The 54374-nt window shown below is 55.0% G+C and carries 62 protein-coding genes (2 of these 62 running past the window's edge); 38 read left to right on the top strand and 24 right to left on the bottom strand.

Features of this window, described 5'->3' with window-relative positions:
• On the bottom strand, window positions 1-139 hold the beginning of the coding sequence (locus ACLCGK_RS02395) for a hypothetical protein (RefSeq protein WP_410951165.1). It extends 866 nt beyond the left edge of the window; 139 of the gene's 1005 nt are visible here — the first part of the coding sequence; the start codon lies at window positions 137-139; the stop codon falls past the left edge of the window.
• Window positions 140-633: 494 nt separating this feature from the next.
• Here ACLCGK_RS02395 and ACLCGK_RS02390 point away from each other — a divergent pair, with 494 nt between their 5' ends.
• The 8 genes from ACLCGK_RS02390 (at window position 634) to ACLCGK_RS02355 (ending at window position 7000) form a co-directional block, all read left to right on the top strand.
• Window positions 634-1119, top strand: coding sequence for a hypothetical protein (locus ACLCGK_RS02390; protein ID WP_410951164.1), 486 nt, complete (start codon window positions 634-636; stop codon window positions 1117-1119).
• A 115-nt stretch (window positions 1120-1234) separates the two neighbouring features.
• The gene (locus ACLCGK_RS02385) at window positions 1235-2785 is read left to right on the top strand and encodes a hypothetical protein (protein WP_410951163.1); all 1551 of its coding nucleotides are present in this window, start codon (window positions 1235-1237) and stop codon (window positions 2783-2785) included.
• Window positions 2786-2905: 120 nt separating this feature from the next.
• Complete coding sequence (locus ACLCGK_RS02380) at window positions 2906-3208, top strand: hypothetical protein (protein WP_410951162.1); 303 nt, start codon at window positions 2906-2908, stop codon at window positions 3206-3208.
• 13 nt (window positions 3209-3221) lie between these two features.
• A complete protein-coding gene (locus tag ACLCGK_RS02375) occupies window positions 3222-3803 on the top strand; it encodes a hypothetical protein (RefSeq protein WP_410951161.1) in 582 nt (193 codons plus the stop codon).
• A 186-nt stretch (window positions 3804-3989) separates the two neighbouring features.
• Complete coding sequence (locus tag ACLCGK_RS02370; RefSeq protein WP_082476834.1) at window positions 3990-5336, top strand: SPFH domain-containing protein; 1347 nt, start codon at window positions 3990-3992, stop codon at window positions 5334-5336.
• Between the two features lie 362 nt (window positions 5337-5698).
• Window positions 5699-6367, top strand: coding sequence for a hypothetical protein (locus tag ACLCGK_RS02365; protein WP_410951160.1), 669 nt, complete (start codon window positions 5699-5701; stop codon window positions 6365-6367).
• A 92-nt stretch (window positions 6368-6459) separates the two neighbouring features.
• Window positions 6460-6624: a hypothetical protein gene (locus ACLCGK_RS02360; RefSeq protein ID WP_410951159.1), complete on the top strand. Its 165-nt coding sequence runs from the start codon at window positions 6460-6462 to the stop codon at window positions 6622-6624.
• Between the two features lie 25 nt (window positions 6625-6649).
• Window positions 6650-7000 carry a hypothetical protein gene (locus tag ACLCGK_RS02355; RefSeq protein ID WP_410951158.1) on the top strand — a complete coding sequence of 117 codons (351 nt, stop codon included), beginning with the start codon at window positions 6650-6652 and terminating at the stop codon, window positions 6998-7000.
• A gap of 105 nt (window positions 7001-7105) precedes the next feature.
• Here ACLCGK_RS02355 and ACLCGK_RS02350 read toward each other — a convergent pair whose 3' ends face one another.
• The 3 genes from ACLCGK_RS02350 to ACLCGK_RS02340 all read right to left on the bottom strand — a co-directional run bounded on the left by ACLCGK_RS02350 (window position 7106) and on the right by ACLCGK_RS02340 (window position 9118).
• On the bottom strand, window positions 7106-7465 hold the full coding sequence (locus ACLCGK_RS02350; protein ID WP_410951157.1) for a hypothetical protein: 360 nt from the start codon (window positions 7463-7465) through the stop codon (window positions 7106-7108).
• 5 nt (window positions 7466-7470) lie between these two features.
• Window positions 7471-7797, bottom strand: coding sequence for a hypothetical protein (locus ACLCGK_RS02345; RefSeq protein ID WP_410951156.1), 327 nt, complete (start codon window positions 7795-7797; stop codon window positions 7471-7473).
• A gap of 94 nt (window positions 7798-7891) precedes the next feature.
• Window positions 7892-9118 (bottom strand): hypothetical protein, encoded by a 1227-nt coding sequence (locus ACLCGK_RS02340; RefSeq protein ID WP_410951155.1) that lies wholly within the window; start codon window positions 9116-9118, stop codon window positions 7892-7894.
• A gap of 164 nt (window positions 9119-9282) precedes the next feature.
• On the opposite strand from ACLCGK_RS02340, the gene ACLCGK_RS02335 reads away from it, so the two are divergent.
• A complete protein-coding gene (locus ACLCGK_RS02335; RefSeq protein WP_410951154.1) occupies window positions 9283-10011 on the top strand; it encodes a prepilin peptidase in 729 nt (242 codons plus the stop codon).
• 43 nt (window positions 10012-10054) lie between these two features.
• A complete protein-coding gene (locus tag ACLCGK_RS02330) occupies window positions 10055-11371 on the top strand; it encodes a type II secretion system protein (RefSeq protein WP_410951153.1) in 1317 nt (438 codons plus the stop codon).
• Between the two features lie 70 nt (window positions 11372-11441).
• Here ACLCGK_RS02330 and ACLCGK_RS02325 read toward each other — a convergent pair whose 3' ends face one another.
• Together ACLCGK_RS02325 and ACLCGK_RS02320 are read right to left on the bottom strand one after the other, a co-directional pair.
• Entirely contained in the window at window positions 11442-12590 is a 1149-nt protein-coding gene (locus tag ACLCGK_RS02325; protein WP_410951152.1) for a hypothetical protein, read from the bottom strand.
• Window positions 12591-12696: 106 nt separating this feature from the next.
• On the bottom strand, window positions 12697-13629 hold the full coding sequence (locus tag ACLCGK_RS02320; RefSeq protein ID WP_410951151.1) for an SPFH domain-containing protein: 933 nt from the start codon (window positions 13627-13629) through the stop codon (window positions 12697-12699).
• A gap of 266 nt (window positions 13630-13895) precedes the next feature.
• Between ACLCGK_RS02320 and ACLCGK_RS02315 the strand changes: the two genes are divergently transcribed.
• Complete coding sequence (locus tag ACLCGK_RS02315) at window positions 13896-15080, top strand: hypothetical protein (protein WP_410951150.1); 1185 nt, start codon at window positions 13896-13898, stop codon at window positions 15078-15080.
• Between the two features lie 53 nt (window positions 15081-15133).
• Here ACLCGK_RS02315 and ACLCGK_RS02310 read toward each other — a convergent pair whose 3' ends face one another.
• Entirely contained in the window at window positions 15134-15937 is an 804-nt protein-coding gene (locus ACLCGK_RS02310; RefSeq protein WP_410951149.1) for a hypothetical protein, read from the bottom strand.
• A 264-nt stretch (window positions 15938-16201) separates the two neighbouring features.
• Here ACLCGK_RS02310 and ACLCGK_RS02305 point away from each other — a divergent pair, with 264 nt between their 5' ends.
• The 8 genes from ACLCGK_RS02305 to ACLCGK_RS02270 all read left to right on the top strand — a co-directional run bounded on the left by ACLCGK_RS02305 (window position 16202) and on the right by ACLCGK_RS02270 (window position 21655).
• A complete protein-coding gene (locus ACLCGK_RS02305; RefSeq protein WP_410951148.1) occupies window positions 16202-16720 on the top strand; it encodes a DUF4262 domain-containing protein in 519 nt (172 codons plus the stop codon).
• Between the two features lie 104 nt (window positions 16721-16824).
• The gene (locus ACLCGK_RS02300; RefSeq protein ID WP_410951147.1) at window positions 16825-17865 is read left to right on the top strand and encodes a 3-oxoacyl-[acyl-carrier-protein] synthase III C-terminal domain-containing protein; all 1041 of its coding nucleotides are present in this window, start codon (window positions 16825-16827) and stop codon (window positions 17863-17865) included.
• Window positions 17862-18206 (top strand): hypothetical protein, encoded by a 345-nt coding sequence (locus tag ACLCGK_RS02295; RefSeq protein ID WP_410951146.1) that lies wholly within the window; start codon window positions 17862-17864, stop codon window positions 18204-18206. The genes ACLCGK_RS02300 and ACLCGK_RS02295 overlap by 4 nt, the downstream gene beginning before the upstream one ends.
• A 224-nt stretch (window positions 18207-18430) precedes the next feature.
• A complete protein-coding gene (locus ACLCGK_RS02290; protein ID WP_410951145.1) occupies window positions 18431-19273 on the top strand; it encodes an NYN domain-containing protein in 843 nt (280 codons plus the stop codon).
• Window positions 19274-19285: 12 nt separating this feature from the next.
• Window positions 19286-20239: an NAD-dependent epimerase/dehydratase family protein gene (locus ACLCGK_RS02285; protein ID WP_410951144.1), complete on the top strand. Its 954-nt coding sequence runs from the start codon at window positions 19286-19288 to the stop codon at window positions 20237-20239.
• Window positions 20232-20471: a hypothetical protein gene (locus tag ACLCGK_RS02280; protein WP_410951143.1), complete on the top strand. Its 240-nt coding sequence runs from the start codon at window positions 20232-20234 to the stop codon at window positions 20469-20471. Before ACLCGK_RS02285 ends, ACLCGK_RS02280 begins: the two co-directional genes overlap by 8 nt.
• Before the next feature lie 75 nt (window positions 20472-20546).
• Window positions 20547-21203: a hypothetical protein gene (locus ACLCGK_RS02275; RefSeq protein WP_410951142.1), complete on the top strand. Its 657-nt coding sequence runs from the start codon at window positions 20547-20549 to the stop codon at window positions 21201-21203.
• Complete coding sequence (locus ACLCGK_RS02270; RefSeq protein WP_410951141.1) at window positions 21200-21655, top strand: GNAT family N-acetyltransferase; 456 nt, start codon at window positions 21200-21202, stop codon at window positions 21653-21655. The genes ACLCGK_RS02275 and ACLCGK_RS02270 overlap by 4 nt, the downstream gene beginning before the upstream one ends.
• Window positions 21656-22079: 424 nt before the next feature.
• Here the strand turns inward: ACLCGK_RS02270 and ACLCGK_RS02265 are convergent, their stop codons facing one another.
• Both ACLCGK_RS02265 and ACLCGK_RS02260 read right to left on the bottom strand, forming a co-directional pair.
• Window positions 22080-23282: a hypothetical protein gene (locus tag ACLCGK_RS02265; protein WP_410951140.1), complete on the bottom strand. Its 1203-nt coding sequence runs from the start codon at window positions 23280-23282 to the stop codon at window positions 22080-22082.
• A gap of 38 nt (window positions 23283-23320) precedes the next feature.
• On the bottom strand, window positions 23321-24469 hold the full coding sequence (locus ACLCGK_RS02260) for a hypothetical protein (protein WP_410951139.1): 1149 nt from the start codon (window positions 24467-24469) through the stop codon (window positions 23321-23323).
• An 88-nt stretch (window positions 24470-24557) separates the two neighbouring features.
• On the opposite strand from ACLCGK_RS02260, the gene ACLCGK_RS02255 reads away from it, so the two are divergent.
• The 8 genes from ACLCGK_RS02255 to ACLCGK_RS02220 all read left to right on the top strand — a co-directional run bounded on the left by ACLCGK_RS02255 (window position 24558) and on the right by ACLCGK_RS02220 (window position 31850).
• Window positions 24558-25508: an MBL fold metallo-hydrolase gene (locus tag ACLCGK_RS02255; RefSeq protein WP_410951138.1), complete on the top strand. Its 951-nt coding sequence runs from the start codon at window positions 24558-24560 to the stop codon at window positions 25506-25508.
• Window positions 25462-26757, top strand: coding sequence for a F390 synthetase-related protein (locus tag ACLCGK_RS02250; protein ID WP_410951137.1), 1296 nt, complete (start codon window positions 25462-25464; stop codon window positions 26755-26757). The genes ACLCGK_RS02255 and ACLCGK_RS02250 overlap by 47 nt, the downstream gene beginning before the upstream one ends.
• Window positions 26754-26981 carry a hypothetical protein gene (locus tag ACLCGK_RS02245; RefSeq protein ID WP_410951136.1) on the top strand — a complete coding sequence of 76 codons (228 nt, stop codon included), beginning with the start codon at window positions 26754-26756 and terminating at the stop codon, window positions 26979-26981. Before ACLCGK_RS02250 ends, ACLCGK_RS02245 begins: the two co-directional genes overlap by 4 nt.
• A gap of 76 nt (window positions 26982-27057) precedes the next feature.
• Window positions 27058-27819: a hypothetical protein gene (locus tag ACLCGK_RS02240; RefSeq protein WP_410951135.1), complete on the top strand. Its 762-nt coding sequence runs from the start codon at window positions 27058-27060 to the stop codon at window positions 27817-27819.
• Window positions 27820-27850: 31 nt separating this feature from the next.
• Window positions 27851-28678 carry a hypothetical protein gene (locus ACLCGK_RS02235; protein ID WP_410951134.1) on the top strand — a complete coding sequence of 276 codons (828 nt, stop codon included), beginning with the start codon at window positions 27851-27853 and terminating at the stop codon, window positions 28676-28678.
• A gap of 398 nt (window positions 28679-29076) precedes the next feature.
• On the top strand, window positions 29077-30447 hold the full coding sequence (locus ACLCGK_RS02230; protein WP_410951133.1) for a hypothetical protein: 1371 nt from the start codon (window positions 29077-29079) through the stop codon (window positions 30445-30447).
• Window positions 30444-31202 (top strand): hypothetical protein, encoded by a 759-nt coding sequence (locus ACLCGK_RS02225; protein ID WP_410951132.1) that lies wholly within the window; start codon window positions 30444-30446, stop codon window positions 31200-31202. The genes ACLCGK_RS02230 and ACLCGK_RS02225 overlap by 4 nt, the downstream gene beginning before the upstream one ends.
• A gap of 96 nt (window positions 31203-31298) precedes the next feature.
• Window positions 31299-31850 carry a hypothetical protein gene (locus ACLCGK_RS02220; RefSeq protein ID WP_410951131.1) on the top strand — a complete coding sequence of 184 codons (552 nt, stop codon included), beginning with the start codon at window positions 31299-31301 and terminating at the stop codon, window positions 31848-31850.
• Between the two features lie 2 nt (window positions 31851-31852).
• On the opposite strand, the gene ACLCGK_RS02215 is transcribed toward ACLCGK_RS02220, so the two are convergent.
• Together ACLCGK_RS02215 and ACLCGK_RS02210 are read right to left on the bottom strand one after the other, a co-directional pair.
• Window positions 31853-33208, bottom strand: a complete 1356-nt coding sequence (locus ACLCGK_RS02215) for a hypothetical protein (RefSeq protein WP_410951130.1) — start codon at window positions 33206-33208, stop codon at window positions 31853-31855.
• A gap of 11 nt (window positions 33209-33219) precedes the next feature.
• On the bottom strand, window positions 33220-34563 hold the full coding sequence (locus ACLCGK_RS02210; protein ID WP_410951129.1) for a hypothetical protein: 1344 nt from the start codon (window positions 34561-34563) through the stop codon (window positions 33220-33222).
• Between the two features lie 184 nt (window positions 34564-34747).
• Between ACLCGK_RS02210 and ACLCGK_RS02205 the strand changes: the two genes are divergently transcribed.
• From ACLCGK_RS02205 to ACLCGK_RS02195, 3 genes are read left to right on the top strand one after another with little or no spacing between them, the layout of a single operon-like run.
• The gene (locus ACLCGK_RS02205) at window positions 34748-35440 is read left to right on the top strand and encodes a hypothetical protein (RefSeq protein WP_410951128.1); all 693 of its coding nucleotides are present in this window, start codon (window positions 34748-34750) and stop codon (window positions 35438-35440) included.
• An 18-nt stretch (window positions 35441-35458) separates the two neighbouring features.
• Window positions 35459-36340 carry a hypothetical protein gene (locus ACLCGK_RS02200; protein ID WP_410951127.1) on the top strand — a complete coding sequence of 294 codons (882 nt, stop codon included), beginning with the start codon at window positions 35459-35461 and terminating at the stop codon, window positions 36338-36340.
• Window positions 36341-36345: 5 nt separating this feature from the next.
• Window positions 36346-36792 carry a hypothetical protein gene (locus ACLCGK_RS02195; protein ID WP_410951126.1) on the top strand — a complete coding sequence of 149 codons (447 nt, stop codon included), beginning with the start codon at window positions 36346-36348 and terminating at the stop codon, window positions 36790-36792.
• Window positions 36793-36995: 203 nt separating this feature from the next.
• Here the strand turns inward: ACLCGK_RS02195 and ACLCGK_RS02190 are convergent, their stop codons facing one another.
• Window positions 36996-37931, bottom strand: a complete 936-nt coding sequence (locus ACLCGK_RS02190) for a DUF3883 domain-containing protein (protein WP_410951125.1) — start codon at window positions 37929-37931, stop codon at window positions 36996-36998.
• 128 nt (window positions 37932-38059) lie between these two features.
• On the opposite strand from ACLCGK_RS02190, the gene ACLCGK_RS02185 reads away from it, so the two are divergent.
• The 7 genes from ACLCGK_RS02185 (at window position 38060) to ACLCGK_RS02155 (ending at window position 41272) form a co-directional block, all read left to right on the top strand.
• The gene (locus ACLCGK_RS02185; protein ID WP_410951124.1) at window positions 38060-38437 is read left to right on the top strand and encodes a hypothetical protein; all 378 of its coding nucleotides are present in this window, start codon (window positions 38060-38062) and stop codon (window positions 38435-38437) included.
• Window positions 38438-38555: 118 nt separating this feature from the next.
• Window positions 38556-38819 carry a hypothetical protein gene (locus ACLCGK_RS02180; protein ID WP_410951123.1) on the top strand — a complete coding sequence of 88 codons (264 nt, stop codon included), beginning with the start codon at window positions 38556-38558 and terminating at the stop codon, window positions 38817-38819.
• Between the two features lie 100 nt (window positions 38820-38919).
• Window positions 38920-39654 carry an ATP-grasp domain-containing protein gene (locus ACLCGK_RS02175; protein WP_410951122.1) on the top strand — a complete coding sequence of 245 codons (735 nt, stop codon included), beginning with the start codon at window positions 38920-38922 and terminating at the stop codon, window positions 39652-39654.
• Window positions 39655-39666: 12 nt separating this feature from the next.
• Window positions 39667-39981, top strand: coding sequence for a hypothetical protein (locus ACLCGK_RS02170; protein WP_410951121.1), 315 nt, complete (start codon window positions 39667-39669; stop codon window positions 39979-39981).
• A gap of 40 nt (window positions 39982-40021) precedes the next feature.
• The gene (locus ACLCGK_RS02165) at window positions 40022-40321 is read left to right on the top strand and encodes a hypothetical protein (protein ID WP_315695678.1); all 300 of its coding nucleotides are present in this window, start codon (window positions 40022-40024) and stop codon (window positions 40319-40321) included.
• A gap of 11 nt (window positions 40322-40332) precedes the next feature.
• A complete protein-coding gene (locus tag ACLCGK_RS02160; RefSeq protein WP_410951120.1) occupies window positions 40333-40794 on the top strand; it encodes a hypothetical protein in 462 nt (153 codons plus the stop codon).
• A 106-nt stretch (window positions 40795-40900) separates the two neighbouring features.
• On the top strand, window positions 40901-41272 hold the full coding sequence (locus ACLCGK_RS02155) for a hypothetical protein (RefSeq protein ID WP_410951119.1): 372 nt from the start codon (window positions 40901-40903) through the stop codon (window positions 41270-41272).
• A gap of 78 nt (window positions 41273-41350) precedes the next feature.
• Here the strand turns inward: ACLCGK_RS02155 and ACLCGK_RS02150 are convergent, their stop codons facing one another.
• The 3 genes from ACLCGK_RS02150 to ACLCGK_RS02140 all read right to left on the bottom strand — a co-directional run bounded on the left by ACLCGK_RS02150 (window position 41351) and on the right by ACLCGK_RS02140 (window position 43624).
• Window positions 41351-42331 carry a hypothetical protein gene (locus tag ACLCGK_RS02150; protein ID WP_410951118.1) on the bottom strand — a complete coding sequence of 327 codons (981 nt, stop codon included), beginning with the start codon at window positions 42329-42331 and terminating at the stop codon, window positions 41351-41353.
• 117 nt (window positions 42332-42448) lie between these two features.
• Entirely contained in the window at window positions 42449-42979 is a 531-nt protein-coding gene (locus ACLCGK_RS02145) for an exonuclease domain-containing protein (protein WP_410951117.1), read from the bottom strand.
• Window positions 42980-43021: 42 nt separating this feature from the next.
• A complete protein-coding gene (locus ACLCGK_RS02140; protein ID WP_410951116.1) occupies window positions 43022-43624 on the bottom strand; it encodes a hypothetical protein in 603 nt (200 codons plus the stop codon).
• A 143-nt stretch (window positions 43625-43767) separates the two neighbouring features.
• Between ACLCGK_RS02140 and ACLCGK_RS02135 the strand changes: the two genes are divergently transcribed.
• Window positions 43768-44799, top strand: a complete 1032-nt coding sequence (locus ACLCGK_RS02135; protein WP_410951115.1) for a hypothetical protein — start codon at window positions 43768-43770, stop codon at window positions 44797-44799.
• 446 nt (window positions 44800-45245) lie between these two features.
• On the opposite strand, the gene ACLCGK_RS02130 is transcribed toward ACLCGK_RS02135, so the two are convergent.
• The 9 genes from ACLCGK_RS02130 to ACLCGK_RS02090 all read right to left on the bottom strand — a co-directional run.
• Entirely contained in the window at window positions 45246-45893 is a 648-nt protein-coding gene (locus ACLCGK_RS02130; RefSeq protein ID WP_410951114.1) for a hypothetical protein, read from the bottom strand.
• A gap of 241 nt (window positions 45894-46134) precedes the next feature.
• Window positions 46135-46437 (bottom strand): hypothetical protein, encoded by a 303-nt coding sequence (locus ACLCGK_RS02125; protein ID WP_410951113.1) that lies wholly within the window; start codon window positions 46435-46437, stop codon window positions 46135-46137.
• 142 nt (window positions 46438-46579) lie between these two features.
• Complete coding sequence (locus tag ACLCGK_RS02120; RefSeq protein WP_410951112.1) at window positions 46580-47191, bottom strand: hypothetical protein; 612 nt, start codon at window positions 47189-47191, stop codon at window positions 46580-46582.
• A 19-nt stretch (window positions 47192-47210) separates the two neighbouring features.
• Window positions 47211-47531: a thioredoxin gene (gene trxA, locus ACLCGK_RS02115; RefSeq protein ID WP_410951111.1), complete on the bottom strand. Its 321-nt coding sequence runs from the start codon at window positions 47529-47531 to the stop codon at window positions 47211-47213.
• A 541-nt stretch (window positions 47532-48072) separates the two neighbouring features.
• Window positions 48073-52131: a DUF4165 domain-containing protein gene (locus ACLCGK_RS02110; protein ID WP_410951110.1), complete on the bottom strand. Its 4059-nt coding sequence runs from the start codon at window positions 52129-52131 to the stop codon at window positions 48073-48075.
• Between the two features lie 631 nt (window positions 52132-52762).
• A complete protein-coding gene (locus tag ACLCGK_RS02105) occupies window positions 52763-53182 on the bottom strand; it encodes a hypothetical protein (protein ID WP_410951109.1) in 420 nt (139 codons plus the stop codon).
• A gap of 3 nt (window positions 53183-53185) precedes the next feature.
• The gene (locus tag ACLCGK_RS02100) at window positions 53186-53782 is read right to left on the bottom strand and encodes a hypothetical protein (RefSeq protein ID WP_410951108.1); all 597 of its coding nucleotides are present in this window, start codon (window positions 53780-53782) and stop codon (window positions 53186-53188) included.
• A 66-nt stretch (window positions 53783-53848) separates the two neighbouring features.
• Window positions 53849-54190, bottom strand: a complete 342-nt coding sequence (locus ACLCGK_RS02095) for a hypothetical protein (protein WP_410951107.1) — start codon at window positions 54188-54190, stop codon at window positions 53849-53851.
• A gap of 41 nt (window positions 54191-54231) precedes the next feature.
• Window positions 54232-54374, bottom strand: the end of a protein-coding gene (locus ACLCGK_RS02090; RefSeq protein ID WP_410951106.1) for a hypothetical protein. 214 nt of this gene lie beyond the right edge of the window; only the last 143 of its 357 coding nucleotides appear in the window; the start codon falls outside the window, past its right edge — the gene reads right to left on this strand; it ends in the stop codon at window positions 54232-54234.

Raw genomic sequence — 54374 nt, 5'->3', positions numbered from 1 at the left:
TTTCGTAGTTCTGGTAGAGCGACAGAACCTGCGCTGAATGATCAGCGAATCGTGGTTTCAAAAACATTTTTGCGAAAAGACTCGCGTGCAGCTCGGCGCGGTGCGCCAGGGAGCTTGGGGTAAGAGAATGTGCAGACATGATCTATCCGAAAAGACGAGTTGATCTATTTTCTAGGATAGGGGGCTGGGTGTACAGGGCTGCATCGATTAATTGCTATATTGACAGAATGGCTATGCATGGTCAAGATTCATGCTACATTCAAGTAGTGATTTCTCAGATGACCTTGCTGGGTGTCAAGCTTGGCGCGGATCGGCCAGGCTTTGGATGACCCTGCTGTTCAATACTGGAGGTGGTTTATGGATCGCTATCAAAACCTTTGTGAGTGCGTACAGCTCCAGCTGACACCTGAGGACGAACTGCGCCTCAGAACCGCACATATCAGTGTATATGAGGCTTTCGCTCGCGAGGTGGTCAACAAAGGCCTGCGTCCGCTGGTGATTGACCCAGATTGTTGCGCATGCGGCGGATCAGGCTGTGTTGAGGAGCGGCATGCTGCTTAAGGCGACGGTTTGATGCCCCATATGCAATAGCTTATATTGGCATCAGGATTACGCTTATGTTGGTTATTGAACATGAATTTGTCTGATCTAGATGCCCCGGCTGAAAATTCTCATGTCGGCGCTATGGTGGGCCTCACACTGCTCTCGTCGATGGCGCGTGGCAATGTCGATGACATCACCCAGGCCTTGATCGGCACCAGGGACTACCACCTGCGCTGCGCGCTCTACTTTGTCCTGAAGGGCGAGCGATTGCCCGAGTCTGTCCGCGACCTCATGGATGCCGAGGTGACGGTGGAGCTTGCGCGGGTGAAAGACCAGTACCGCGCTGCTTGTCTGCATGCCCTGAACCTGGTGCAGCACCAGGAGGCGAGGCAGCAACATACGGCTGACCAGCGGCGCTTTGATCAGGCCGCCGTCAAATTTCGCGCCATGAATGCGCCAGCGCCAGAGGGCACGGTGGATGAGCTGGCCAAAAGACACGGGGTGTCGAAGAGCCATGTCCGCCTGCTCAAGCGTGAGAACCGCCTGCATGAGTTGACCGGGGCAGCCTCGCAATAGCGTGCACGCGAGCAGGTTCCCGCACTGCATGAACCCGCAGGCCTGTGTGGTGCCGAGAGGTTGATTGCCCAGATAGGGCGGCTCTGCCCATAATAGGGCAATGGAGGGCCTCATCATGGCAACTAGGCAAGCAGCGATCATTTCAAACGATCACCGACTCAGGGCTAAGAAGCCGTATGTGCTTCGCTTCTATCAGCATTTCAGCCGGGCAGGTGACGATCAAATCCTGAAGGATCAAACCTTTTGGACGGAGGTCATGTTTGCCAGTCGAGAGATGCTCGACAAGGCAATGGACAAGCCTGACAGCCTCATAGAGGGCTGTCGCCAGGAACTGATTGCCTACGCCGCCGACATGCATCACCGGGGGTATGAGGTTCAGGATCTGGTGGTCAGTTTTGATGGCGTTCACGGGTTCGAGGTCGAAGCCCTGGATGCACGCCATGTCAGGATGGCTTTGCGCAAGCATGACAGCCTTGCGCTCGATCGAAAGGCTGGCAAGGTCGAGCAGCACTTGAAAAAGGCCTGGAAGGTCAGCCAGGATGCGCAATTCGGACAAGCCCTTGAGGTTTCGTTTGAGGCCTGCATGCAGAACCTTCGCCCGCGCACGGAGCACCTGAAAAATCTCCTGTGGCTCGATGAATCCAAAATCGTCAAGGAGTTCTTGCGTGTAGCCCCCATCTGGTCACAGCATGAGAAAGGCTACGGGCGCATTGAGGAGTTTTTCGGCGCGCTGCTCAAGGATGGGAAATTCGGTGCACATCGGCAATGCCTTGGCATCTGGGGCGAGCAGATTCATGCCAAGCCTGCGCGATTCTCGAAAAGCTATGACATCAATGAGCTGACGTTGAGTCCTGGGGAAATCATTCCCAATCCGCAAGTGACCGCCGCAGACAAGCCGTCTTTGCTCAACACCTACCTGGCGTTGGATCCTTGCGCATGCCTGGCAGAAGGCAGCAACCTGCTTTCCGATGCTTGGCGAGCATCGCTCCAGGACGAATCCCTGCGCAGCGCCACCGTGGTGGCACTCATGTCGGGGTACATGAGGTTTCAGACCACTATTGCCAGGCGTAGTCGCGGCCAGGATGCGGAGAACGCAGCCCCCGGCCCCATGAAATCTGCCAAGGTGTTCTTCGACCTGGTGGCAGCATCAGCAGGGATGGATTTCAGCGCACTTCTGGATGAGATTCCGGATTTTGGCACCGAGCCCTCTGAGCCTGTTCGGCGCTACTATGCCAACGAAATTGCCCTTGCTGGATCATATGGCCGCCTTGGCCTGACGATTCCTAGCGCCATCTCAACGATCACGCCAGTCTGCTACTGCGAGGAGATGCTAAGCCTGGCGCTCAAGGCCCGGTTGCTTGCCACCCCTTCGCATATCGCCTATGCGACAACCAAGTACCCGAGAGACCAGGACGAGGCCTATTTTGGCAAAGTTATCACCAACCCGCACACGAGCCTTGCCCAGGTTGTGGGGGTGGTTGACCCTAACTACATGCACAAGTCGAACTTCAGGCAGTTGGAGCAGGTGGATTTTGGGCAGGCGTACGTGGCACAAATCCCAGACAAGACGCGTCAGGAACTGATTGCCAAGGGAATGATCCCCCTTTCGCTGTTGACCCATGAAGCTGACATTGCGATGGTGCTTGAGGTGGATTTGGGGCTCTAGCGGGCGGGTGCTGGCTACCGGTGGTTTCTGTGGATTGATGAGTGGCTTGGCTTGCCAAGCACCTTCGATCATCATAGACTTTTGGTACGATTTACGTATTTATTGAGTATTAGGTGTCGCATGGACTCCCCCCGCAGCCCAAACACGGACAAACCATCGCTTATCTCCCTCATTCTCACGGATGCAGCACTCGTGCTGTTTGCCTTCTGTGCAGCCTCTTTTGCCGCCTGGCAAATCGATGCCTGGCAGAATCCGCAAGAGAATGCGCCCCATAAAATCGATTCAAGCCAGTCGAGTGATCAAAGAGTGTATTCGCAGCTTAAGGGCTCTGAGCAAACCCTAGGAATGCAAAACCGAGCATTCAACGATGATCATGCATCGGCTGGATCAGTGCTGATCGTTCAATCAAAAGACAGTCAATAGGGGCTCATGCACGATGCCGAAGACTAAAGCAAATTCCGTCAAATCGATTATTTTCCTGGTTGTGCTCACCATTTTTCTCACGTTTTTCATGCTGGCGATCGCCAACGTGAGGGACAGGGATCGGATTGTGAAGCGTGAGGCCATGGAGGTGCTTAGCATTTATCAGAAAGACCCTCAGATCCACGACCCGAAGGCGATCGAGGCGTATCACAACAAGGGCTATGGGTATGCCACAGCCCTGCTGATCAAGCGGGCTGAGCGGAAGAGTGACTTCCAGGAGCGAGATCGCCTGCTATCCGAGGCTGTCAGTCTTTTTTCCAACATCGAGCTTGCGGAACTTCTGGTTGCGCATCGTGAGTCATTCGACCCACAGAAGCGTGCAGAACTGCTGATTCAAGCTGCGAAGCTACCGCCCGGCCCTGAGGCTGACCGGTTGTTGAAGCGCGCCACCACGACCCTGCCTGAGGATGTGCAGGCGGCAATGCTGATGTGCTCGAAGTTGTTATCAAGCCGTTACGACACTGGGTATGAGACGCTCGATAAAACTCGTTTCACCTGGGATTACATCTGGCAGACGCGCTCCTGTCGAAACTGAGTTCTGAAGCACATCAAATCCGCCCTCGTGGCGGATTTTTCGTTGGTAGACCGCAATTGCCAAATTGTCAATTATTTTTCGTTGCATTAATCAATATATTGATTTATCGTTTCTCAACTGGTTTGACAGGCGCGAAATCTGCGTTAGACAAACGGGTCAAAATAATAAAAAGTCCCAGGAGGACACATGATTGAGAAAGTGCGTGGTAAATTTGGTGTGCCTGCAAAACTGGGTCTTGCCGCATTTATCGCTTTATCGTCATATTGGGTCACTTTTCACGAAGTCCTCTATTACAACGAAGCAGGCTACCAAGCCCACATCCGCACCAAGTTCGGCACTGAGAAGGTTGCTGACACCCTCGGATACACCACCAAGTGGTTTGGCAATGTAACGGCCTGGCCACGCCAGATGACGGCCCAATCCGTATCCGATCCAAACCTCTTGAAATCGGGTGGCGACATGGACGGTTTTGGCGCCTCGATGATCACCTCTTTCCCGGTGACGTTCCTTGGCGGTGTGACCGCTTCGGTTGACTCCAACGTGCGCATCATTCTGCCCACGGGTGATCAGTTCCTGCAGATCGCCCGCGATTATCGCAACCCAGAAAACTTCATTAGTCAGGCATTGACTCCAGCGCTGAAAAATACCTTACAGTCGACCGCGCAGATGATGACGGCTGATGACTACTACTCGGGTGCCCGCTCGGAATTCGCTGCGAATTTCCGCGACCAGATTTCCGATGGCATCTACCTGGTCAAGCGCACCGAGGTGCACACCCCGAACAACACCCCGAAAAAGACTGCAATCCTGCAGCTGGGTACCGATCAGGGTGAGTTTGGCGACAACACCACCACGCGCTTTGTGACTGAGAAGGTGCTGGGCAAGAATGGCCTGCCAGTTCGCCTGGAGCAGCAGTTCCGCAAGCTGGGTGTCCAGGTGGCCGAAGCCAACATCCTGAACCTGACGCCGAATGCCAACTTCATGGAGCGCATGAAGCGTCTCCAGCAGTCCCAGGCTGACCGCATGCTGGCGCGCCAGGATCGTGCCAAAGAAGAAGAGCAAAAGACCCTGGTAACTGCACGCGGTGAGCGTGAGGTGGAAGAGAACCGTCAGAACTCACTCAAGGCGCAGGTGCAGCAGACCACCGAGGCAGAGACCGCTCGCCAGCTGACCATCATCAATGCGCAGCGTGAGAAAGAGCGCGCTGAGATTGAAAAGCAGACTGCCGAGGTGACTTACGCCAAAGCCCAGGTCGAAGCCAAAACCATCAAGGAGCTGGCAGACGCCCACGCCTATGAAAAGAAGGCAGCCATTCTGGCGGACGGTGCGCTGGCGCAGAAGCTGGAAGCCTTCGTGCAGGTTAACAAGAGCTGGGCTGATGCAGCATCGCGGGCTCAGGTGCCGGGCATCATGATGGGCGGTGGCGCTTCTGGGAATGCTGGTGCTCGCCAAGGGGAGTTCAACGACTACCTGAACATCCTGGCCACCAAGGCAGCGAAGGATCTTCAGTTGGACATGTCGGTTAAGCAGTAACGCGTGTGTTCATGAAAGCCTGCTGACTTCAGCGGGCTTTTTTGTGGTTGGCTTTCACAATATAGGACTAAAGGGTTACCATAAGGGTCTATCAACCCACTCGGGCGGATGTGTGCTGATGCCGCCAAGATGTCGAGAGAAATATGGCCAATACTGCGCTGCGCAACGCTTTCCCTGCGAGCCCTGAAGATCAACAGGCTCCCATCATCAACAACGTGCAGCAGGGAGGTAATCCCTTGTGCAGCCAGGAGTCAGAGGCTCATTCAGGCCTGGGGATCGCGCTTGATCACACCAAAGCCCTGCGTGTTTCCAGGCAGCTTAAGCGTAGGCGGTAACAAAGGCGTTCCATCAGTTTCTGGAAAATGATTTTAGAAAAAATTGATGCCGCGTTGGCGTTACTGATTCTTTATGGGGTGACATTGATGAGCTTTCTAAAATCAGCGATTGGGTCAGCATTCAAGATTTTGATCGCATCTGCGATAGTGTTGATCCTGTTCATTATTGGTGCAAGGCTTGCAATCAGCTACATGATTCATGAGGCCAAGCAGCGCTGGAACGATGCAGCTGCATTTACTCACCTGTATGGCAAGAAAGCGGGGGATCCTACACTGGATGCCCTGATGGCCAGGCACCTGGCCGGTGACACGGCGGCCACCCAGACGCTGATGAATAAGGCGTTGGCCGAAGGTCGTATGACCCAGCGCATGACCTTGTTTTGGGAAGCTGTTGAGCGCGCCCCCGATCCACAGCTGTATGATTTGCTGGCAAAGCACCAAAAGTGGTTCCACGAGCCTGATCCGCTCGCGCTGATGGAGCCGTCTGCAAAGAAGGCCTTTTTGAAGACCCTGGGCGTCGTGAAGGCAGCGGCCCTTCCGACCATTGCGCCGGCTGTTCGCGACTCGCTGAGCGCGTGTTATGAGCGCTTTGAAGCCAGGTATGGGAGTGCTGCTGGTGGTTTTCTGCGCGCCTATGATAACTACAGATCCAAGCGCAGCTGTGCAATCGAACTACATGCCGGAAGGAGTGAATAGATGGACAGCCATTAAGAGGCGGCAAAGTTGGCACCCGATGGCCTGCGTGGTTTCGCACGAATACTGCTTGAGATGCGGTTTCGGCCAGGCCCATGAATTGGTTTGAGCAGCACCGAGAGCTCATCTATCGGCTGGCTGATGCTATGCGTAACGTGCCCCAGGCGCTTGAGGTCATTGCTGCGAATAAGGGGCATAACAAGTGGGCGATTGAAGAGCCCAAGCAGATCCCTGAGATTTCAGAAAAAAATATTATTTAAAACCAGAGAAGACAGGTTTGCCACAATGTCAAAATATCTTGAGTTCCAGAAAGCAGAAGCTGCCATGAAAGAAGCAGCGGCTCACCTCGAAAAATACAAGGAAGATCCGCAGGTTCAGCGCTTGGTCGAATTCAAAAAAATGGCTGAGGCGTTGGTCGAAGAGTACGGCGTTACCAAGGCCGACTTGCTGGCTGTGATGGGTGCGGCCCCAGTTGAGCCTGAGGTACGCGAAAGAAAGCAGATCCATCGCGTGATGCGCCGCTGGACGAACCCAGAGACTGGTGAAGTTTACGAGGCGAAAAACCCAGCTGGTAAAGCCAAGCTGTGGATCGAGCAATTCGGCGTCGATAACGTCAAGGTAGAGAACCTGGAGTAAACCCAGCACAAAAGAAAAATCGGCCTACGATTACATCTTGCCAGTATCCGCCTGGAGTCATTACTGGCAAAGAATCCAGGCACACCCTAAGGGGCGGCAGGTGGCTCAGTCGATGATGAGCGGCTTGATGTCATCCCAATCATCCGGGGAGGCATCGCCAAAGTGAAACGCCATACGCATCCCCACCGTGGGGGCGCCGCGCTTCATCAGGAGCGCCGACGCGCCTGCGCACATGCGCTCCTCCCCAGAAGGGGCGTAAGTGTAATCACCGTCTTCAGTCTCCAGCTCTTCGCCAGTTGCCGTCTTGTGGCAAGGGAAGGGGTGGTGATCGTTGCTCAATAGGTCGTCAATGATGCCCTGTAGACGACCTTCGCGCAGTTCGATAGCGCCTTTGAGGAGAAACGGACAATTGGCACAAGGCTTCTTGAGCTTGAAGTAGTCCCTGATTGACTGTACCTGTTTCATGCCTTCTATTCCTGAAAGTAGCCGCGTTCTCGAATGCCCTGGCGCAGTTTGTCATAAAACGCGGTGGCTTGCTCGTCACTGTCACCGTTGGCGGGCCACTGGGCGGTCGAGTCGTCGGTCAGCACCTGGGCAAAGCTGGTCAGCAAGTCTTCCCGTTCTAGGGTGTCGATGGCCCCAGATGCGCACGACTCGATGTGCTTGATGGTGTTGCGCAGTTTGCGTTGGGTGAGATTGGCCCGACATTCCAGCCAGAGAATTTGCGCCTGATCTTCTTCCAGTTCCACGCGCATGGCCCGTTTAGCCAGCTTCCGTACCGCATTTACGCCTGACATAAAAACTCCTTGAGTCAAGGTGAGCATTAGCCTAACCATGGCAAAGCATGAGTCAGACTATAATTACCATTATGGTAATTTGTCAATGCCATCACTAGAGCCCCAGGTCGATCTCAAGGCATTCTGCTATCAATTTTGGATGGTGCGCGACACATTTTGGCAAGTAAGGTGTTTTTAAGAGATCTGAGCGCACCCAGGCTTTGTGGCCTTCACGCTCCAGGAGATGCTGACAGACAGCAGTGATTTTATTTAAAGTGCACGCATGGATGCCTTGTGGGTCAGATTTTGTGTGCTTGAGAGACCCCTCTACGGCATGAATAATTTCGTTTGTCCGCCAACTGGCGGTGTCATCGACATTCAGGGCACTGATAATTTGATCTGCGGACACCACAGGGCTTTCCATCACCGCGCATAGCGCTCTACCCCATGCCCGACCGGCGTACGTATTGCGCTTCTCGCTGGTGGCTTTGGTGCGGAGGTGTTCGATCAAATCCTCATCTTTGGCAGGGTAGTTGGCGAGTCCAAGGGCCCGGACACGAACGAAGAACCGTGGGTCATCATGTTCATTGGCATGGTGCTGCACAAGTGTCCGCACACTCTGCTCCGGGAGCCCTTCCGCAAACGCCTCAATGGTTTCCAGGGGTAGGGAATGCTCTTTGTTATAACTGGTGAGTTTTCTGTGAATGGCTGCCAGTAGTTCGTGGTGCTCACGCAACAGATCCAGTACCTGTCGAGGCAATTCACGACTGAATGCCTTGGGCGGCCTATGGTATTCGCCATCTACATAGATGTTTTCTGGCTTCATGTATTCCCTCAGAAGCCAGATGATCGAGCGCTTTTCACACATGTTAACTATCTCATGGCGATCCCCGTGCGATAGCAACGCTTTAAGCGCAATGGTAAAGGCTTTTGGGAAGCCGTGAGCGCAGAAGTGGTCGGCGAGCACTACAAAACGGGACGGCACCATGAAATTTTTCTTTAGATGCTGAGTGAGCAGTTCCGAGTGGATTTCATCGGTGCTTTTTTTCGAATACATTTCGGATTGTGCAGGGGTCATGTGTTCGATGATTTCACTGAAAACCTCTGGCGCAATAACGCCAGAAAGCCTGCGCGCAATGAGTTGATCGAACTGAATGGCGCGATACATGTCCTCTGAGAGCTTCGTGGACACGTTGAGGTGGCCATGCTCTAACGCCTGGATCATGCAATCCCTGTACATAAAAAACGCGTCTCGCACCTCGGCTGGGTTGTTGTTCTCTATTGCCGATTTGATTGCGGTGATTACGGTGCCGCTGTAATGATGGCAGTCATTGAGGTTCATCAGTGGGCGTCTCATTCAGTGTGTCCAGGCATAGGTGCATTATAGGCACAGCAATACCCACATTGCCCAGCACCCAGCCGACCATGAAAGAGGGATATGAATATTGTATTACAATTGGTTTATAGATAGAATGACATTCTGTTTTCTAGTTTTTTGGATAGCGTATGTCGTCGTTACTGGATGCCGCATGCATGCTTTTGGCAGGGGCATTGGCTGGTGGTGTTTTGAATGTATTGGCTTGTATCCTTCCCCGGCGTATCAAGGAAAGTGCGCTCACTGAAGCCAAGGAGGTGCTGCACCTATCGGCGAACCAAGATGATGTGAACCGCGAACCCTGTATTTCCATCTGGCGGGTGTTTCGGGGAAACCCCTTTACGATTGCGATCTGCGCCAGTATAGCTTTTGGCATATGTCTGTCGCAGGGACTTAGTCTCTGGAGCGTGGCCTGCATTATATTTGGTTGGGTGGCCGTGCTGGTTTCTAAAATTGACCACAAGCATGGTTTGATTCCCGATGAAATTACACTCCCGCTGATTTGGGTTGGCCTGATGCTTGGTTATTTTGAGGTGATCACTGATATAGAATCCGCCCTATGGGGTGCGATAGCGGGTTACCTTTCATTATGGATTCTCTACAAGGCGCATCTCAAAATTACGGGGGTGGAAGGGATGGGTCATGGAGACTTCAAACTTTTGGCGTTGATGGGTAGTTGGGGTGGGTGGCAGATTTTACCACTGACTATATTTTATGCAAGCCTGCTTCTCTTTGCAGTAATGCTCCTGTATTTGAGTACCATTAGTCCAAAAGACTTCGATGCACGCGGAGGAGTCGCATTGGGGCCTTACTTGGCAATTGGAGGGTGGGTTTCGCTTCTTCAAGGTGGTGGAATCTAAGAACCCTGTTCAAAATGTGCATTAATAAATATGGAATTAATTAATGAAGAAGATAAAAGGAGTTACGCTCCTTGAGTTGATGCTTGTCGCAGGTATCATTGCCATTGGCACACTGATGTCGCTTTGGAATAAGCAGGCTGACCTCGAACAACAGCGAAGTCGTCAGGTCGGATTGATTTTGTCGCAGTATAACAACGCTGTGCGGAACTATCTGGCCAAGCATTCAGATACCCCATCTGGAATAAAAATTGGGTCTACATGGTTAAAGAACACAAGTTGTGGCGGCCCATTCGCCACCAATGCTGAATATCTACCATGTAGTTTCCCCGACGCCTCCACCGCAAGTCCCATTAAATTTGGTCAATTGAGTTTGACTACAGTGATCCAGGCTACGGGTACATCCCCGAATCGTAGGGTGTCTGCCACCACCACCACCACACCTTTCAAAATACTCAAGAATCGTGACTTGCAGGTCAGGTCGGATTTGTCGGGTATTGCAGCAATGACTGCTGCCGCTGGTAGTGGCATTAATTACGATCAGAGTGCTGCAGCCACCGCCGTTACTAGTGATGCAAGTTACAGCTCGAATCCTATAACGGCCCAGATCACTATGGTGGCCAGCAACAGTGCGGATAACGACATCTGGCTGCGGACTGACGGGGGGAATCAGATGCACGCTCCTTTGCGTTTCGATAGCGCTATCGATGGAAACCGGGAAATTATTGGCGTGAGCCGAATTCAGAACCTGAGCGCGCAGATCCTTCACCTTGGGTCACCTTCGGGGGTTGCAGCGGCTTCGGGCGCAGGTCTAATCGTCGATACAGATAGCGAGATCATCGGCAACCTCAGAATTAGAAAGGCACTAAAGGTTGACAATGGAGCTTCGGTAACTGGATCTGTTTCTGCCACGGCCAACGTGGTTGCGCAGCAGAATGTCGTTGCTGGGCAAGCGTCATCGGCACAGATTTTTTATGACGCCAACAACAGCAGTTATTACCTTGACCCTGACAAGGTATCAAATCTCAATTCATTGGCGGCAAATTACATTAGCTCAAAAGGACGCTTACGAACAGATGAGTACTTGGAGCTTGGAGGGGTTGCTACTCCTGGTAAAGGTTGCTCACCGAATGGATTGCTGGGAAGAACTCCGGATGGCAAACCCCTCTCTTGCGAATCAGGAACCTGGAGGCGTCTTGAGGGAGTTTTAGATGGGCCATATCAAGTTTCTGGCACCTACCTCGGAAACTGGAAGCTCTGCACTCTAAACTACACGAGTGGTAACTCAAAACAGGTATACTACGACGGATCACAATGGATATGGAAAGGCAGTGGCACACAACTGATATATTGCTATAAATGAAGAAGTGGTACGACCAGTGTCATATTCCTATTCATGGCTCGCTCATGCATAAGGATGGTGCTGTTCTCTTTTAGAGGCCAAGATCGACGCAGAGCATTGTTTCATGCAACATGGGAATGTCCAAGATGCTGTCCCGCTCCAGCCCATCTATGCTTAACAGTGCTTGCGGATAACCAGGAGGGATTCGGCTCATGGCGCAGACGGAAAGAATCAAGGCGCGAATCTTCTCGTTTTGCAGTTCGTTGCGCTGTGCAATTGCGATCGCCTTGCAGGTCTGAGCTAATGCTTCCATCCAAGGCTTGAAGATGCCAGCTAGATATTTCAGGAAGTCAGTAAATTGCGCCATATCTATGTGGTTGCTGCACAGGGCATAAACCGCAGCACAGACATTGGTTTCCGTGGTGTATTGAAGCTTTATCTTGAGGGTTGAAAGCATGGGGCGGAAGCCCATTGCCTCAAGATCAATCAGGCTCCATGGCTGAGCGGAATTGAACATCCATGCTGGCGCCATCGCATTTACGACATCGTGTGCTCCCGCCTGATGCAGTTGCTTCAGGATATTCAGGTTCAGCGATTTTTGTTCTGAATAGGCACTTTTAGAACGCTCACTCACTTGGATAAGCAACGCTTGATTGTCAGCAAGGATCTTTAGAAGTGACGTTGGGATCTTTTTCCCAGATGGGTAATCTCTACCAAACTCGTTGATATATTGTACCAGGGGTGTGGCACTCCCCTTCGCGATGAACTCCGGTGTGACGGTTGAGAAAAATCTTGTCAGGATTACAGCGAGAGCCTTATGGCTGGCGCGATAACTCAGATCCGAGATAATGTGAAGCAACGCGTTACATTGGGGATCGTCGTGCTCGACCAGTGCTTCAATCAGCATCAAGTCAATTTCAAGCCGTGTGATGGTTTTGTCCAGGCTTCGGATCACAGAAGTTGTGGGTGGAAACAAGTTGAGACATAGACGGAAAAGTGGCTCGGAAATCCGTGCTAGTCGAAAGTCCTGAATTACCTGCTCGATCTTGAACGCATGCCACATCGTCGATGTCAGGGATGAGGCCAACATGAAGCGACCTGTCTTTGCAGCGTGACAGGTTGCCTTAGAGAACTGGCTCCGGGCTCTCTGAGCCATCTCAAGATCATTTCTCTTGAGCGCTTGTTGGAATGAGCACCGAGCATTGGCCACGTCCCGCTCAAGCTCGCTTGATCGAATCATCACAGGCACTCCCTTGGTACTAGTAACATTGGCTTTTTGGAATAGTAGTGCAAAACAAAAAGCCCCGGAAGTTCAAGTCTACCAGGGCCTAGTGGATTTCACGCAATTAGCTGAGAGGCAAGGTCACCTGGGCGCCACGCTCGCTGACCATTACAGTGAGCAGGTTGGCCGCCAGATCAGCCTTGGTTTTTTCATCCATTTTGATCGATTCTTGACCGTTTGTGGTGGATTCCATGGACTTGATGGCATCTTTAACCACGGTGACAGTGGATGCCACCAAGATCTTGCGCGAATCCATCAGGGCGCTGGCCTGCTGGCGCTGCAGCATCACGCCTGCAATTTCCGGTGCATAGGACAGATTGGTGAAGTTGGCGTCGAGCACTTCCATCCCGATCTTGCTGACGATCAGCTGGATTTCTTCTTTGAAGCGAGCAGAGATCTCTTCCGAATCATCCCGCAAGCAGACGTCACCCTTTTCATTCGCGTCATGACTGCCACTGATGTCGTAGGCATACAGGGAGACAGTTTTGCGCAGTACACGGTCGATTGCGTTCATGACCAGAGCTTCGGTGTCATCCGCGTTGAACGTGTAAGCCTCAGGGTCAACAACCTGGGTGCTGACCACGGCTGCCGCCATGATGGGAGAGCCTGTCTTGTCATTGACTTTGATCTGCTCAGACTCAAAGTTTTCGATCTTCAAGCTAACCTTGCGGGTACTGGCTAGCGGGTTGATCCAGAAGAAGCCATTGTCCATCATGACTCCCGAGAATTTGCCGAAAAAGAGCAGTACCCTGGCTTCTTTAGGTTCAATAATCGCAAAACCCATGGTCATGAAGACGTTGAAGAAAATCAATGGAATGATCATCCAGTCGAAGATGTCGCCGTTGAGGATTCTTGTCGAATTGCCATAGCTGGCCGGTTGAGTGATGACATGTGGGAGCCAGCATGCCATCGCGAGGTTGGCAAGGATGATCAGGATGGCAACAGCACCGGGCAAAATGGTCACCTGCGGTTTTTGAATGGACTGACTGATGGACATGGACAAGATCCTTGGCTGGGTAAGTATCGACGTGCATTTAAACATATATTGATTGTGGGTCAAGCGGATTTTGTCAGTGAATCCCCCCCCTGGATTTTCAGGATGCCCCACACGGCAGCGACCAGAAGCTTTTGTGTGCAAAAAAACTGTGGGAGAAGCTGCCTGTTGGTGTTTCATGCCTGCAGACAACGGGCCGCTAATAATAATTGATAGCGTGGCTTCGGCGGCACCATAATGAGGAAAACGAACACATAGGATAAGCAGGCATGACCACCCTTGAAAACAAATCCGAACTGCAGTTGCTGATCCAGAATCCGGGTTTTCAGGCGCTGCTGGAAATCGACTCATCAGAAGCGTTTCTGCAGCGAGCGCTTGAACATCCCAATCAGCAGTTTGAGTACTATGCGGGCAAATGGGATGAGGAGGGGGCGGGCGTAAAGCTGTTCCAAACCCCCATGCGTGGCAACAATTGCGGGGCCGCCTATGGCACCTGGTTGAATGTCGCCAAGCTGTATGGGAGCCCTGATTTACCGTATCGGGTTCAGGCGGCGGAATACGTCCCGTGGGGTGTTGAGGTTGATCTGGAGAACATCGGGGATTTCAAGACCCTGGGTGAGGCTCTGGATTGTGCCTTCGCGGTGCACGAACATGGCAGTATTGAACTCGATGTCAGGGGCTTTGACGCCGAAGGTCGGTATGGTAAGGGCGACCCGAGGATCGACCTGGCCGCTGGTGATACGCTGAGTGTTGAGGCACTGGCGGTCAACGCCATGCTGGAAGGCCTAGCCGAACGGCGCCAGGAGCACTTGGCAATCGAACGTGAGAAAGCTCAAGTCCGACAAATGCGCTATGACGTGCCGGTGGATTTTAACCATGCGCCAGCCCTGCTCGGGCTTATCAAAGAGAAGCTGAAGCAGGCTGACCTTGGGGAAGCCTACTCGACGCATATCGAGCTGACTGCTTCGATCAACAAGCACCTGTTCGCCGATCAGGGCCATCTGTTCACCTGCTACAACAATGATTTGAGGCGGCACCAGGTCGAGCCTGATGGCGCCACATTCGTGGCGATCGAGGTAGGCCAGGATCTTCGTTACTACAACGTCGATGGCATGTTTGAGACTTGGGAGAAAGCTGAAGCCTCGCTGGTTGCGCATCTGACCGAGATTTACAAGCCGCAATTCCAAGATCTGGGGGATGGTGGGCCAAAATTGTCCTTTTGCCACTTGGAAATTTATGGGGCTGACGGGGAGGATCATGAAGTCTATCTGGATGACAACACCCTTCAGCCGATCACGGATGTGCCCGTGTTACCCGAAGTCGATGACCTGGATCCGGAGGTGCCTGAGGAAGTCGTTGCCGACCGCATCGTAAAGGCCGTCGTTCATGAATACAAAATCGCCAGGGAGAAGCGTCTGCAGCAGGCCTTGCGCGACGAAGGTCTGTCGCTGTAATCCCGCTTGCTCAGTCGTAAGACATGAGCGGCGCCAGCCTGGCGCCGCTTACCTCAGTCTTCCTTTGGGTTGTAGACCCTGAAGCCAGTGACCGCCCCCAAGTCGACCTTCAAGATCGAAAAAATGTTTTGCAGGGGTACCTGCATGCCGTAATCGCTCAAGTTAGTTCGGTATTCGTTGCCAGAAGCGCCACCAGACGACGTAAGGGTGTAAGTTCCCAGTACATTCCCTGAAGGCCCAAGGAGGTCAATATGCGAATAGCGTCTACTCCATCCCAATGCGAGTTGATAGTCTGAGGTGGCGGAAACATTAAGTGTTGCCACCAACTTTCCAGGTTGCCATGAGTATTGTTCGAACGAAACTCCTGCGGCTTTTAAGCCAGGAAGGGCAATCGTGGCGGCGGTACCGACCCAGCCTTGCCTGGCTCCCCAGTAGTATGTTCCATACCAATCGAGGTACTTGGCAACCATTTTGCCCGTGAAGTCACCGTAAACGCTGCGGTTTTTGTAAAACGGGTCAGCGACCTGGAATTCGTCATAAGGTGGTGCGGTTTCCCGCAAAATGCCAGTCTTGGTGCTTCTTTCCAGAGGCCTGACCTCTCGGGCTTGCGTGACGCCACAGGTGCCGGTTTGGTTGACCTGTACTGTGTACGCTACCGATGAGCTGGGAGGATCCCAGGAGCATCCGGTGCGCACATCCCTCCACGACCCTCGCATCGTGGCATCAATCCAGCGCTCAGGCGCAGCCTCTGGAATAGGGGCGTTTATGCGGATCTCGTTACTCGCCTGGGTCGAAAATGGAGCGAAAGTCAGCAAACCGAAGGCCAGAGACATGAAAAGTGAAGATTTTTTGTTCACAACGCACCCCGTGGTTTTTGCGTTTCATCTCCATGTTAATTTATTATGCCGCTTCAAATAAAGCCTCTGCCTGGCTCAATTAACGAGTTAAGAGTTCTGACCTAGAATTATTAGAAATATTGGAGCTCCCTTATGGTTATATATGGTTTCATTGAATTGCAATGTTAACTTTATTGGCACTGTCTGGGGAGATGCGAAGCGGTTTGCCCGAGGGGGCTTGGGGTTGTACAATCGCTACAAGAACCATTTTCAGGAAAGAGCTCCATGAGCCGCAGCCCAGACGACATTCCAGGTCTGATTCAACAGGCCATCACTCAAAACATCGAGAAATATGGGCTGCATGTGCAGTACGTGTTTGCCTCTGAGGATACCCCGTCCTTCATCTACACGATCGGCATGACCGACATCGGTGCGCCCGAGTTGTTGATGTTCAGCCTACCACCGCAGGCTGTGTACGAGGCTATTGGCCAGCTGTACCAAGAGATGAGGATGGGGCAACGCCCGAAGGATGCCGACAGAATAACGGATCTGTGGTCTGTGCCGATGATCCTGGAAAGCGTCGACAGTGAGGATGCGGCTCAGTACACCCTCCAGGCCGAGGCGTACTACCATGGAAAAGGGCTCAAACCCGTCTACAAGCAGATGGTATGGCCGGACACCCATGGCAAATACCCGCACCAGTATGGCTTTGACAAAACCCTCAGGGCGTCTCAACCCTACCTTGGCAAGCGCCATCCCCGTCTGGATGATGACTGTGGGGTGGAGTATTTCTCCCGCCACTGATTGCATAAGGTTAATTCGAGTTATGCGCAAATTGACTTGAATTAATCTTTGTTTATAATCCGGTCATCTGGGGCAACGGCCCCACTTGACCTGGATAATGCCCCATGAAACTGATTGCCAGCGCAATCGAGCTGCCGTACCGTTGCGTCACCTCCGCCGAACTGGACACCCTGTCCGGACTGCCCAAAGGCCAAACTGAAGTCAGCTTCCTGATCAAGCAGCGCTACTACGCCGACCCCCAAGGCGGTGAGACCGCCGATTACCTGGGCGCCAGCGCACTCAAGCAAGCGCTGGCTGAAGGGGATCTGTCAATTGAGGACGTGGACTGTCTGATCGCTGCCAGCGCCACCTCAGCCCAGGCCATCCCGTACAACGCCGCCAGCATCTATCGGCACATGGGTTCCGATCGGCGCCTCCATACCTTTGATGTCGGCATGACCTGCCTGTCCTTCCTGCAGGCCCTGGACGTGGCCAACCTGTACCTGAGCAGCGGGCGGTACCGCCGCGTGGCCATTGTCAGCGCTGATCTGGCCTCGGTGGGACTCAATCACGCATACCCTGAAGCATCAGCGATCTTCGGCGATGGGGCGGCGGCCTACATTTTCGAGGCGGTGAATGCTTTCAGTTTGGGTCGCAGTCGCGAGGATACAGACAAGCTGGTATTTGGTGTCAAAAGCACCTGCTTTGAAACTGTCCATCAGGCCTATGATTTCTGCGAGATCCGGGCGGGCGGCAGTAGTCGTCACATCAGTCAAGTGCAGGGCGCTGAGGAGCTTGAGCAGTTCCGCCTGGACAACGCATTCAAAATGGACGGCAAGCGCCTTTACCGCCACGTTCTCAGGGATTTCAGACCTTACGTTGACCGGCACCTGGCGCAGCTGGGGATGACCATGGACGATATCAGCCTGGTGATTCCGCACCAAGCCAGTGGTCATGGCCTCATGCACGTCCAGCGCTTGCTGGAGGTCGAGGATGAGCGCTTCTTCAATGTGTTCAGCCAGTATGGCAACCAGGTGGCGGCCTCCATCCCGTGTGCGCTGCACCTGGCCAGGGTGGCGGGGCGCTACAAGGCGGGTGACACCTTGCTGCTCCTAGGAACCTCTGCTGGGATGTCGTATGGCAGTGTGGTGGTGGAAATACGATGACGTTCCAAAGATTCGAATTGGTCTTCTGGTGTCGTGCGCTGATGATTGGCTGCAAGGCTTTTTTACGGGGTGACTTGCTGGATAAGCCCGCACACCCGCTGAAACGGATCATTTTTGGCATGTGGTTCTGCGTTAATGCGCTCGCCTGGCAGATTTTCGTTCCATGGCTCTTTTGCATCCCGTTTCTAGGGATCTTCTTTCGCCCAGGAGATCCGCTCACCCATGCTTCAATGGTTCTTCTGGCGTTGCTAGCTTTGGGTGTTGCCGCATGGGGAGTTCGTCTGAGCTGCGCAATCCTAAGCGAACATGGAAAATCGGTGCTGAAGCAGGGAAATTCTTGAGCAAAAGTCCATTCCAGGTATTGCACGCTGCCACATCAAGCGTTGCAGGATTTACTATCCCCGTTGTGCCTGATGGCTCCATCGCTTTTTTGATAAATTGACATCCCTGCACAGGCATGTAGACTCACTGGCATGAGGCCCTGGAGGTTGATCAGGGTGAAATCGGGTTGCTTGGACGACCCAAAGTCCTCGATTGCGAGGGTCACAATCTTGAAGGTGCGCTCATGCAGAACCCAGCCGGTGATGGTGGAAAGAAGCTGGCGGTACTGATCGACGCCGACAATGTGTCGGCTGCCGCCATTGATGCCATGCTCAATAAAATTGCCACGCTCGGTTACCCGTGCGTCAAGCGCATGTATGGTGATTGGACGTCGCCTGGCCTGACGGCCTGGAAAAAAGTCATGCGCAAGCATGCACTGCAACCCATCCAGCAATTCGCCTTCACCAAAGGCAAGAACTCCACTGATGGCGCGATGATGATCGATGCCATGGATCTGATGTACACCCAGCGCTTCGACGGATTCTGCATCTGCTCCAGTGACAGTGATTTCACCCGCCTGGCCATTCGACTGCGTGAGCAGGGGCTGGCGGTGTATGGTTTCGGTGAGCGCAAGACCCCGGATTCCTTTGTCTCGGCCTGCACGCAGTTCACCTTTATCGAGCCGTCCAAGGTTGGCGATGATTCGGCGAGTCCTGCAGAGTCAAAGGCGAGCACCACCGAGGGGGATAGCCCAGCAAAGCCGACAGCCAGCGCCATGCCAGCCCTACAGTCAGCAACTGCTGCCAAGCCTCGCCCCGTCACAGCAGGGGCCAAGCGGGCCATCCGTGATGCGATTGAGGCAGGCAAGGATAAAACAGGCTGGTGCAATGGCGCGACCCTGGGCGGGAAAGTGAATGCCCAGGTCTTCGGCTGCAAGAAATTGATGAACCTCATCGAGCGCTTCCCTGACCATTTCGAGGTCGAGTGGCGCTACGTCACGGGGGATAGTGGCAACCGCTCGATGTACGTGCGCAACAAGCCCGTCATTCAATCCGTCGAGACACACTGTGCCTCTGCCCTTCACTGATAGGAACAAGCCATGCTGTTGGTCACAGGCGGTACCGGATTTTTAGGGCGCAACTTCTTGGAGCAGACTCAGGAGCCGTGCATTTTCACAGGCCGAGATCGGACAAAAGGCGAGGAGATTGCCCGTGCCACTGGCCATCGCTTCATCCCGATCGACCTGACGCGCAGCACGTTGAACGAGGTTGAGGATCTGGGGCCCATTACTGGGATTGTGCACAGCGCGGCTTTGTCGTCCCCCTGGGGCACCTACGACAACTTCTTCATCAACAACTACCTGGTTACCCGGTTATTGCTTAACTTCGCCCTCAAGCAGGGGGTTGAGCGGTTCGTGCACATATCGACGCCGAGTTTGTATTTCGACTTCAAGGATCGCACCATGATTCCTGAGTCGTTCAGGCCTGACCGTCCCGTGAACCACTATGCGGCGACCAAGGAACTGGCGGAGGCAGAAGTCTTGCGCGAGTCCGCCAAGCTGCACACCACCGTGCTACGCCCCAGGGGCATTTTCGGCAAGCACGACACGACCATTTTCCCACGCCTGGTGACGCTGGGCGACAGGGGCGGCATCCCGCTCGCCCGCAAGGGTCAGGCGGTGGTCGACATCACCCATGTAGACAATGTGGTGCACGCCATTGAGCTGGCACTCAAGGGTCAGCATAAGTCTGGAAACGCCTACAACGTCACCAATGGCGAGCCGATGGCGGTCATTGACCTGATTAACCAACTTTCGCTGGTGCTGGGCCGTCAGATGAAAGTCGTGCACGTGCCTGGGAAGCTCATGGGGGCGATTTCGAGGGCGCTTGAGCTTGCGGGCAAGGTCACGGGGCGCGAGCCTGGCTTGACCCGTTATACGGCAGCTCTGCTGCGATATGACCAGACGCTGGACATTACCCGCGCCAAGGGCGAGCTCAATTACCAGCCTATTCGCAGCATCCAGGATGGGCTTAAGGACTATGCGCATGTCTGAACCCACTGCAGCAATCCAATCGATCGCACAGCGCCGGCATGACTGGCTTGCTGAACGTGGCCGCTGGGCCAGTGTGTCCGTGGATTTTGGCCCTGGCGGCTATTACCAGAAGCACCGGGTGGTGTGGCATGTGCCAGGCGCGTGGCTGACTGAAGAGGGTCAGTCGTTTGAAGAGGCGGTCGACAGGGCGATGAAGCGGGATGCGGCGCATGGCGCCAATGATTCGGCTTGAGGTCTGGGTGAACCACTTCTGGGTACTGGCCCCATGATTTTCTCAGTGGGTATGCTGGTAAAAAAGGAAATACCCATGAAAAGAACACCAGCCGAACTGTCCGGCACGCTCGTAAAGGGGGAGGACGGCGCCCCCTTGATCGTGTATCGCGGTGAGCGGGATCGAAACAGTCGACCAGGCTTTCATACCCGACTGCCCTCCCTGTCGTTTGGGAGTCTTGAGGCGGCCCAACAATACGCCGAGGGAAGCTACCCAGAAACCGCCAGCGACCCGCGTATTTTTGAATGCTACCTGAATATTCAGAGACCACTGTTTAACCGGGAGGATCCGTTCATTGAGTTCCCCGAGATTGTGGCAGTGGTGGGGTTTGAGTTGGCGCTGAAGCTGGCTATCCGCTACCAGGATTACGCCATGAACACCGATAACTGGCGTTGCCACCTCGATCCCGATGATCGCTACCACGGGGTGGCGGATCTCTATGCAGCGGAGCCCGACAAGCTTGAGCAGCTGTACACCAACATCTTCCCCATCCTGGACGACCCCGAGTTTGTGGTGGCGGCCAAAGCTGCTGGTTACGATGGCGCCATTTACAACGGAACAGGCGCCAATCTGGCCGAGCTGGAGTACCGTATTTTCGATGCAAGTCAGGCCTACTGCGCCAGGACAGGGAAATGTTTCGGTGTCTTGACTCGGCGCGAGCGCGAAAGGGATGAGGAGGGCCTGACACCATGATCCAGATCATCGACATCAGCAACGAAGGCGGAGCGCTTTCTGGCTATATTGTCGATGCCAGCCAGCCCAACCTGGAGAACTACCTGGGTGTTCACACTAGCCTCAGCAAGGCGATCATGCTGCACCTGCGTCAACGCGGGGAGCGGGTGGCACTGCTGGCGAACCTGTACGTGGAGGAAGCCTGTCGCGGACAAGGCCATGGGGGTGAGTTGGTAGATCGGTTCTGTCAGGAAGCTGAAGCCGGTGGCGCCACCGCCTATCTGCTCATCTGCGACGAGGCAGAGACCCAGCTTGATGGTTTTGAGCTATGCCAGTGGTACGAAGCGTTCGGTTTTTGCACGGTGTTCAAGACCTCCCAGGGCCCGCTGATGGTCGTTCCCGAGGCCTTGTGTAACAGCTTGGCAGAGTTTCTTGGGGTGGGCGCTGAGCCCGATGAGGCGTACGAGCCCTAGCGACTGCTCGCTGGCCGGTGGTGTGGCGTTCGCTCAGTCCCAGAAATACACCGATACGAGCTCAGCCGTTAGCTCCCGGACAACGAAGGCGCCAGTCAACGCGCCGAGGAGCACAAGCGCAGGAGGAGAGGCCTCATTGAGGACATACAGTGCGACCAACACCGCCGCTAGACCACCCAGAAAATAACGCATAAAACCTCCCAGTCACCTTTTAACTGAAATTGATGATACGTGGCCTTGCCAAAATGTCAATGGAGGGCGGGCGCACCAGCTGCTAACGCACCTAGCAGAGCATGCCCGTCCCTGGCGCAAATGCCTGGCTGAGCTTGCGGGGCGGGGAAAGTCCGATAGGGCGTATCAACCTAGAAGCCTGTTCTTTGATCACAAACGAAGCTCCTCCCGGAAAAGCTTTACAGGCGGTTGGTCAAAGGCCGATATCCGAGGCCAGCTTGTCTTCCATGAAGCTGGGAAACTCCCGGAGAAGAGTCTCAGGAAGCTTGCGAATACTGATGATTTGCCGCCTGGCGTCACTGCAATCCATGCTGAGCGATGCGATCCATTTCAGCAGCACACGGGTTTTCTCATGCACAAGTGGGTCTCGACTCTTGCCCGCTTGGCCATACACGGCTTTGAGCGCCGCTCCGACATTTCCGAGCTGGGTTTTCAGGACATCCAGTTCATCATCCCGTGAACGCCTAGAGTCTTTGACAAGAAAAGCCTTCAGCTGATCTGCCGTAAAGCGAGGGGATTCCAAAACGTACGCCATGGCAGGAAGCGCATGATGGTCTTTGCCCAGCTTGGTGAGAGCCCGATCAACTAGGGTTTCCTCGATGGCCACCCCCATCTCTTCGGCCAACGTGAACTGCCGAACATTATCTCGGGTTCCTAGAATCGCAGGGTACATCGATGGCGCCAGCTCTACAAAGCCGAGAGCGTGGAGTTGCTGAACGACCGGGAACGGGATGAGTGCTTCTGTTTCACTGGGCAAGCTTCCAGCTCGATAACGACTGAGACGCCTAGCAATGTAAGTAATGACCACGTCTTTGCGGTTTATCAGTACCTGGGCCACGGGCTCACTTAATTGGCCCTTGATGTACTCTTTTTTTCGCTCACTCCAAATGCTATCAAGCCCTGTAAGCGGGCATCCGAACCTCTCGATCTCTGCTGTGGCTACGTTAGTCAGGAAGTAATCCAGCACTTCGGATTTGGCTTCTTGTTGGTCAGGCTTTGAGAATTGGTTCAATAGCTGCAAATGAGATGCGTGGTCTTTTGGCCAGAATGTAAGGCAGTTTCTCGCCAGCATCTTGCACAGCGCGGAAGACATCTTATCGGTGCCAGCATTCCAGATCAGATGCGGGGTCGGAGCCACCCGCTCCAGCAGCAAGCCAAGCGCCTGCTCGGATAGATGCCCTTTTATTACGGCAGGAATGATCTCCATCGATTTGAAGAGTTCGCGCAAACCCCCGTTGGCGATCTCGACTAGGTAAAACTGGCCAGTCGAGAGCGCTTCCACCATGCCTTCGGTCAGCACATCCAGGCTGGTTTTCAGCAGGCCCGCGTCATTTCGCTGGATAGCCTGCTGCACCATCGGCAGGCTTTGGTCAAACTGGTCTTTCAGCGTTGTCATGGTAGAAGCCTTCGTGTGAGCGTCGAGAGTCAGGGTATTCATAGGCCAAGATCGCGGCAGAGGTGGTGCTCGCGACACACCGGGTTGGACAGGATCAGGTCTTTGAGTTCCTGAGGCAGGGACGGGGCGGACAGCAATTTCCCCGAAACATTGGCAAGGTCGATGTTTCCGGACAACATCCTGGAAACCGCCGCCATGAGTTTGTCTCGCAGTTGCTTGTCGGTGGAATAATTATCCATACTCACCCGCCGGGAAATAGCAATTGCCATGTTATTGCAATGATTTTCAGAATTTTCAGGAAGCAGGGCTTTAAAAAGAGTGGCGTTAATGGCTGAGTCGCGGAACAGATGGGCGTACGTAGCCAGGGGCGCCTGCCCGGTCTTCAGTAGCAAAGGTGACAGCAAGGTGTAATCAAATGCATGACCTTCCTGTTTCATGGCCTTAATGATAGTGAAGTCCAATCTATCATCGATCACATCCATGATTGCCTTGTCCGGATAGGGGCTGAGCCCAGCCTTGGACATTTGCACCAACCATTTAGGCGGAAGATTGTTTGTATGTTGCTGCTCAGCCGTTTCATTGAGGTAGTGCTGATGCTTTGTCAACACAGCGAGGGTGCTTGCGTCAAGGTAGTGATCCTGGTCGGAGGAGGAGCCTTTTTTAAGGTACGAAATGGCGGTCATCGGCGAAAATCTTCCGATTGACCCCCTTCCCGGATAATCCTTCGATACGCGGGTAAGGATGGCGTCGAATACCATGTTGAATGCCTTCAGCTTGTCCTGCTTGGCAGCTGATCGGCAGAAATCAAAGAGATCGGCCAGGTGCTGGTCTTCGCACCGGATCACACTGCTGGCGAGTGCATCCATGAGACGCTCGCTCAGCCCAGTGGCTTTTGCCGCAGCGAGTGCAGGATAACTGAATTCCCGCAAGATCAAGGCTAGGTTGTCATCGGACAGCTTGTACTCGGCATGTTTTTCCAAGGGCCTGGCCTGGAGAATCCTGGCGTCGAATTCATGTTGTACCTGCTGGCACAGCGGGAGGCCGCCAATCGATTCCAGGCTGGTTTTGAGTGTGGCGTACATTTCAATGCCATCGGCAATGATGACGCAATTGTCCTTCGCGATGCCGGCGCTGATGAGGCGGCAAGCACTGCCCAGGATGCTGGAGTCGGAAAAAACAGGGGGCATGTCAGTAACTCATGGGGGCTGTGCTTTCAGTATGCCCTGAGCGGAAACTCGTCAGGAAGGCCTGGGCCGGGTGGCGGGAAAATTTAAGGTGGCGCCCGAGACAGTTATTCGAATTATCTGTATATTGTCATCTCGGCGTCGCTCAGCCCTCAGTGAACTCTCGATGATTGATTACAATCCGATCAAGCAATTCAAAATCTACCAGGCAGGCCATTGCACGCACCCAGGATGCGTGGCGGAGAAGGGCTGTGGCATCGAGCCCAGAGAATTCCCCGCCTATGTCGCCCTGATTGAGCATGAGCGCTACGGCTTGATTCTGTTCGACACCGGATACGACCCGGAATTTTTCGTGCAGACCCGCAGCTTCCCGGAGAGCCTGTATGCCCGCACCACGCCTGTGACCCTGCCCGTGCCACTGGTTGAACAACTGCTGGCCGATGGCATCGATCAAAAGGACATCCGCCATCTGGTGCTATCCCACTTTCATGCCGACCACATCGCAGGCCTCAAGCGCTTCACCGAGGCCACCTTTGTGGCGGATGAGCGAGGTTATCGCAAGCTGATGATGATGGGGCGTTGGCGCCAGGTCATGCAGGGGTTCCTCAAGGGCTTGTTGCCCAGCGATTTTGAAAGCCGCACCGCGTTTGTGAATGACTACACCGACTCCGTTCGCTCCATCCTGCGTCTGGATGCCTGGAAGTATTGCAACCTTCAAGCAGCGCCGCTGTTCAAAGATGGCAGCACCTACCTGGTCAACCTCCCAGGGCATGCTGCAGGACATATCGGCCTGCTGTTTCGTATGAACGGCAAATGGGTATTGCTGTGTGGAGATGCGTACTGGACGCAGGGCAATCTCGATCCAGGCGGAAATCGCAGGCCGAGCTGGCTGGCGCGCTTGATCATGGACAGTCCACGGCAGTTCGACACAACCCTTGATGCCATTGTCCGGCTGCGCCGAGATGCTGGCGATCGGCTGACGGTAATCGGTTCCCATGACAGCTCCATTGCCCAAGGAAGTCCAGCCCTTGAATTCGTTTAACATCCTCAAGCACTACCTGTGGCACCGCTTTGCCAGCTTCGGAAGCCGCGAGGCCCTTGAGCAATGGCAGGCCAAGCAGATTGATAGGCACTTGCACTGGGTGAGTCTGAACACACCGTTCTACGCCCGCTGCGGCGGCAAGCCCCTGGCTCAATGGCCGATCATGAACAAGGCCATGATGATGGCCAACTTCGGTGCCATGAACACCGTAGGGCTGACCGATGATGAGGCTTTCATGTTCGCCCATGAGGCAGAGTGTCAGCGGGATTTCGGCTCGAATTTTCGCGGGGTCACGGTTGGCTTGTCATCCGGCACTTCGGGCAATCGTGGCATCTACCTCGCCTCCCAGGCTGAGCGCGAGCTGTGGGCGGGGGCCATCCTGGGCAAGATGATGCCGGATCTACTGTGGCGCAAGCACCGGGTTGCCTTGTTCCTGCGCGCAGGCAGCACACTGTACGACACAGTCAAATCCCGGCGTTTGCAGTTTCAGTTCTTTGACCTGGCCAACACCATGGAGGCCAACCTTTTGCAGTTGAACCAGTATCAGCCGGACATCATATTCGCCCCCGGCCAGGTGCTCAAGTTGCTGGCCCAAGAAGCTGAACACCTTGTTTTTGCCCCCAAACGCATCATCGCATGCGCTGAAGTCTTGTATGACGACGCCGCCCAGGCGGTGCGTAATGCCTGGGGCGTAGAGCCCGAACACATCTACCAGGCCACCGAGGGCTTCCTCGGCTGCACGCAGAAAGGGTTTTTCCAGCTCAATGAGGATCTGGTGCATGTCGAGCCGTTATGGCTGGATGATGCAAAGACGCGCTTCAAGCCATTGATCACGGATTTTCGCCGGGTCTCGCAGCCGATCATTCGTTACGAACTCGATGACGTGCTGGCCATCAACCCCGAGAGCCGCACGGTGTTCCGAGAAATCGCCAAAATTGAGGGGCGCTGTGACGACATCCTTGACGCCTTGACGATTGCCGGCCATAGCGTGCCGCTGTATCCCGACTTTTTGGTCAGGGCGGTACTGTTCCAAAGCAGTATCCACCAATTCCAGATCGTGCAGAAATCGCCTCAGTGGCTAATCGTCCGGTGTAAGCCTGAGGACAATGAGCGGATTGCCCGGATCCTTCTCGATGTGTACCAAGCGCGTGGGCTGATTTCCCCGGTTATCCAGCATGAGCCGATGACCCATGATCCGCTGGCCAAGCAGCGCAGGGTGGTGAAGCTGCCCAAGGCGGTGGTCGCATGATACCAAAGCTCATTCAGCGTCTCATGGGCCTTGTGCGCTGCCTGTTGATGGGGGCGGCCTTGGGCTTGGCTTACCCTGCGCTGGTCTATCAGTATCGCAGCTGTCGGAGCTGGATGCGGTTGATTCCTGGCTTCAGGCGGCTGGCTTCACTAGCCACAGGGTTCTTCCTGGTCTATGTGGGGCTGGTCGGGGTGGCGGTTATGTCCATGGTGGGCGCGCTTTGACCTTGGACATCAGGTACAGTAGGTGTACCCGCGCACGCCTGCCTGGCGGCGCCTACCCCTTTTTGAGTTCCCCATCATGAGTTTTACCTACCTGGCCTTGAAGCGACTGCGCGGTGGACGGATGCAATTGGGTCTCACGTCCGCAGCGCGCAAAGAGTTTCAACCCCTCGTGCTGTGCATGTGGTTGCAGGCCATGCTCAATCAGTATCGCAATGCAGTGATCCCGGTCGAGCTGGAGCCTGAGGCGGAGTGCTTTCTCCAGGAGCATGAAGCGGCCATCGAGCAATTCAAAGCTGGGCTCAGCCCCGCAGGCGGGTTGCTGCTGGCGTCTATCCTCTTGGCGTGCGAAATGCCGACCACCCATGACCTGGATGAATGCCTGCTTCTGATTGCCAGTACCGCAGACCATTCGATGACGATTTCCGCACGCGCCATCCCCAGGCTTACTGTTCAGTTTTCTACGCGCAAGCACCCAAGCTCCCCGCGTGAACGCCTCATGACGATCAAAAGCGATGCTGTAGGTCAGCTTGGGTTTGAGGCGGCGTGCCTGGCATCTAGCGTGATCAAGGGTGCTCTGTCGAGAGAGATGGGGGTGAACATCACCTTGGTCAATGGGCCGGCAGTGTTTGGCGACGACTACTACCGGCGACGCTTGACACCTGAATTCGCAGACCTTCTAACCTGGCGTGTGTACCGCTTTATGGTGCAGTACCTCTGTGAGCGTTTGGCGCTGGCCCAGGTCAAGGCATCCATTGGCATCATCAAGGTGCTGCACGACTATTTCGAAGCGTTGCAAACCCCAGACACCAGATACCCCAACAACATGATCCGCCAGTAATGTGCTGGCGTACCCTACTGGAGAAGGCGTCATGACCGAGTGTGCAAAGGACTTTGAATGTTGGCTGTGGGCAGGCGATGTCTATACAGCGCTGGAGCCGGTGGGTGGAACATTCACCCCTGAGGGTGTTGCGCAACTGCTCGGCATGTCCAATATGGAGGTGGTGGAAAGAATCGAGGAACGCTCGATCCTGCCGATCAGGATCGTCGACATGAACTCAGGATCCATCCTGATTCCAGCCTTCCAGTTTGCCGGCACCACGCATGTTCCGCATTTCCATGACGTCTGGGATCGGCTGGATCCTGGGTGCCGGGTGGAGCGGATTTGCCAGTTTTTCGCCCACGAAACGTTCGCCGACACCGGGGTGCGTATTATTGATGTATTGCGAAAATGCCCCTCGACAGAGGTCGTTCAGGCGATCGTCGAGCAAGCGGACGCGTTCAAGGCCTGGTGTGCGCAAAGCGATATCGACCACCGCCAGACCTTCTGCTTTACCTCGGATCGCATCCTTTCGGCGATCAAAAACAACACGATAGCTTATGTGGATGAGCAGCTCGTTGAAGTCCCAGAACAGACCCGAGATGGATTCAGGGTTGTGCGAGGCGAGCTGGTGGGCACTACCGCCTGGAAGGTCAAAGGGTTTTTGAAAAGCCTTGTGATTATGACCTTGGAGTGTGTCTGCATGGTGCTGGAGTTAGTGCTTGGTGGGTTGCTGTTCCCGATATACGTGATGAAGTGCTGGGAGCTCCGATCCTTGTTGGTGAGGACAAAAATGCTAGTTTTCATGTTTATTGGGCGCGGGGTACTATTCATCCTGTACATTGCCTTGATAATCGGTTGGTGCGCAGGCTGGTTTTAACACCTTAAATTGGTAGTGGGGACAGGGTCATGAAAAAAGGTAGAATCTGGGTGCGCCAGTGTCTGGTCGCCGCCGTGGCTGCCATGGCATTCCAATCTCAGGCATCTGCGGATGCCGTCGTCAAAAATTTTGTAGTTACTGAGGCCACCTCTTTAGCCCCCGTGCAATTTTGCATGCCGGAGCATACGCCTTTTTGGCGTCAGGGCGTTTGCTCTCCGGTTAGCCCTGAAAAGTACCTCCAAGCGCTGTGCCCAGGCGCGATTCTGCGTTCACTGGCGCCTACGCCCTATGACAGAGCTCCAAAAACAGTGGCTATCGGTTACGAACCGCCTCTGGGTGGGTGCAAGCCCTCTGACAAGGCACAGGGCCAATAACAAAAACCGTTTGAGGGCAGGGACATGAAAATTTTGATTACCGGCGCACGTTCCTACGTCGCCTACTACTGGGCGCTGGCGCTCAAAGACAAGCATGAAGTCATCTTCGCCGATAGCATGGCCATGGCCTACTGCCGCTTTGCCCCGTTCAAGGCAGCCTTCTTCAAGGTCGCGCCGCCCGCCCAGGATTTCTGGGGCTTCCGCAAAGACCTTGTCGAGCTCGTCCTCAACGAGGCGGTGGATCTGATCATTCCGACGTGCGAGGAGGTGTTCTTCATCAGCGCCTTCAAGAATGAGCTGCCGTGCAAGGTCTTTTGTGCCGACCATGCGCTCTTGGCTACCTTGCACAACAAGTTCACCGTGTTCGAGACCCTGGGCTTTGCCCGCGCCGTGAAGTTCCCAGAAACCCAGCTGATACGCCAGCGTTCTGACGTCGACCGCTCGTTCAACTCGATCCTCAAGCCGGTGTTTTCCCGTTTCGGCGCGAAGATCATCACCGACATCAGCCTGGCCGAGCAAGCCAAGCTGGATGTATCCTTCCAATGGGTGCAGCAGCGCAGGCTGACCGGTAGGTCGCTGTGCAACTACGCCATTGCGCTTGACGGGCGTATGCTCGGTCATGTCTGCTACCACGCCAGGCACCGCATCAAGCATTCCTCGGCGCTCTACCTGGAGCCGATGGAGAACGAGGCCATCACCAACTTCACCCGTGCCTTCATCGCCAAGCACAACTACACCGGACAGATTGCCTTCGACTTCATCCAGACCGATGACGGCAGAGTCACCGCAGATCTGTCTCAAAACCTGGCCCAAGCTGACCTGGGCGTCTACGTGATCGAATGCAACCCACGAGGCACCAGCGGCATCCATCTGATGGATCTAAGCACGATCGCCCCGGCGCTGTTCGAAGATGGCCCGGCGATTCAAAACCATCCGGAGCCGGTGGCGTTCAAGTTCCCGCTGCGGATGTACCGTTGCCTGAAGCTGTTGGAGACCCGTGTGGGTGCCTTCTTTGGTGCCGAGCTCAAGCGTGCCAGGGACGTGCTCAGCCATCCAACCCATCCTGTGTCATGCCTCGCTACCCCGGCAGCACTGGTAGAGCTCCTGTGGCGCCGCCTAAGGCGTGGCATCAAGTTGACTGAGGCCTCGACCTACGACATTGAATGGAACGGCGAGAAGCTGCCCGAGGGTGCGCCTGCAGGTAGTTTCAGCTACTGGCTGGAGTCAGAGAGCGATCGCGAGGTTGTCTACCGCTATGGTGTCAGCGGCAAGGAGTTGGGCTTGATCCACCTCGACCGAATGACCGGTGGTTATCATCTCCTAGAGGTTGCCCAGGGTGATGAGGGTGGGGTTGAGGGTGAGGCTTTGGGTCAACTACTGGTGCAAGCACCATGACCGATTATGAACAACTATGGTCACGGGCCTACGCGAATGCCCCGCATGTGACAGACATCAGTCAGCCAGGCGGTGGGCTGAGTTCAACCCTGCTTGGCATGCATGCGTTGTCCTGGGTTAAGGCCCAGTCCAAGGACATAGCCCGGAACTGGTTGGCGGATACCGCGCTCAAGTACCTAACGGCGACTGAGGCCTTCGAGCCAATACCCCTAGAGGTCAAGGACGGCATTCACAGTTCGCTGAGTTATGCCGGCAACTGGGTATTGCATTTGATGTCCCTTCAGGTGCTCTTGCACCCGAGTCGAGCGCCGGTCAGCCAGTGGGGCTTCATCGAGCAAGGGGCACTCGATTACCTGGGGTATTGCTCCAACAAGCATGTCGCCGGGCTCATGGTTGAGATCACGAGCTGTGCGGTGTATTTCATGGGCAAAGGCGTTGACATCGATCTTCAGATGTTCATCGCCAGGTCATGCGCAGTCCTCAATGAGCGCTCATCCGCCTTTGCCGGGGAATCCAGGGTTCCGGCGTTTGCGATCTTCTGTCCCAAGGAGTGGCCAGTAAAAGAGGATACTCAGACTTTTGTGGCTGAAGCCGCCAGATTCATTGCCGAGAACCCCGAACGCGTTCAGTTCCTGAAGGGGGTTGGTGAAAATGCCTTGAAGCGCCTGTTTGCGACTTATGACATGAAGACGCTTGGGCCCTTTTTAAATCAGCGCCAGCTGGAAAGTAAGTTGTCTGAGGATCTTGGCCTCTAGGGGCAGGTCACATTTTGGCAACAAAGAGCGCTGCTTATATTCAATAAACCTACACTCCGTTGGCATACTGGTTAAAACAGCTTGTCGGAGTGGGTAATGAACAATGTGCAACAACTGACTCAGAGTATTGAGCGAGTTGTCGAAAACTGGCTGGGGGGTGAACCCGCCCGAAATGCCAAGGAAATCGTGGATGGTGTTGCTCGCTGGGGAACGGCCAGGGACTTCATCAGTGATGTCTACAACGATCTCTGTTCGAAGGTGAATCTGTTCGAAATCGGAGTGGGGCAGGTGCGCTTCGGGGATCTGATCAGCAAAGTGCCGGGCGATGATTTCGTGTTCGACAAGGCGCATCTGCGGGCGCTCTGGGCAACGGGGCCGATCCCGCCAACGATAACCCTGGATGACCTCGATGAACAAGCGCAGAGCATGTTCTACGCCTTCAGGCACCATGAGTGGATCGTGCTTGACGGCAAGCACTTCGATGCTGAGGCGCCACGGGGGGCCAACAGCGTGCTGCAACTCCCATTCTTCCAGCGTCATCTGGATCACATGCAGCAGGAGAAAATGCGCCAGTCACAAGCCGATCGGTTGCCGGAGTACTTGATGACCTGGACGGGCGAGCTGAGCGACGAAGAATTGCCCTTCTGAGGTCAGAGACCTAGATCAGTAATCAGTTGCCTTTCAACTCCATGATCAGACATTCGATCCAGAAATGCCTTATCCGGAAAGTGCTCGTAGAGCGTTCTCAGCTGATGATCATTCAACTCCAAACCCTTGAAAGCTTCAACAGACTCGGCCATGATTAAGAAACTGGATTTGTTGACAATTTTGGGGTTGTCAGACCCATTGAATTTCAGCAGCGCCCCTAGGTATTGTTGCCGAGTGAAACTCTCTCGTTCGAGAATGTCCAGGATTTCACCAGGGGAAAGCGAGGCGCAATGCTTCATGAAGTAGTGCTGCATACTTAGGCCTTGTTGATCCATGGCTCTTGCGATAGATGCCAAGATGGCATTAAGTTCATGATGAATAGGGTAAATCTGGTCACCGACCGTTTTGGCGACCAATTCACTGACCTCGTGTTTGAAGAGCGCAAGGAATCGGGGGAACTGTGGGTACTGATGCAGCTTTTGGTCGACATCATCAATCACCAGGTCTTTCATCCGCAGAAGCCCTGTACTCGGTTTCCGGTAGGTGACGTCGCTTGTAGGGCACCTGATGGCGACAGGAAGGTGCTCGGGCGCCATTCGATACTGCTGGGATGGGTTCTTGTCAAAAAAATTGCAGCCCAGGTCTCCGGCTTTGCCGATGGCCAGGATTTGATTGGTGGTGCGTTCGAACAACTCGCCCATCGACATGCCATCTGAAACGCCCATGGCCACCCTAACCCTGGAGAATGGGTCGAACTTGAAGATCGCCAGGTTGCGATCAATGGTGGCCCTGGCAAGCACTTGGGATTTAGAGCGATCGGCAAGCTGATTCACCGTGTCTTCGTCATCAAATAAAAGGGCCAATCGCATGACTTCGACATCTTTGAGGCAAATGTATTTTAGAAAATCATCTCGGTTGGAGTCATCGGTATCGAGGATGACGGCATACAGGTTGGCCAGGTTGATATGGTTTAGTTCCCGGAGCATATAGTTAAAGTCAAGGAATTCGTTATCATAGTCAGCGCTGATTGTTTTGCAGTACCTATACATTGCATTCCAGTCAGGCGCTGGAATGCTCAGCGCGTAGGCGATGTTGCAATTAATGATATGGTCTCGTGCGTAGTCGCGTGTTTCCTCTCCCATTTCCTCAACTATGTCTTGAAAGCTCTGGCCGCGCTGCATGCAACGCCTGATTGCCGCCTGGGCATTCAGTTGCACCGATCCGTCGAGGAAGCTGGAGTAGAAATCAAGCCCCGTGAATTGATCCGAGATGAAATCTTCAGGCTTGTGAGGCTCGGCGATCCCCAGAATGGTCATGCCATTCTTGTAGGTAAAGGCGGGGGTATGGTTGGCAGGCATGTTTTTTGTCCTCAAAGACCCAGACTTTCCGAAAGGTGCGATTCAATGCCCTGGCTGCTAAGGTGCTCCAGGAAAATCGGGTTGCCAGTCGCCTTGTGAGCACTGGACAGTTCCTGGTCATTGCGCGCCGCCATCAAGATGTCTTCGACCGGCAGCTGCTTGCACAATTCCGAGATCAGGAATGCCTTGAGAGGGTATTCATTTAGGCGTCTCTCCTGCAGCAAATCACGAATGCAGTCGATGTAGCCACCACCTGGTTGATCGAGCCTGTCGACATACTCGGCAGCCGATTTGCCGCGAATGCCTTTAATTACCAATTCCTTGAAGGTAATGCCATGGGTTTGCAAATCAGTGAGCAACTGGCTGATGACAGTCTTGCGGGCGTGGCATGCAGGGGCGCGAGCGCGGTTGAGGGTAGTGCACAGATCTATCATCACGGCTTGAGTATTTTGCGCCAGGTACTCCTGATAGCGCGGTATGTGGTGCAGGGCTCGGTCAATCAATGGCTTCCTGAAACTTTCTTCGCAGGCGTACCCAATATCAGGCTCATCCCCCCTCCTGGCGGACTCAACAGGAACTCGCACCGTATACAAAGATGGTTGATCTTCGAACACGGCAAGCTGGAGCCTGATCCTGGCCCTGACCTCAGACATCAGCATCGACTTGCCACAGCTGTGCTCAAAGCGGACTTGTGACAAGGCATCAAACGGGGTTTCGGCCAACAATTCGGCTACTTCAATGTCGATTTTATCGTTATCGTAAAACAGGCATTCCAGGCGCCGGGTCATGCCCGGATCGTCGCAAGCAATCGCCAGCCTTAGCAATTCCATCTTGTGATAGCTCGGATTGGTAGCGCCAGCACACCATTTCTCCGTAGGGCGGCTTCTCAGGATCTTGTACAGGTTAAGCAGGTTGTAATCCTGAAGGGGAAAGCTGGCGTCCTCCATGACTTGTTTTACATTTTTCCCAGCATCGCTCTGGCAAATGAAGTCCGCATAAGCCAGTAGCCTTTCATAGTCAGGTGCAGGGATCGACAGCGCCATGGCCAGGTTCATGCCAACAATCTCATCCTTTCGGTCTTCAATGTCTTTGCGGGAGAGGGGCAATCCATCAGGCTTATAGCCCACGCTCGTCAGATCTGGTGCCTTCAGCTCCATGCCCGAAAAAATTTGTTCCAGAGAGGCGTGGGCATTGGCAAACGCCCGCAGTGATCGTTGTGCCTCGTGCTGAATAAACCCATTGAGCATCTGCTCAAGGCGAAAGCCTGGCGCTGCATTTTCCAGAATTGGATCCGTAAACCTGAAATCATCCGGATTGAGACATGCAAGACCATTGGTGAGTACGATGTAGGTCACGGTTAATGCTCCAGTGTGTGCTGTTTGCCCAGCGGGAAAGCGCGAGCGTCCTGACCAAGGCGAATAATCCCATGATAGCCGTGGCGGCGGAGCGCTCACAACACGCAATGGAGCGGGGCAGGGGCTTTCGTGCTGGCCTCCTCAGCCGGTATTATTGAAATATTGAACACTGAGTCGTGAGTCGATGATGCTCAATTCCCAGACCTACATCCAATACAGCCCCCATGAGTGTATCGAGGAGCTTTGGGCTGGGCGTGATCCTGTGTCCAGACGAAGGGTTGAGTTGGCTCGCGATGTGGCGCTGGGCCAAGACGAAGCCTGTTGGCGCAGGAGCTTCTATGCCCTTAATGGGGTCAGCCAATGGGGTTCCGACGTTTTCCAGTGTCTCCACTTGCTGCGCCCTGAGATTGACAATGAGACGTTCCATACCGCATTCAGTCATGCCATTGCAGAAGCGTGCTTTCGCACCAGTCCCTCACGCTACCTGATGTTTGTGTGTGCCCTGAAGAGCTGGGGCGACCTAAGCGCCCAATACTTGAAGAATCCAGAGCCCAAGGCGCGTATTGTCGAAAGGGTGCTAGACCGGATGGCCAGTCATCCCAGGTATCGCACGATCAAACTGGATTTTCTGCTTGTGCCGAAGGCGCATGAGTTTAGAGGTTTGAGGGATCATCGATTCAGCATGGATCCGGCGCCACTGATGCAGCATTTCATCGGCAATCCCGTGCAGTTTGACGCCTTGTTCAAGAATTTATCTGGCAAGCGCCTGACGTGGGCTTTGAACAACCTGCCTGCCAAGGCGATCGACGCCTACTTTGATCGACACCCGAAATCCGACAAATTGGCCGCTCGCCTTGAAATCCAACTTGGGCTGTAACCCTGGAGAATAACAACAATGAACCTTACCTGGTACAACCTGCAAAAGCAGTTCAACGCCCAGATCCACGCCGATGACTTCGACCTGGAGAAAGCAGTTGCTTGCCGATTCGACTTCGGAGAGCGGGCCTCGATGCGCGACATTCTCGGTCTGGCCATCCACGACTCCCTGATCGGCGCGTCTGGCGCCAAACCTGTCAATATCGCGGTAAACCGCAGTCTGGAGGTGTTGGCGGAGTGCGCCCCACGCGACCTCTTCAAGGCCAACTTCCTGATCGCCAATGGTGGCTTTGCAGATCCGGAGGTTCTGGAGCGCTTGTGCGGCGCTTCTGGCCCCCTGGCAGTGGATGTGCAGGAGCTCAATTGCGGGCCAGAGCGCAAGGTGTCGATGAACCTGGAGTGGAAGGGGGATTGCCACTTCAATCCCAAGTCGGTGCGACTGGTCGCCGAGCACCTTTGGGATTGGGTGGATTACCAGTACAGCCTGCGGGATGCCCTGGCCCGCTCGCGCAGCGCGCCGATCGTAGGTGAGTTGTTGAGCTTCAAGCCCATCAGTGATTTTTGCGCCAATTCGACGTTCTCAACAGAGGCCCTGGAGCATCCTGCCGTGCTTGCCATGATCCTTCGCAATGGCCATTTCGAAAACGGCCAACAGGGCCAGGCACTGCGCGCCAGCATTCTGACTGGTGACCGGGCCACGGTCGAGGGCATGGCCCAGCGTATTTGCAAGGGCATCACCGCCCTGCGCGATGACTACAGCGTTCGCTCGCAAGCCGGTGTGTTCCAGTCGCTGTTGCAGACCTATTTCCCTGGGGGTGAGGGCGCAGACCCCGCGCTAATAAAGCTTGCCAACCGATCTTTTGAGCGTATATTGGACGACTCGACTTTGCAGATTGGATGAGCTTCATGAAGGCAGAAGACTTCGACAAGGTGCTGATCAAGGTCAGCAACGTGTATACGATGCCAGGCGATGAGCCTGAGGCCAAGCTTGCCTTCAAAATGGAGGAGGTGCCGGCCTACGAAACCGACAAGATGTACAAGACAGTCGATAATCAGCGGATCGCCAAGACCAAATTGCTGAAACCGGTCAATCGCTATCAAATGCTGATTCCGGTTTACGAGGCTTACTGCCTGCCGGGCGATGAGCAGAAGGCGGCGGAAATCATTCGCAACCTGCTGGAGCCGAAGCTGGATGAGTTGCTGGGTCATATTCAAGCCATCGTCAGCGCGATCAAAGGCGGTGTCCAGCTGTTCGACGGCCCTGCCTACTATGCCCGGAGCATGGCTATCAGTGATCAGAATCGCGCTCGCCGAAAGGCCCTTGAGGAGCAGCAGGAATCCCCAAAACCTTGAGGGCGGTCGGCACGGGGTGCTTGCTGGAAGCGCCCAGGCCCTGCTCGCCAACCTGATGCCCGTTCCAATCCAGACTTCCGGCCAATGTCATCCAAACCTCATTGAAGACACCGTGCATGAAACGACCGCACCTTTGTGCGATCGTCCGCAGCGGTGACTCGACGCCAAGGGTGGGGCGCCGGCACGCTGGCGCCCGCCACTGCTTAAAGCACCTTCTTTGCCACACCTTCGTAGGCGAACGGCGTCAGGTCAAACGTCTCATAGACCTGGTCGAAATCGAGGAGGTGGCCAACCGGCTTGTCCAGCGCTCCTGTGACCACAAACAACCGCCAGCGCGGGTTCTCGTGGTAGTTATATTCATTGCGGGTCAGGAAGAAATGGGGCGTATCCATGCTGGTGCCCTTCACTTCGACATGCAGTTGCTCGCCGGTAACTCTGTCGCTGAAGAGCAGGTCGAATCCAAGGTTCAGGCTGGAGACGTCGCCAATGTCGTACTGGCTGTCGAACATCGTGTAGGCATGCTGCATGGCCGCCAACTCCACCTGCTTCCGGTGTTCGGCATCGGGGAACTTGAGAAACGGCGGCCTTTCCTTAGCCTTGTCAGGTTGTCTGCCCACGATGCGTTCGGCTAGGTTGGCCAGCTCCTCGCGCCAGGCTTGGCTCTGCTCATCGCGGTTGCCCCGCACGTACACCACCGGGGTGCGCTTCATGTGCTCCCCACTGATCTCGATCTGCCGATCTTCAAGGGGTATGAGGGTCGCCTTGTCCGCACTGACCACGTAGCTGAAGTGGGCTCCATCCGCATCGAGCGGGAAGGGTACCGTCCCATACTCGGGGCGATCGGTGAACTGCCGTTCAAAGGTAGCGTTCTCGTAGTAACCAACCACCGTGATCGGGCCGTCGCCATCGCGTGCGGCGACAAATATCAGTGTCCAGCCACGACTCTCCAGGGGGCGTGGCGTTGAGAAGTGAGCGCCAATAGGGTGGACATACGCGTAGTAACGCCCATCCGGTGCCTGAAGGAAGTTGAAGCGCTCGTGCGCCTCGGCATAACGGTTGATGTGCTGATGACGCCCCACCACCTCTTCGCCCCGGTAATCTACAGCCCAGCCCGTTTTGATAAATGCTATTCGTTCCATGCCCGGCACTCCCAATGTCAGGATCGCCAGCCTAGGCTGCATTCCCCTGAGGGTCAAGCGCCAGCAATGGTCAATGCCCCAGGATTTCGATTACTATCTGGCCTCAATTCAAGCCAAAAGGATTTCTCATGTCGGATGCGAACACACCGGTCAGGCACATACGCCACGACCCAGCCCTGCGGTTTACGGTGGTGGCCTATGCCTACGAGCACTATGTCGAGTATTCCATCTACGACATTGTCGGCTTCAAGGATGGGAGCGATGATACTCCGCTCTGGCAACGAGCCGGATCCCACAGCAGCCCTGATTGCGTGGAAACCCTTGATCAGGCGGAGGTGTATTTGAGCGGCTTAGTCAAATGGGATGGCTGCAGCAATTGGAAATTCGACGAGCAGGATCGCTCCATGCTGCATGCGTGCGATAGGGACGGCCTTCTGCGCTACGGCCTGGTCATGGCATTGTGTTGGGATTGGATGGACGAGATTTGCCCGAGCTGGTGCCCTTGAGCGCCAGGATGAGGGCATTGTTGAACATGCCCTTGCCCAAGCCACCACCATTATCCATTCAGGGGCAGCAGCGATGGCTTGAAATAGGCCTCGCTTCGATTTGCCGGGCAGTCGCCGCATGAGTAAGACCAAGAACGATCAGCATCAGAAAATTTTGCCCAACCCCAAGTTCTACCCGCCTGAGCAGGAAGTAACATTCCTCAGCTTTGGCCTGGATGAGCAGGGACACACGCTGCGCCTCCTGGTCAATGGCCAGCAGCACTGGGTGCGCGTCGGCTTCAAGGACGTCGACTCGATGTACCGGGGCCAGGAAATGGTGCGGCAAGGGATCTTTAAGTCGGCGTCCATGCTACACCCCTCGACCGAGGGTGGCAGCAGCTGAGCCTGTTGCGAGGAGGAAATCACCGCATGGCCGATTACGTGATATATTGATTAAATGGCAATGGCCTCAATTTCTAATTCATTTACCCAGGGTGGAGATCATGGCCGCAGTCATCGAGCACAAATCAGGGTTCAAGCTCTGCCGGGAATCCCAGATGGCCGTCGACGCGCTCAAAAGTCAGGGCAAGCCCTATGTCCTGGCGGCGCTGTCGCAGTTGCAGCGCGACCGGGTAATGACCGACACCGCGCCACTGGTGGTGGGCACCCTGGACTTCATCAAGGCTGCGCTGCGCCAGCGAAAGCTGCCGATGCCCGAGGAAAACTGCTACCCCGAAGCACTGGGTCACCTGCTGCACCGCTTCGTCTGGAGATCCACGCTGTATGAGGTGATCCAGGAAGTGGTTAAGGGGAAGCCGCTGTTCGCCAAACCCTCGAAACGCACCAAGCGCTTTACCGGCATGGTGGTCAGAGACGGCTTTGACTGGCGCCTGGACAGAATTCCGCGCAACGAGCCTGTGTGGTGCAGCGAAGTCTGCGAGTGGAAGAGTGAATGGCGGTTCTATGTGGTTTGCCATCAAATCCAGGGCAAGGCTCTGTATCACGGTGATGGTGCACTCGGTGTCGATGAGCGGGTGGTGCAGGAAGCGGTGGCCCTCATGGCTGCTCTTCCTGTCACACCTGTCAGTTACGCAATCGATTTTGGCGTATTGGCCAGCGGCAAGACCGCGCTGGTGGAAATGAATGATGGGTTTTCGATTGGTGCCTATGACGGGGTTGATCCTCAGGCCTATCTGGCGCTGCTGGAAACCCGATGGCATCAACTAACCACTGTGTGAACGAGGTTTTCTATGGGTGATTCGTTTTGGGGCAGTCCCTGGCTTTGGGGTCTTATTGGTGTCGGCGCAGGCCTGGCTATTGGTGCAAAATTCATGGGGCCTGATGTGCCAGTCAATCCGGTGGTCGAGATCAACGAGCTGAGGAGCGACTGGACGATCGAGTGCATCAAAAGAGCCACGCCGCAGAATTACCCGACGCCTCCGGAGGCGATCAACAACTGCACGGAACAGAGTCTCAAGGTCATCCCGTTGAATCAGGCGATTCCGAGTGTCGCTGGCACACCCCCCGATAACACACACTCCGGCGATACAGACCGTCAGTTCTGACGCCTGGCGAAATGATTTGGAGAGATTAATGAGAGATGTAATGGTGAGCAAGACCATGATCAAAGGGTTTGGCATCGGCCTGGCCGTTGGCTTTGTGTTTGGCTGTTTCTTCATCGGCTCGTTCGTGAGTGGCCCGCCCAAGCCGCCACCCACTGCCAATGAACTGCGCAGTGCGTGGGCGAGCAAGTGCATTTCCGAGGGCCGGATGGCGGGCCAGGCCGCTACCAAGGAAATCATTGATGTCTGTACCGAAACAGCAGCCAAGCTGATACTCAACGAAAAGCTCCCCGATTCGATCCCAGGCGGCTATGATCTAGCTCCGAACGTATCGTTGAAATAGGGAGCTGGGCAGTGAAAGGGAAAATCTGGGTCATTGGAATATCGCTGGGACTATCCTCCATCGTCTCTGCCCACGCCGCTGAAACCCAGTGTCCTGCCGGCAAGGAGGTGGCCTGCCAAGAGGCGACCTTCCAAGCTCAGGCGTACAATGAAGCTTTGCGATCAAAAGCCCGCCCTGCGCTCGACCTGGATTCTGCCGTCGCTGAGGGAGAATTCTTCACCCTGAAAATCAATGTTGACGTTGATCGAGCATCAATCGACACCCAGGATTCGGCAAAGCTCACGCACATGGTGGACTTGTTTTCCAAGCCCTTGCTGGCCATGTGCGAAAGCTCCCTGCACGACAAGCTCATCAGCGCTGGCGGGGGATATCGCACCGAAGTTTATGCCAAGCACTCGCAGCTGCTCCTCTCCATTCCGCTTGAGTGTGAGCGCCCCGGCAGGGTTTCCGCGAAAATCCATCCGGCTTCATAAATAACGGTATTTGCTGCTGGGTTATCACTTCCTTTCTGTGGCTCGGTGGCGTATTTTTGTGTTCAGCCTTTACCACATTCTGTAGAACTTCTGACGAGGACTGCCTGTGACCAGCAAAGTATCCACCGCCGACTGCAAGGCCTTCGTCGTCGATTTCCAGCGGAACAATCCTGGGCTTGAGCGGGGTCGTTTCGGCATGCCCGCTGATGCCCCTGAAGCGCCTTATGCAGGCCTGGACAACGTCAAGAACTGGAAGCGTGTCTCCAAGACCCGACCTGTGGATGGCGAGCTCTATCATCGCTATGGCGACACCGCGACTCCGTTCCGTACCAATGGCGAGGCGCGCATTCCCGTGGCCCATGCTGATATCGCCTGGGTACGCACTTTCGACTTCGACCCGGCTGATGGGCAGATCGCCTACTTCGTCTTTGAGCTCAAGGACGGAACCCTGGTAATGGGTGACTACATCGGTGATTGAGTGGAAATATTCGCTGGATGCCGGTATTGCATCAGCATCCAGCCTGCATTCCAGTTTACAGTCATGCGGCTAATGAAATTACAGTGTCGGACTGTTAGGACTTACAGGTGACATTGAACGATATTGAACATGGAACTGTTGAACGGCGGTTTTGATCTGTTCGGCACTGGCCTCGCCCAGCCAGGCAGTGAAGGTTTCTTCACCCACGTGTTTCTTGAACGCCTTCATGAATACACCGAGTTCGATGCGGCTCAGCCCCGTCAGGCTGGCCACTACCTCGCCGTTGTAGCGCTGCTTGATCAGCTCGCACTGGTCTTTGGACGCCAGCAGGGCGGCGTACTGCTCGCGGGCGCCGGCAAAGTGATCCAGCGCCAGTTCCAACCAATCCGTTTCATCACTGGCCCAGTCATATTCCGGCAGGTCGCGGTCTTTCATCCACGCCAGGAAGGCCTGGTAGGTGACGCGTTTCTTGTCCTGGCCTCGGCCTCGGTTCGTGCGGTTTTCCAGCTGGTACATGCTGGTATTGAACCGGGGGTTGGAGGCCGCGAACTCAAACATGTCCTCCAGGGTGTCGAAACCCTGGTTGTAGCGCACCGCGTCATAGCCAAGAAATGTCAGTGCCTCATCAAAATCCCGCGTGAAGGTCACCGCGCCCAATACCCGACCATCGATCTTTATCGAGCGCGACAAGCCATCATTGCCGAAGCGCAGGCCATTCATCTGACGAGCCAGAATGATGAACAATTTGCTCAGGTCGTTCCAGGCGTAAAAGCTCTGGGCGTACGCAAAGCATTCGCTGGGTACCGGCATCAAATCGACCTGCAGGCTGCCGCCTTCCTCCAGCGCGATGGCGGTGTGAAAGACTGGCGCGCCAGGGTAGGCCTCCACAAAGGGCCAATCACCCCCCAAAACGCCCTGCAGGCGCTCGACGAGGGGCCTGTGACCTACGCGATCGACAAACTCCTGAGGCAGCAGGATGTCCAGGTCGCCGTAGTCAACTTTCCTGCGGTAGGCCCGAATCAGGTGCGATTGCAGCGCAAAGCCATCGTCCGCGAGCATTTTGTCTAGCGCAGCACAGACGGTCGCCCCGATTGCCCTCGCTCTTGTGCTCTCGACGCGCTTGGCGCCGAAGTCCTTCAATGCATTGCCACCCACAGCTACCTCCGTTTCAAATCTTCAAAGAAGTTCGGCTCTCACGATCAGTGTGGCCAGGTTCTTGGCATCGACCAGCGCATTATGAGCCAAGCCTTCAAATTCAGCGCCCACCCGCTGCAGCGCCTGCGACAGCCCCACATTTTCACTGCTGCGTTTTTTGATACGGTACAGCAAGCCCGCATCAACGGACAGGTGAAACGGGCTGGTGAAGCCATGCTTGCGGCATTCTCGGGCCAGGTAGGCGGCATCATCGCCCCAGGCGACATAAGGACGGCGCGCACCGAAACCCTTGGTGATGGTCGTTATCACATCCTGCAGTGCTCGCCCTTGGCGATCCACCATGCGCTGAGTGATCCCGGTGAGTCCCTCACAGAAGGGTGACACGCGGTCACGCACCGGCTTGACGTAGTAATGCGCCTCGCGATGCGTCTGCCCGGTGGCGAGATCAAGCTCAACCAGGCCGATGGAGATGATCTCTCCCAGCTGGCGCTTGTTCTCCCAGCAACACATTTCCATGTCGAAGCACACGACCTTGGAGAAATTACTACTCATGTCGAAATCCTTGCCGTTAATCCTGCCGCACGGGTTGTCACCTTAGCCCACGTCGGGCTGCACCTGGCAGATCACATTCCGTGAATACGATTGGCTGCCACTACCACCTTGGGCCTGCATCGTAGCACCCATGATATAGGTACGCCCACCCGTGACATATTCATACTTATTTTGGGGTGGAGCCGTCAATGTCACGCCATTGAAGGTGGCTCTTGTTGTACCGGCACCATTCGAAAACCATTCCGAGACTGGGCTGCCATTGATATTGTACCGACAGGCCAGGTACCTCGGTTGGTTCAGAGTGCTACTGGTTTTGCTTTCGGTGGTGCTTGGGCCGGCATCCCGGTAGGCGGCCTGCTTGGGGTTGTATTCACGGGGCTGGATGGTGCGCGTACTGGTCACCGCATTGCAGCTTTGGTACTGCACCGTATCCCCAGCCCTCAGCGCCGATCGGCTAGGGCTGTCCACGCACCCGCTGGACGTGGTCACCACCCAGTTGCCCACGGCGGGTTCTGCGGGCATCCAGGTGTCCTGCAGCGGCGAAGGGGGGATGGGGGCGGTCATGCGGATGACATTGTCACTTACGGCCACCATCGGGAGGCTAGCAGCCACCAGAAAACTCAGTGCAAGGAGTGATCTTTTCATGGAGTAAGCTCAATAATTTCAAAATTAATTCAATATACCGATATGGAATTTCTGGTTCAAATTCAAGTTATGTGGTTTGGATGTATATTGACAATTGCCATAATGGCAATTAAGGTTTCAGTAAATTTCCCGAGGCCATGATCATGAACCCTGTCAGCACTCAGCTGCTCAACACACTTGCCAGTCTCGCAGTCACCAGGGATGAACCCGAGTGGGTTGCGCGTTTTTATGATGCCGCGCACCTGGACATCTTCCACCCGGAGTTGTGGCGAACGGCTGCAGCTTTAGCCTCTGACAGCAGCAAGCCCGAATTGGTGGCGCAGGTTGCAGCCGCACAGCAGGAATTCGAGCAACGTCTGCAGAGTCTGGGCTGGAGCCTGGGCGCTCACCAGTGGAATACGCCTGTGGGCGAGGTGGATCAGGGGGATGAGGGCCTGTTCGTAGACATCCTACTCGGCGAAAACGGTAGCCCGCTGCGCCTAGGGGACAAGCTGTACCTGCACCCCTATCGCTACCGTTCGGCTGAGGAGCTCTTGGCAGCTGCCAGCACCAACGACCCAGACTCGCCTTTCAAATTCCCCGAGCACAGTGTCGCCTGGCACTTCCTCAAGCGGGTCGAAAAGTACGTTGGCGATGAGCTTGAGTCAGGCATCGAGCAGTCCTTCGAGCAGTGGTGGGCCAACGGTGGCGAGACGCTGACCGAGCATGAGTTTGGCTTGCAGGATTTGATGGGCGCCAGCTGGCGTGGCGGTGTGCTGAAGGGTCAGCAAACCCTTGCCAAGACCCAGGCGGAACTTGAACAGGCGCTAAAGCGGATCGAACGCATGGAAAAGGCGCTGCTGAGTGTGCGCCGCACCTCGCAAGACGCCAAATCCGTCACGATCGCCAGCGATGCCCTTCAAGAAGCAGCCCTGATCCCGGTCAACCTCCTGGCTGTGCCCAAGCCTCGCTTCCGGGTGTTCGTGCAAGAGATGAAGGAGAGCCATCGGACGACGCACTGGGTGACCCTGGAGAATGCGTCCAGGGCCTCGGATGCGAAGATCTGGGACAACACGGGGCGTATCACCCCGGTCTATCACGAAAACCCTGAGTATGCCTTAGAATCAGCCCAGAAGTGGGCGGAGTTCTTGGGTGTCGAGGTTGAACAGGAGAGTGGCAATGGTGAATCAAAATGAGCAATAGGCTGACAGCGGGTCAGTTGCGCCGCGAGTTCCTGCTGCGGATCATCCGATTTTCGGTGGATGGCCGGTGGGTCAACTGCAAAGGGGGCCTGCCACTCAATGATGATCTCAAGCGGCTAGTCGCTGAAGGCAAGGTCACTTTGACCCGCCAGGGCGGCCCTGGGCGGACTGAGTTGGCCGTACCTAGGAGTCCTAGATACAGGGGTAATGGCATCAAGCGGGTGACCAAGGCGAGGCCAGCAGACGGGGTGTACATTACCGATCGGCTGGTGTGCCCCTGCTGTGGCGCTATGGCACCCTCCCAGGGCCTGATCAAGCATGCAGACGCCTGCTCGCTGCGGGTCGACCATGTTTACGACAGCCTCTACCCGCGAAAGGGCAGTGGCTGGTGGCATAACAAGCACTGGATGGAAAGGCCGAACAGGGCATAGACCCCGCCTTCATCCTGACCAGGGTTCGTACTCAATACTGCAGGCGGCATACAGCGAGGTTATGCCATCTGCAGCCATCTCCATGAACCTACCCCGTCCCCATTGTCCGTCAGAATCCATGTAAGAAGTGTAGCCGTCGTAGATTTCATAGACCTTGTTCTCCCAACCCCAGGTGACCATCCCTCCGGTTTTGGCCCCGGTTTGCCAGAAGTTACCCCTTCCTCCCGGACTGACGTCGTACCGGCATTCGCCGTGGGAGACAGGCTTGACGACGCGGGGGTCATAACGCTCCTCGGTTGCAAGTTCCCCGACATTCCGGTACTTGTGCGAAACGGTGTTGTATTCCCTCGGCTGGGACGTTCGGGTATAGAGCGGGCTGCAGGTTTTGGTCTGTGTAAATTCGCCCAGCGGAAGATCATTGTCGGTGGGCGTGAAATCACAGTTCAATAGCGCATAGAACTGCCATTCCGACGTGAGGGGATCAGCAGGCACCCAGGCATCCTCGGGGCCTTCGCCCGCTGTAGCCCTGATCGGCGCGCTGATGCGGATGATATTTTCTGCTGACGCTGCCGTAGACACAAGGTTGATCGCCAGCAAGGCCCACGCTACTAATTTCATGCTCGACACTCTCTTTTTGAATACAGTATCAGTGTTCATGGTGCGACCGGAATCATTTCTGCCAGAAAATTGAGCCAGATCAATCCATTGCTTAAGCCTTGGCGGCCACATGACCCAAAAATTCCGGGAATCAATAAATTCGTGAAACCCAATAAACGTTTTAATCTTCTAATATTCGAATGCCCAATAGCCGGATAGTTACACTGAGCCATGCGTGCCGCAAGTACTGACACGCGTGCTGCTGGCGCTCCAGCCTATCAGTGGCATAAACACCCCCGACTCAGTCGCTTACTTTTTCCAGGTTGGCCAGGGGAATGACCTTTTCAAAGGCAGGGCGATCGTCCGTGGCCTCGAATGCAACCATGTATTGGTTGACGCCTGCATCGTATTGCACGGTGCCTTGACGACCTCGCAGCTGCTCCTTGGCACTGCGGATGTAATGCCGCAGGCGATCCTTGGGCACCACGACGGCATCGCCCGTATGAAGCCTGGGCTGCAGCAGCAGGGCTGCCATGTAGGCATTGAGTTCAGCTCTGCCGGCTGAAATGACCGACTCCAGGCTACGGTGGTCGATTGCTTGCATGTGGCCCCTCCAGAGAAATGACAGCGAAGATCAAAAACGCATTGTTTTTTGTGAGCAAAAACCCCGCTTTTGAGCAGGGCTTTCGGGTTGTGCAATATTATCGATAACCGATTGGCGGCTCAAGACATTCTCAAGCAAGGGATCACGACGGTTCCAGTCCCCGACTCTGATTGTGCTCGGACATGCGTCGCTGGCGTTCCGCCGCGAGTTCGGTAGCAATCTCTTTGCGGCAACCCTCCAAGAATTCAGCCCCGTGTGGGCTGCCCAGCCACTGGATCATCATGTTGATCGTGTCGATGTCGTCAGCGGATGCCTGCCACTCGGTGTCCAGGGCTGCCGCCCCCAGCCTGGCATGATCGGGCGCCAAGACCGCATCGACGCAGTTCAGGCCCAGGTTGTACTGCCGATCACGGATGTTGGCCACCGCCCAGGCCGCAACGAACCCTTGCTTGCGATCCGCCAGCTTCCCGACCATGTCTTCGGCGGCGTCTAGGAACGCCTTGCCGTTGTTGGTACCGAGCCAGCGGATTAGGCTTGCGCAGACGCTGGCATCGCGCTGGGTGGTCTCGTGACGGGTCAGGGCCAAGATGTTGCGCAAGATCGAGTTGCGCCCATCCATGTCTTCCGGTTTGTCGTCGGCGTCTTGGAGGGCCTGCCAGCGGCGCATGAACACCACCTCGCCGATGACATCAGGTCGGACAGGACGAATGGGGTCATGCACAAACAGGGGGTCATCTTCAAAGGTGTCGGTCATGGAGACTCCGGGGATCAGGTCAGATTTTGTCACTGAGGAAAACATTCATCTGGGCACGGGACATGGCGCCGATTTTGGTGCCTTCGACAACCCCGTTCTTGAAGACCAGGAAGGTGGGAATGGCCCGTACGCCGTAGTTCTGCGCCAGCTTATCATCCTCGCTGATGTCGATCTTGGCGATGACCAGGTCATCACGTTCGGTAGACATCTGGTCAAGCATGGGGGCGATCATCTTGCAGGGGCCACACCAGGGGGCCCAGAAATCCACCAGGACTGGAACCTTGGACTTCAAAACGACTTCTTCAAAATTTTCTTGGGTGACTTTGATGGTGCGTGACATGGGTGCTGCTCCTTATGAGTGGTGTCAATTTACACGTTAACCAAACAATCTTCCACCCTCAAATCAACACCTTTGATGACCTTCATCGACAGGAGCTATGCAAGGGGAGGTTGGCCAGGAAATGATGGGGGTATGAGGCGTTGAGGATGCTGGAAGGCTGTCATGAAGGCGGCGAACTGGTTTTGGGATCAAAAACCTGTTCTTTGGGGTGGTATGGGGGTATTGATACGTCTACCCATTCTGACTTGGAAATAAAAAGCTGTTTGGGGGCGACTTCACACCTTCAGAAAATCACCTGCATTGTAGGAAGTCAACGGCAAAGGCATTGTAGGAAATCAAAGGCATTGTAGAAAATCCAGGGCATTATAAAATTCTAAGGTTGGACAGGATTGGAGCGATTATAGGACTCCTTCGTCGTCCAAAATAAGGCCGCCTTCGGCGAAGATGAAATATTATAAAAGCAGGAAAAGAAGAAGCTCATTTTTCAGAAAACCCCTGATCGCTGCGCACTCTTTACTAATCATCAGGGGTTGTTGCCGCACTAGTTTGACTCAATGAACGAAATCGGAGCATGTATGCGAATTATATTGCGACCTTTTGGAGTTGGGATAAAATTCAACTGCACCGCCTGATCAAGGTGGAGTCCGTCCTGATCGGTCGCCCTTATGACCACAAATGTGTTGGCGTCTCCAGTGGTCACATAGCTGAGCACTTTGCCCTTCAGGGTGACAAATCCATGTGCTGGTTGTTGAACGACTTCCAGGGTATGGCTATCGCCCAAGTTAGGGTCTGTGACATGCAGCGCGCCAGATCCACCCCGTCTTTCGTACACCTGGAGTTCTGGTGGTGTAATGGCGATAGGCGCCAGGTTGTATTGGTCGACGACCACCGAACCCTGACCCTCAACGGAATAGCCCTCCTGGTCGATTGCAATGAATCGGAACGAATCAGAGCCATAGAAGCCTGGGTCGGGAGTGTAGACAAGACCATTTTCGGTAACGACGATTTTTCCGTGCTCCGCCTCCTGAACAACCTCAAAGGCGTGGCTGTCCCAGGTATTGAGGTCTTCAACAGCTGGAATTATTGGCATACTGGAGGCGCTTTCACGGGTATGAATGCTGACGCTCGTCATGGTTGGCGGATAGTTGTACTTCGCAACTGTGATCTGCGCTTCTCCATCGGCGGTCATGCCAGAGGCATCGGTCACGCGATAAGCGAACCTGTCCGTGCCAGTGTAGCCGATTGCAGGGGTGTACTTGAAGCCACTGGAAAGGACTTCCACCGTGCCTTTGGTGGGCCCACTAATCACGGAGTAGGTTTTTGCCTCCCATGCCTCTTCAATGTCATCAATCGGCGTGACGGAGGTCTGGGAGCTTTCGTTGAGGGTAAAGGAGAGGCGAGTGGTCACGGTCGGGTGCACAACCTTGACGATCGACTGCCCTTGGCTCAACACGACCTGGGTACCCGCACTATCGAAGATACTGGCAGTCCATTCCACAGGGAACTCGCCAGCACGTGCAAACACGCCGGTAAGCTCCAATGGTGTGCGAGATGAAACGCGCAGCTGGTCTGGCACTCGGGTGAACTGAATGAGGCATACCAGCGCTCCTTGCGCTGCGCCTGCCGCCCTTGCCGCTGCCTCATCCGCTGTGATGGAGCAGCTCTCGCCGGACACTTGCTGCATTGTCAGGCTAGCCGTCTCAATTGCCCTGACCACCGACCTCCCTTCGAGTGACTGACGGAATGTGGCTGCGGCTGTTGCTGATTGCACGTCGAGCATGCGTTCGCCGGAGCTCAGCAGGATCTTGCTTCCCTTGGCGGTATAGATCGACAGTGAATAGCCAACTGGTTGCTTGCCGACATTCAGGGCGCGTCCAACCAGTTGCGTCATGGGCAGGCTGCCATCCCCATAGCTTTGCTCCTCCAGCCCTTTCGGCTTAGCCGTCCATTCCAGCAAACAAACAGGTTCCAGGATGGGGTCGGCTGCCCGAGCGACTGCGTCAGAGGTGGTGATCCGGCAGCTGTTGCCAGCCAGGGAACTGACTTTGACCTGAATATCGCTTATCGCCTGCACAGGGCTATCATTGCCGACTTCTAGAGACACCTGGGGCATCCAGGTATTGATGCTGGCGTACACCACAGGGGAGTTTGGTGCTGATGTGGAGATGATCACGCCATTGTTGCCCACAGCCCCATGCTGCTGAGGAACAACGGGGATGGAGATCTTGCCAGCTGTCTGCGTGAAATCCAGTTGCTTGAGTGTCACTGTGGCACCAGGTTTGACGCTGATTCCGTCAATGGTGAGTGGTGTCACCGCATCTGCCCTAAGGGTCGCACTGATACTGTACACACCACTTACAGGTGTGCCATCAGCCAGCTTCAGCTGTTCACTGCTGATCAGGAATGACCCGTCTTTTCGGTCAAATTGCGCCGGCACTGCTGGAATCTTGATTACCCCTTCCACGGCATCAACGATGCCGGTAGTGGCGGGCTTGTACATGAAGGTGGTCGACCCTACTCCCGTGTTTAGCTGACTGTCCTGGGCGGTCACGGTCAGCGTATACACCTCGCCAGAACTCAGGGATGGGAAGAGAATGGGGTATTCCAACCCATAGGTGGTGGCGTCGATTTTACGGTAGGAGAGGGCGATCGATTCATTTGCCGGGCCACCCTTGAGATTCACCGACAGGATCTTGGGGGCTGGATCTTTGTTGTCAGCCACAGTGAAACTGATCTTGTCCAGTGTGTCGATGGAATCTGAGCCATTTTTGCTCACGGTCACAACCGGGCTGGTTCTATCGCTGTCGAATTTGAACAATGGCAGCTTGGACACCGCCCCTAATTTTTCGTCGGCTCCGGCCACCAAGTCATGGACACCCTCGGGCAGCGTTTTGAGATCAAACTCATACTCGAAATACTCACCTACGCTCGAAGTCAGCTTTTTGGTAACGTTAAGTGCCGTACCGCCTTTACCCTCAAGCCAGGCACTCTTGTGACCCAGTCGGTTGTTGTAGTCACCTTGTTTTTGCTGCTGAATTTTGAGCGTAAGAATCTTTGAGGATTCGTTGTAGGTGTAGCCCAGGACAGGGTAGTAGAGATCGTTCCACACGACTTGCGCAGTGGTTCTTGTTGCAACCAGAGCACCGTCCGAGCTTCTAAGTCCGAAAATATCAGCCATGTAACCGGTGGTGCCTTTGGCGAGAATCTTTGAAGTGCTGATTACGCACTGCGTTTCATTTGCTGGAATGGTGCAGGTGCCATAATGGCTTGTGACCTGGGCGAATGGCCTTTTCTCGACTGTATAGCGCACCTGGGTAATTTCCACCGGAAGTTCAGATGGTGTAATTACGCGATTAGGAATCATCCACCCCTTGTCGCTGAAGTAGTACTCAACTTTTTCTATGACCGGTGTTTTTGGCGCTTCATCGGCTAGAACAAGATCATAAGTAATGGTTCCATTGCCAGCCGATGACCCAAAATTGATAAACCGGACGTAGTTTAGTTGCTCTGCCCGATAAGGAAGCGAAGCAACTAGGTATATGTTGCCAGCGTCTTCACCGACCACCTTGTTTTCACCGAGAGTGTTGGTGAAAGATAGCCCGCCCAAGCGATAAGTACTCCAATTACTCTTCGGGATCTTCCAGGCCAGGCGGATAGGGTTGGTTTTCACCGCCATCCCGGCGACATACGGCACAAAGCCTGTCAGCCCTGGTGCGAGCGTAGTGGTTGCGCTTGGGTCATAGACTCCAAATGGTTCGGTTGGGGCGTTACCAATGTCATCGAACATAACCTTTTGGCGGTTGGTGGTGGTCGTGTTTCCAGCCTTGTCCGTCACCAGGAATTCCACACCAAACACTTCATCGAGGTCAGAATTCGGGAAGAAGCCTGTGCGGTATTGAATCGATGCCTTTTTATCCGCCTCCGAGAACAGGACGTTGTATTCCTTGTGCAGCACCCCCGTTTCCCGATAAACCCTGGCAACCACCTTGCTGATGCCAGAGGTATCCGAGAAGTCTTTCAGGACAAAGCTTGAGTATGTCAGGGCGTCTCCCGAGGCAATGCCGAGCTTCCAGACATCGCCGGAAAGCACTGGCCCGCCCCATGTGTAGGGAAGGGGGGCGAATGTGCCTGGTGCAGGGCCCGTGGTGTCGATAACCAATGGCAGCGCCTCGGTCTTGACCACTTCCCCGGTGCTGGCAAGGATGTCCGTTGTCACCTGGTAGCTACCATCCGGCAGCTTAGGGCTGGCGAACTCCTCGGCGTAGTAGTTCTTTCCCTGGTAAGTGATCACATCGCTCGCACCCAGAACCTTCCCACTCTCCTTAGAGAAGGCGGGGGATTGAGACCCTGACGGTGTAACCGCTATGCGCAACTTGCGGTCGATTCCGCCACTGACCATGAAGGTGATGCCGGAGCTTGGGTTGGCTAGTCCCTGCGTCGCGACCACGTCCTTGCGTGCGCCGTCCGCGATACTGACGTAACTGTACTTGACCAGGTCGGCATGTGCAGCCTGGGACATTGCCAGGGAAGCGGCGGCTACAGCAGTGGCCAGCCACGCATTCCGAAATATTGAGCACAGTTTCGTAGCTGCGACTTTCACACTAGAATCCTCTTCAGGGGCCAGTCACAGGAGCAATGTCCGTCGAACTGGCCGTTGTCGGCTCTCAATGAGCCAACCAATGTCTATATTTGAATTATTGCATTGAGGCCTGAAAAAGTACACGGCATCGCAACCAATAAACATACAAAGCGTATGGGTCTGCATGCGCCAAACCTCAACTTATATTCAGCTTTATACGCAAAATTATTGAACGCATTTGAATTTAGTAGTCTTGAAGGTCAGCGCACTTGCCCCCAGGCATCTTGAATTAAATGTTAGGAAACACAGGGTGCGTCAACCATGCTGGATGCTTGGAAATTCAGCGCGAAATGGTAGGGCCGTGGGAGGCACGGCGCCCGAAGCGAGCGCAGATGCTTTAGCGCTTTAGCAGCGTCAAGCATACCTCCGCGAAGCAGAACTGCGTGCCTTCAGGAGGGGGCATCCGCCAGCACTAAATGGGCCTGCCTCAGCGCCCACACAGGTGCTTGATGTAGCCCTCGAAATTAGGGGACAGTGCGTTTGCCTTGGCCACGATCGCAGATGGCAGCTGGTGCACGGTGCTTGCGTGCTTTTCAGCAAATGCGAGGAAGACCGGATCAGGACTCATATCATTTTGAACGTAAATGCAGGCCTAGCACCCCGTATGGCCGGAGGCGAGAAGACACAGGTAGTCGCTGAAATTCTTGGCAATCACCGCCGCATCGCCGTCAGACCCCAAAAAAATGATGGGCTGATCAAGCACATCCGCACCCGCAATCGCCTTCCAGTCTCCGCTATAGTCACCCGCGCTGTCCCGGCCAAAGAACAAGAGTTGCTCGCCCGTGAGCGCCGAGGTGCCCGCCCAGTTTTGAATCCAGGCCTTGGTTTCAGCCGGACGGACGAATTCCTCAAATGGGCGGAAGTCTACACCACCGCCGTCCCGCCAGTGATAGGGCAGTTGGTTGACCCGGCGCAGCAGCGGGGAAAGGGGTTTGTCACCGTGTCCGCAAGCCGAGTAGTTGGGGCAAGGGGCAAGGGGGCTTTGCCCATGATTCAAGGCTCCAGATGGCAAGGATTACCGGCGCATGTCGCCCCGCTCGATGACTGGCTGCGTCCAGTAGAGCAGCCTGGGGAAGGCTGGTCGCCCAAGGTACTTCTCCAGCGAAGGCCGGGTGACACAAAAGCCACCGTGCGAAAGACCATGAACTCCCATGTGATGGCCCATGCTCAGCGACAACCTATGGCTTGCCCCATCGTTGGTAAAGTGGTGATCAAGAATGCGCAACTCGCCTGGGATGCCCAAGTGATCCGCAACAGCCCACCCCCAAGCGGCGGCCTCTGGATCAGAGCATTGCATCGCAGCGCGATACAGTCTTTCGTCCGGGTGCAGATCCATTGCCGCAATCTCGTCCAGCATGCGCTTCTGACCCACCCCAACATCGCCATCCAGATAGCTGCGGAACTGGGCGGGCACCGTGGCGATGTGGCCCGCCTCGTGGAGCAGATCGCTGACGGCGCAAGCGCGTGAATACTCGATACTGCCGTGGGTGATGCGACAGTTCGGCAGGAATCCCTCCACCTGGGCAACCTCGACAGCCTTGATCCCGATCTCATTCAGAAACGCAGCGGTCTTCTGGAGCCAAGGGCAGGGGGTAAGGGTTGCTGGTGTCATGGGAATCTCCTGAATGGTCGGCAAATCGTATCAAACATTGCCTATCGAAGTGGACAGGCAATCTCTTCAAGGCTTCACGGGCACTTGAACTTCCATCAGTGCCCGAAGATCTGCCTTGTACACCTCGACTCGTGGGCCTTCACCCTCCATTGCGTCGATGATACGCAGGCGTCGGGATTGCTCGATACTCCACAGTGCGCCCAGGGTTTTGACGGGGTCGCCCGCACCTGGGGCGTCACCTCCAGGCAGAAGATCATTCAGGCGCTTTGCGATCTTCTCTACTGTGGCCACATCCAGTTTCTTGGTCACTTCAGAGAGGCTCAAGCAACCCAAAATGATCTCATAGGCGGCGCGGATGATGGCCGCCTCAGGACTGCCCGAATCGATGTGAAAGGTTGTTTGGGACATGGCAAGCTCCAGTGCGCAGAAGTGACGGGAGGGATAGTGTATCAGGCGGCGGTCAGCCAACGGTTGGACTCAAAGAGCGTCGCAGGCGCAATAGCCTTGAGATTGAAGCCGTACTGGTGACCGATCTGCCGCGCTGCGGCATGCAGGATCCGGCGCACAGGCTGGGCTTCCACATAGACGCCGT

The sequence above is a fragment of the Pseudomonas sp. S1(2024) genome, assembly GCF_046557535.1.
This window is presented reverse-complemented; position numbering and strand designations above follow the sequence as displayed.

Excerpts from the sequence above, each read along its gene's own strand:
- ACLCGK_RS02390 (WP_410951164.1), top strand. The coding sequence starts at position 634 with ATGAATTTGTCTGATCTAGATGCCCCGGCTGAAAATTCTCATGTCGGC.
- ACLCGK_RS02385 (WP_410951163.1), top strand. The coding sequence starts at position 1,235 with ATGGCAACTAGGCAAGCAGCGATCATTTCAAACGATCACCGACTCAGG.
- ACLCGK_RS02380 (WP_410951162.1), top strand. The coding sequence starts at position 2,906 with ATGGACTCCCCCCGCAGCCCAAACACGGACAAACCATCGCTTATCTCC.
- ACLCGK_RS02375 (WP_410951161.1), top strand. The coding sequence starts at position 3,222 with ATGCCGAAGACTAAAGCAAATTCCGTCAAATCGATTATTTTCCTGGTT.
- ACLCGK_RS02370 (WP_082476834.1), top strand. The coding sequence starts at position 3,990 with ATGATTGAGAAAGTGCGTGGTAAATTTGGTGTGCCTGCAAAACTGGGT.
- ACLCGK_RS02365 (WP_410951160.1), top strand. The coding sequence starts at position 5,699 with ATGATTTTAGAAAAAATTGATGCCGCGTTGGCGTTACTGATTCTTTAT.
- ACLCGK_RS02360 (WP_410951159.1), top strand. The coding sequence starts at position 6,460 with ATGAATTGGTTTGAGCAGCACCGAGAGCTCATCTATCGGCTGGCTGAT.
- ACLCGK_RS02355 (WP_410951158.1), top strand. The coding sequence starts at position 6,650 with ATGTCAAAATATCTTGAGTTCCAGAAAGCAGAAGCTGCCATGAAAGAA.
- ACLCGK_RS02350 (WP_410951157.1), bottom strand. The coding sequence starts at position 7,465 with ATGAAACAGGTACAGTCAATCAGGGACTACTTCAAGCTCAAGAAGCCT.
- ACLCGK_RS02345 (WP_410951156.1), bottom strand. The coding sequence starts at position 7,797 with ATGTCAGGCGTAAATGCGGTACGGAAGCTGGCTAAACGGGCCATGCGC.
- ACLCGK_RS02340 (WP_410951155.1), bottom strand. The coding sequence starts at position 9,118 with ATGAACCTCAATGACTGCCATCATTACAGCGGCACCGTAATCACCGCA.
- ACLCGK_RS02335 (WP_410951154.1), top strand. The coding sequence starts at position 9,283 with ATGTCGTCGTTACTGGATGCCGCATGCATGCTTTTGGCAGGGGCATTG.
- ACLCGK_RS02330 (WP_410951153.1), top strand. The coding sequence starts at position 10,055 with ATGAAGAAGATAAAAGGAGTTACGCTCCTTGAGTTGATGCTTGTCGCA.
- ACLCGK_RS02325 (WP_410951152.1), bottom strand. The coding sequence starts at position 12,590 with ATGATTCGATCAAGCGAGCTTGAGCGGGACGTGGCCAATGCTCGGTGC.
- ACLCGK_RS02320 (WP_410951151.1), bottom strand. The coding sequence starts at position 13,629 with ATGTCCATCAGTCAGTCCATTCAAAAACCGCAGGTGACCATTTTGCCC.
- ACLCGK_RS02315 (WP_410951150.1), top strand. The coding sequence starts at position 13,896 with ATGACCACCCTTGAAAACAAATCCGAACTGCAGTTGCTGATCCAGAAT.
- ACLCGK_RS02305 (WP_410951148.1), top strand. The coding sequence starts at position 16,202 with ATGAGCCGCAGCCCAGACGACATTCCAGGTCTGATTCAACAGGCCATC.
- ACLCGK_RS02300 (WP_410951147.1), top strand. The coding sequence starts at position 16,825 with ATGAAACTGATTGCCAGCGCAATCGAGCTGCCGTACCGTTGCGTCACC.
- ACLCGK_RS02295 (WP_410951146.1), top strand. The coding sequence starts at position 17,862 with ATGACGTTCCAAAGATTCGAATTGGTCTTCTGGTGTCGTGCGCTGATG.
- ACLCGK_RS02290 (WP_410951145.1), top strand. The coding sequence starts at position 18,431 with ATGCAGAACCCAGCCGGTGATGGTGGAAAGAAGCTGGCGGTACTGATC.
- ACLCGK_RS02285 (WP_410951144.1), top strand. The coding sequence starts at position 19,286 with ATGCTGTTGGTCACAGGCGGTACCGGATTTTTAGGGCGCAACTTCTTG.
- ACLCGK_RS02280 (WP_410951143.1), top strand. The coding sequence starts at position 20,232 with ATGTCTGAACCCACTGCAGCAATCCAATCGATCGCACAGCGCCGGCAT.
- ACLCGK_RS02275 (WP_410951142.1), top strand. The coding sequence starts at position 20,547 with ATGAAAAGAACACCAGCCGAACTGTCCGGCACGCTCGTAAAGGGGGAG.
- ACLCGK_RS02270 (WP_410951141.1), top strand. The coding sequence starts at position 21,200 with ATGATCCAGATCATCGACATCAGCAACGAAGGCGGAGCGCTTTCTGGC.
- ACLCGK_RS02265 (WP_410951140.1), bottom strand. The coding sequence starts at position 23,282 with ATGACAACGCTGAAAGACCAGTTTGACCAAAGCCTGCCGATGGTGCAG.
- ACLCGK_RS02260 (WP_410951139.1), bottom strand. The coding sequence starts at position 24,469 with ATGCCCCCTGTTTTTTCCGACTCCAGCATCCTGGGCAGTGCTTGCCGC.
- ACLCGK_RS02250 (WP_410951137.1), top strand. The coding sequence starts at position 25,462 with ATGACAGCTCCATTGCCCAAGGAAGTCCAGCCCTTGAATTCGTTTAAC.
- ACLCGK_RS02245 (WP_410951136.1), top strand. The coding sequence starts at position 26,754 with ATGATACCAAAGCTCATTCAGCGTCTCATGGGCCTTGTGCGCTGCCTG.
- ACLCGK_RS02240 (WP_410951135.1), top strand. The coding sequence starts at position 27,058 with ATGAGTTTTACCTACCTGGCCTTGAAGCGACTGCGCGGTGGACGGATG.
- ACLCGK_RS02235 (WP_410951134.1), top strand. The coding sequence starts at position 27,851 with ATGACCGAGTGTGCAAAGGACTTTGAATGTTGGCTGTGGGCAGGCGAT.
- ACLCGK_RS02230 (WP_410951133.1), top strand. The coding sequence starts at position 29,077 with ATGAAAATTTTGATTACCGGCGCACGTTCCTACGTCGCCTACTACTGG.
- ACLCGK_RS02225 (WP_410951132.1), top strand. The coding sequence starts at position 30,444 with ATGACCGATTATGAACAACTATGGTCACGGGCCTACGCGAATGCCCCG.
- ACLCGK_RS02220 (WP_410951131.1), top strand. The coding sequence starts at position 31,299 with ATGAACAATGTGCAACAACTGACTCAGAGTATTGAGCGAGTTGTCGAA.
- ACLCGK_RS02215 (WP_410951130.1), bottom strand. The coding sequence starts at position 33,208 with ATGCCTGCCAACCATACCCCCGCCTTTACCTACAAGAATGGCATGACC.
- ACLCGK_RS02205 (WP_410951128.1), top strand. The coding sequence starts at position 34,748 with ATGATGCTCAATTCCCAGACCTACATCCAATACAGCCCCCATGAGTGT.
- ACLCGK_RS02200 (WP_410951127.1), top strand. The coding sequence starts at position 35,459 with ATGAACCTTACCTGGTACAACCTGCAAAAGCAGTTCAACGCCCAGATC.
- ACLCGK_RS02195 (WP_410951126.1), top strand. The coding sequence starts at position 36,346 with ATGAAGGCAGAAGACTTCGACAAGGTGCTGATCAAGGTCAGCAACGTG.
- ACLCGK_RS02190 (WP_410951125.1), bottom strand. The coding sequence starts at position 37,931 with ATGGAACGAATAGCATTTATCAAAACGGGCTGGGCTGTAGATTACCGG.
- ACLCGK_RS02185 (WP_410951124.1), top strand. The coding sequence starts at position 38,060 with ATGTCGGATGCGAACACACCGGTCAGGCACATACGCCACGACCCAGCC.
- ACLCGK_RS02180 (WP_410951123.1), top strand. The coding sequence starts at position 38,556 with ATGAGTAAGACCAAGAACGATCAGCATCAGAAAATTTTGCCCAACCCC.
- ACLCGK_RS02175 (WP_410951122.1), top strand. The coding sequence starts at position 38,920 with ATGGCCGCAGTCATCGAGCACAAATCAGGGTTCAAGCTCTGCCGGGAA.
- ACLCGK_RS02170 (WP_410951121.1), top strand. The coding sequence starts at position 39,667 with ATGGGTGATTCGTTTTGGGGCAGTCCCTGGCTTTGGGGTCTTATTGGT.
- ACLCGK_RS02165 (WP_315695678.1), top strand. The coding sequence starts at position 40,022 with ATGGTGAGCAAGACCATGATCAAAGGGTTTGGCATCGGCCTGGCCGTT.
- ACLCGK_RS02150 (WP_410951118.1), bottom strand. The coding sequence starts at position 42,331 with ATGCTCGCGGACGATGGCTTTGCGCTGCAATCGCACCTGATTCGGGCC.
- ACLCGK_RS02145 (WP_410951117.1), bottom strand. The coding sequence starts at position 42,979 with ATGAGTAGTAATTTCTCCAAGGTCGTGTGCTTCGACATGGAAATGTGT.
- ACLCGK_RS02140 (WP_410951116.1), bottom strand. The coding sequence starts at position 43,624 with ATGAAAAGATCACTCCTTGCACTGAGTTTTCTGGTGGCTGCTAGCCTC.
- ACLCGK_RS02135 (WP_410951115.1), top strand. The coding sequence starts at position 43,768 with ATGAACCCTGTCAGCACTCAGCTGCTCAACACACTTGCCAGTCTCGCA.
- ACLCGK_RS02130 (WP_410951114.1), bottom strand. The coding sequence starts at position 45,893 with ATGAACACTGATACTGTATTCAAAAAGAGAGTGTCGAGCATGAAATTA.
- ACLCGK_RS02125 (WP_410951113.1), bottom strand. The coding sequence starts at position 46,437 with ATGCAAGCAATCGACCACCGTAGCCTGGAGTCGGTCATTTCAGCCGGC.
- ACLCGK_RS02120 (WP_410951112.1), bottom strand. The coding sequence starts at position 47,191 with ATGACCGACACCTTTGAAGATGACCCCCTGTTTGTGCATGACCCCATT.
- trxA (WP_410951111.1), bottom strand. The coding sequence starts at position 47,531 with ATGTCACGCACCATCAAAGTCACCCAAGAAAATTTTGAAGAAGTCGTT.
- ACLCGK_RS02100 (WP_410951108.1), bottom strand. The coding sequence starts at position 53,782 with ATGACACCAGCAACCCTTACCCCCTGCCCTTGGCTCCAGAAGACCGCT.
- ACLCGK_RS02095 (WP_410951107.1), bottom strand. The coding sequence starts at position 54,190 with ATGTCCCAAACAACCTTTCACATCGATTCGGGCAGTCCTGAGGCGGCC.